The organism is Curvibacter sp. CHRR-16, from assembly GCF_018474005.1.
Classification (GTDB): domain Bacteria; phylum Pseudomonadota; class Gammaproteobacteria; order Burkholderiales; family Burkholderiaceae_C; genus Allorhodoferax.
On record NZ_JAHCSH010000004.1, the window covers coordinates 173,015 to 229,958 of the forward strand.

Consider the following 56,944-nt stretch of genomic DNA (forward strand, 5'->3'; position numbering starts at 1 on the left):
GTCAGCAGCCACGGGCACTGGGCGTGCATGGCTTGCAGTTGCGGGTCGCTCTTGTACAGGGCGTAGCGGTCGCGGTAGTCGTCCAGCGTTTGTGGCAGCGCCAGGCTGTGGCTGCGCACATCGCCGGGGCGGCGGGTGCTTTCGTAGATGTAGTCGCCCACAAAGGCCACCATGTCCAGCTGCTCGTCTTGCATATGCCGCCACGCGCCGTAGTGGCCGTGCTCCCAGCGCTGGCAGGAGGCGTAGGCCATGCGCCAGCGGCTGCCCGCTTGCAGAGATTGGCCCTCTGCGGGCAAGGTGCGGGTGCGCCCGGTTGGGCTGGTGACTGCGCCTACGCGAAAACGGTAGAAGTACCAGCGGTCCGCCGCCAGCCCCTGCAGCTCCACGTGCACGCTGTGGCCCAGCTCGGGCAGGGCCAGCGCTTGGCCACTTTGCACCACGCGGGCAAAAGCCTCGTCGTGCGCCACCTCCCACAGCACAGGCACTGCCCCCCAGCCCGCGCGGGCTTGGGCTGCGCCAGCAGTGCTGGCCGCCTCGGCCACGCCGGGCACAAAGCCCTCGGGCAGCAAGCGCGACCACAGCACCATGCCATCAGGCCGCGGGCTGCCACTGGCCACGCCCAGCGCAAACGCGTTGTGCTGCCAGCGCTGCGCTGCCGCATTGGCAGCCACAGCCCAGCCAGGAGCCAAGGCCACAGCAGCCAAAGATCCCATGGACGTGCCGATGGAGCTTAGCCACTGGCGGCGCGATAGCGGGGAATGCGGAGATTGCGGAGATTGCAAAAGGTGGGAGATGGATGGGGTGGACATGGGTCTCGTCTCAGCGCTGAAGCGCAATGGGGTGGACTGTAGTGACAGCAGCATATTTAACCAGCAGACTCGTCACAAAGCTACACTGGGAAGCTAGCGGGATATACCCAATAAGCCCTGCACTGGGAAATCAAAGAGACAACACCGATGAAGACATTTGCAACTGTATTACTGGCATTTTTTTTATGCGCCTGCTCCAATATCAACGCATTAAAAAAACCAGAAACCACCCAAACCATCACAATTAATAAAGACTATTACGAGAAAAGAAAAGGTATTTTTGACTCCAACATAGTGACCGGCATTAATCCCGGCATTTATACCAGTATTGGCGAGAATGAAAAAGGAACGTTCTTCACCCAAGAAGGAAAATCCACTTTCACTTTGATTGGAAAAGATGCGGACTTCTATGTAGAGAACAATAGATTTCCGGAAAAAAATGAAATCCGCAATTTCTCACCCCGCATCCGCATTGGCGGAATATTCATACCCAAAAACAAATACACCGACGTAGCGAAAATTTTTTACATCGGTGATGGACACTCCAGTCAAACGGGCATGATTGGTCAATTAGATTTATTTTTAATAATTACATCCTTACTCCAACAAGATCAAATTTTCTTTATCACCATCACATCAAGAGACTTCATTCGCTCTATCAAAGTCAATAACAGCGATACCGTCTCAACGAATAAGACTTCCACCACCAGCAGTCCATCCTCTTCCAAGGAATAAGCCCAGCCAAGCTGCTAGACTGCCCCATCACTCTTTTTCTCTCTGCCCATGACTTACTGCGTCGCTGCCAAACTCAATGCTGGACTGGTTTTCTTGTCGGACTCGCGTACCAACGCGGGCATGGACCAGATCAGCACTTTCCGCAAAATGATCGTGTACGAAAAGCCGGGCGACCGTTTCATGGTGCTGCTGTCGGCGGGCAATTTGTCCATTTCGCAGTCGGTGCGCGAGATTTTGCAGATCGAAAAGCTCAAGGACAAAGACGAGGACGACGGCATCACCATCTGGAATGCCAAGAGCATGTTTGACGCAACGCGCGTATTGGGCTCGGCCATTCGCCGCGTGCAAGAGCGCGATGGCGCGGCACTCAAAGCTGCTGGGGTGGACTTCAACGTTTCCCTCATCTTTGGCGGGCAAATCAAGGGCGAAGGCATGCGCTTGTTCCAGGTGTATTCGGCGGGCAACTTCATCGAGTCCACGGCCGAAACGCCGTTCTTCCAAATTGGCGAGTCCAAATACGGCAAGCCCGTGCTGGACCGCGTGATCGCCCCCAGCACGCCGCTGGACGAGGCAGCCAAGTGCCTGCTGGTGTCGATGGACAGCACGCTCAAGTCCAACCTGTCGGTGGGTTTGCCGCTGGATTTGGTGGTGTACGACGCCGACACGCTGCAAACCGACAAAGTGGTGTGCATTGACGAGCACAACCCTTACCTGAAGATGCTGCGCGCAGCATGGGGCGACAAGCTGCGCCAGGTGTTTGACAGCATTGAAGACCCGCTGTGGAACGGCGGCACCACCGATGTGCCACTGCGCGTGCCCCATGGCCGCCACCAGCAGCTGAAAAAGATCAGCACGCCCGACGAAAAACTCATTTAAAAGGCTGCCATGTCGCTGCCCGCTACAGAGCATTTGGTTTTTGCGCACGGCAACAGCTTTCCCAGCGCCACCTACTCGGTGTTTCTGGATGCCATGCGCCAGCGTGGCTATGGCGTGCACCCCATCGACAAGGTGGGGCACAACCCGCGTTTTCCAGTGAGCGATGGTTGGCCACATTTGGTCGATGAACTGGCCGAGCATGCGCAGCAGGTAGTGCAAGCGCTAGGGCAACCCGTGTGGCTGGTGGGCCATTCGCTGGGTGGGTATTTGAGCCTGCTGGTAGCGAGCAAACACCCTGGTTTGGTACGCGGTGTGGTGCTGGTAGACAGCCCAGTGCTGGGTGGCTGGCGCAGCAAAGTGGTGGCAGGTGGCAAACGGCTGGGGCTGAACCAGCGCTTCTCGCCGGGGGTGGTCAGCCGCAAGCGGCGCAACACTTGGCCGCATGAACAAGCCGTGCTGGAGCACTTTGCCTCCAAGCCACTGTTTGCTAGCTGGCACCCCCAGTGTCTGCGCGACTACGTGCAATACGGTACAGCAGACCACCAGGGCCAGCGCGTGCTGGTGTTTGACCGCACTGTGGAAACCGCTATCTACGACGCGCTGCCGCACGACATGCCACAACGCCTGCGCCGCAGTGGCTTGCAGCGGCCCGTGAGCTATGTGGGGGGATTGGCATCCAACGAAGCGCGCCGCACGGGCTTGGCGGCCACACGGCGCATCACCCAAGGCCGCATGCAAATGTTAGAAGGCAGCCATTTGCTGCCCCTGGAAAACCCCTTTGCTACCGCCGCAGCGGTGGAAAGTGCGCTGCGGGGGATGGGGTCATTGCGCTGAGCAGTTGCGCTTCGATAGCGCTTAGTCGATCTTGTCTTCAATACGCAGCGCAGCGGCTTTGTCGGCGGCCAACACGGCGGCGGCATCGCGGCCACGCTTTTGGTTCATCCACCAGCCCAAGCCCACCACCGCCACAGTCAGGGCGGCAGGCAGCAGCACGGTTTCGTGCAGCAGGTGGGGCAAGTAGGGTTGCACAGCGGCGTCAGAGTCCATCATTTCGCCCGCAGTCCAAGCAATGAGACCAGCCCCCACGTACACGATAACGGGGAAGCGGTCCATGAGCTTCATGATGACGGTAGAACCCAGCACGATGAGCGGGATGGACAGTGCCAAGCCCACGATGAGCAGCGTCCAATCGCCTTTGGCTACACCAGCAATGGCCAAGGTGTTGTCCAAACTCATGACCACGTCGGCAATGAGGATGGTTTTCACAGCCGAGAGCAAGTTGCCGTGGGTTTTGTGCTCTTCGCCTTCGGCTTCATCGTCTTCTACCAGCAGTTGGTAAGCAATCCACAACAGCAGCAAGGCGCCTGCAAACTGCAAATACGGGATTTTGAGCAACTGCACAGCCACCACGGTCAAGATAACGCGCAGCACAATAGCGCCACCACTGCCCCACAGCACGGCTTTGCGCTGGTGCTCGGGCGGCAGGTTGCGGGCGGCCAAGGCAATGACTACGGCGTTGTCGCCCGAGAGTACGATGTTGACCAGCATGATCTGCGCCAATGCGGCTAGGAAAGCAATAGAAAAAAAGTCCATCGGTGTACTAAGCCTTATAAAAACTAGGTCGATTATCCCAATACGAATACCCCCTGAAAAATAAGCCCATGCAAAGCCTGTCTCTCAACCAACTGATAACGACCTATTGGACGGGTCTTGAACTGCAAACCAATCTGTTGATTTTTTTGAACCTACTGGGGGCCTTGTTTTTGGGCGGCTTGGTGGGCTATGAGCGCTCCTACCACGGGCGTGCTGCTGGTATTCGCACCTATGCGCTGGTGTGCATGGCATCTACGGCCATTACGGCAGTAGCGGGTTACCCGCACCTGTGGTTTGGGGCGCTGTACCCCAACACGATGGCGGGTGCTGACCCGACGCGGGTGATCCAAGGGGTGGTGACGGGCATTGGCTTTTTGGGTGCTGGGGTGATTGTGAAAGACGGCTTTCAAATCACCGGCTTGGCCAGCGCGGCGTCTATTTGGACGGCCTCCTGCATTGGGGTGCTGCTGGGTGTGGGGTTTTATGCGGCGGCCATTTTGCTGGCGGTGCTGTGCATGCTCACCATGCTGTGGGGCAACCGCATAGAGAGCAGCTTGCCAACCCACCCTGCCCTGTCCTTGCGTTTGATATTGCAACCGCACAGCAGCCTGAACCTGCAAGCACTCAACGAACACCTGCAACCCATGGGTTACGAAATTTCGACCGAAACTTTCAGCATCTACGCGGATCACCAACACATGGAAATCAAATGCATAGCCACGGTGGCGGATAAAGAGCGCGCCATCGGTTTGGATGCATTGGCCAAAATCATGCGTGCATGGCCCGATGTGCAGAGCATCTCCATGTCCCACGCACGCAACTAATAAAAAAGGACGCTATGACAACTACGAACCAACCCCACACCCCATTGACCCCGCCCCAACGTGCGCTGCAGTTAATGCGCAAAGAATGGTTTTTGTTTTGCATGATGGGCATGGTGGTGCTGGCCAGCTTCACGCCCCATTGGGGCAAGAGCGGTGGCGTGCTGCACGGCGACCAAGTGGCCAACGTGGGCATTGCCATCGTGTTCTTTTTGCATGGGCTGGGCTTGTCTACCGCCAATTTGCGCCAAGGCGCTTCGCGCTGGCAGGTTCATGTGTTTGTGCAGTTGTGCACGTTTGTGGCTTTCCCCTTGGTGTGGCTGCTGCTGCGCAATGTGGTCTCGCCTTGGATGAGCACGGGCTTGGCGCTGGGTTTTTGCTATTTGGCAGCGCTGCCTTCCACCATCTCGTCATCGGTGGCCATGACGGCCATGGCCCGCGGCAACGTGCCGGTGGCCATCTTCAACGCCACGCTGTCCAGCCTGATTGGCATCGTGCTCACGCCCTTGCTCATTACCTTGATGGCGGGCAGTAGCAGCGGTGGGGCGTTGTCGTTCACCGATGCGGTGGTGGGCATTGCCAAGCAGTTGCTGTTGCCACTGGTGCTGGGACAAGTGTTGCGACCTGTGCTGCTGGACTGGTACCAAAAGCACAAGGCCTTCACCACGCTGCTGGATCGTTGGGTCATCCTCATGCTGGTGTACAACGCATTTTGCGATTCGGTGGCCTCTGGCCTGTGGCGCGACAACGGGCTGGACACCATTGCTATTGCCATGGTTGGGGCCGCGCTGTTTTTGCTTCTGGCGCTGGCCTGCACCCGCTGGGCGGCCAAAACGTTCCACTTCAACACCGAAGATGAAATAGCCGCCGTGTTTTGCGCCAGCAAAAAAACCTTGGCATCGGGGGTGCCCATGGCCAAGCTGTTGTTTGGAGCGCACCCCTACTTGGGCTTGATATTGCTGCCCATCATGCTCTACCACCAGTTGCAGCTGTTCACCTGCTCCATCATGGCCAACCGCTACGCCAGCCGCAAAGACTAAAAACACCACCAGGAGACACGCCCCATGTACCACGCAGAACCCACCCGCTATGACGGGCGCATGCCCTACCGCCGCTGCGGCACCAGCGGCTTAAAGCTACCCGCCCTGTCGCTGGGGTTGTGGCACAACTTTGGCGATGCCACGCCCATGGAAACGCAGCGCCAAATGCTGCGCACTGCATTTGATTTGGGCATCACGCACTTTGACTTGGCCAACAACTACGGCCCGCCCTATGGCAGTGCCGAAACCAACTTTGGCCAACACCTGAAGCGCGACTTCAAGCCCTACCGGGATGAACTCATCATCTCCAGCAAAGCGGGCTACGACATGTGGCCCGGCCCCTATGGCCAAGGCGGCGGTTCGCGCAAATACGTGCTGGCCAGTCTGGACCAAAGCCTGCAGCGCCTGGGCTTGGACTATGTGGACATTTTTTACAGCCACCGCTTTGACCCCGACACCCCGCTGGAAGAAACCATAGGTGCACTGGCCACCGCCGTGCAGCAGGGCAAGGCCTTGTACGTGGGCATCAGCAGCTACAGCGCGGCCAAAACACGGGAAGCGGCCGCCATCTTGCGCAGCCTGGGTGTGCCGCTGCTGATCCACCAGCCGTCCTACAGCATGCTCAACCGCTGGGTGGAAGAAGACCTGCTGGACACACTGGATGCGCAAGGCGCTGGCTGCATCGCCTTTAGCCCCTTGGCCCAAGGCCTGCTGACGGGCAAATACCTCAACGGCGTGCCCACCGATGCGCGCATCAACCGCGCTGGAGGCGGCTCGTTCAAGGCCGAGCATTTGTCCGAGCAAAACCTGCAACACGTGCGCGCTCTGCACGAACTGGCCCAAAGCCGAGGGCAAAGTCTGGCGCAGATGGCCATCGCGTGGATACTGCGCCACCGTACCGTGACGTCGGCCCTCATTGGGGCCAGCAAGCCCGAGCAAATCATTGAACTGGCCGGTGCGGTGGACAAGCTGGACTTCAGCGCTGACGAGTTGGCCGCCATCGACCAGCATGCTCAGGACGGCGGCATCAACCTCTGGAAGCGCTCGTCTAGCGCGGTGTGAGCGAACCCTAAGCGCTATACGCCTTGCTGCACCTGCCCTGCCAACCAGTGGGAAAACTGCTGCAGGGGCCCATAGCCCGTGCGGGCCGTGGGCCACACCAAAAAGTAGCGCCCCGGGCTGGGTACCGCTTCTGGCCAAAGGCGCTGCAAACGGCCTTGCCGCAACTCCCCTTCGACCAAAAAAACAGGCAATAAAGCCACTCCTATGCCTGCCAGCGCTGACTCCAGCGCTAGCGAAAATTGGTCCACCAGCACGCCATGCAGGCCTTGCCCCTCCAAGCCCCAATGGGCGCACCAGCGCTCCCACGCATCGGGGCGGCTGCTCACGTGGATGAGCGGCCACTGCAGCACCTGCTGGGGTTGCAGTACAAGCGCAGGGTCTGCGCCGTCCAGCAAGCTGGGACTGCACACGGCCACCATGGTTTCGCCCAGCAGGGGCATGTGCTCGGCACCAGGCCAGTCTGCATGGCCAAAGTGGATGGCCGCATCCACCGAATCGAGCTGAAAGTCAAACTGCGTGAGCCGCGTGGTGAGGTTGATCGCCAAGCCCGGGTGCTGGGCATAAAAATCCTTGAGCCGGGGTGCCAGCCAGCGCATGCCAAAAAACGGCAGCACCGCCAAATTGAGCACCGCCGCTTGCGGATTGGCGCGGAAGGTGAGCGTGGCCGAGCCAATTTTGCTCAGCGCACTGCGCACCTCGTGGGCGTAAGCCATGCCAGCGGCATTCAGACGCACGGTTTGGCGCTCGCGCATGAACAGCTCACCCCCCAGTTGCTCTTCCAGCGCCCGGATCAAGCGGCTGACGGCGCTTTGCGTCAGGTGCAACTCTTGGGCGGCAGCGGTAAAACTGTTCAGGCGCGCAGCAGCCTCAAAAGCCACCAGTTCGCGCATGGAGGGCAAGGTTCGGCGGGTAATGGTCATGGCGACAGCATCCTTCGATCATGATTTTTCAGAATGACCTGAGCATAGAACATCGTTTGACCAGTAGGTTTATCTACCGCACACTCAAAGATCATGCTGTTTTGAAATCAATCCATGACCACCACCCTAGCCCACCAGTTTGTCAGTGCCAATGAGATTCGCAACCGTTTTTCGCGTCTCATGTCGGATATGTACCGCACCGAGGTACCGCAATACGGCACTTTGGTGGATTTGGTCAACAGCACCAATGCCGAGATACTGCAAAAGAACGCCGCGTTGCGCCTGCAACTGGCGCAAAACAAAGAGATTGATAGGCTCTCGGTAGAGCGCCACGGGGCCATTCGCTTGGGCACAGCGGCCGAGTTGTTTGACATGCGCCGCATTTTTGCCGTGATGGGCATGCACCCGGTGGGCTACTACGACCTGACCGTGGCAGGTGTACCCGTGCACTCCACCTGCTTTCGCCCTGTCGATGAAGCAGCCCTGGCGGTCAATCCGTTTCGGGTGTTCACGTCCCTGCTGCGCTTGGAGTTGATTAACGACCCCGCCTTGCGCGCCCAAGCAGCAGATATTTTGGCCAAGCGCCGCATATTCACCCACCGTGCGCTGGAACTGGTGGCGCTGTGCGAAGCCGAAGGCGGCCTGAGCAACGAAGAAGCCACCGAATTTGTCACCGAAGTGCGCGAAACATTCCGCTGGCACAGTGAAGCCACGGTCAGCCACAACACCTACCAAGCCCTGCTGCAAGCCCACCGATTGGTGGCCGATGTGGTGTGTTTCAAAGGCCCGCACATCAACCACCTCACCCCCCGCAGCTTGGATATAGACACCGTGCAAATCCACATGCCCGCCCATGGCATGAACCCCAAAGAGGTGATCGAAGGGCCGCCCGCACGGCGCATTCCCATCTTGCTGCGCCAGACCAGCTTCAAAGCGCTGTCCGAGACCATCACGTTCCAAAACGAGGCCGGCAGCAACCACACAGGCAGCCACACTGCACGCTTTGGCGAAGTGGAGCAGCGTGGTGCCGCCCTCACCCCCAAGGGGCGCGCGCTGTACGACCAGCTACTGCACAACGTACGCACCATGGAAGGCAAAGGCAACGACAACAACGCCACTGCGCAATACGAGTGGCAGCTCAAGAAAGCGTTTGCCACCTTCCCAGACGATTTGCACAGCCTGCGCACCCAGGGCTTGGCCTATTTCCGTTACCAACTGACGCACCAAGGCGTGGCCATGGCGGGCAATGTGCACGATGTCAGCGATATGGATTTGCTCATCCAAGCAGGCTTGGTCATGTTCACCCCCATCGTGTATGAAGACTTCTTGCCCGTGAGCGCTGCGGGTATCTTCCAGTCCAATTTGGGCAGCAACGAGCAACGCCACTACGATGGCAACGCCGCCAAACACGACTTTGAGCAAGCGCTGGGCGCTGCCGTGCTGGACGAATTCGCGCTCTACGAACAACTGCAGCAAGCCTCTATGGATGCTGTACGCCACGCTTTGCAACGTGCCCCTGATGGGCACTGACGCCGCAATGGCAGCGCTTGCTAGACCCTCCTAACTTGCGCTGCGGATGGATCTCCCCCTGATCGCACCTCGCGCAGCAGGTGCTGCTTGAAGGCCTGCGCCAAGGGCGAAAGCCGCTTGGCCGCAGGGTGCACCACATGCCAGCGTGAAGCGATAGGGAAACTCTGTGCATCCAGCACGCACACCCCGCTTTGCTCGGTCAAGCCTTGCAACGCCCGCTCGGCCACCACACCCACACCCAAACCGCCCGCCACGGCTTCCTTGATGGCTTCGTTGCTGCCCAGTTGCATGCGCACATCGGGCTTGAAACGCAGTTGGCGAAAGTGCTGATCCACCGCCATGCGCGTGCCCGAGCCCGGTTCGCGCAAGATAAAACGCTGCTGCTTGAGGTCAGCCAAGCTCGCTTGACGCTGGGCCAGTGGGTCTGCTGCCGCCGCAATGAGCACCAAGGGGTTGTCCATGAACACCACATCGTCCAAATCCAGGTGGGCAGGTGGCTGGGACATGATGTACAGGTCATCCAAATTGCGGCTAAGCCGTTCTACCACCCCATCGCGGTTGAGCACTTCCAGCGCCACGTCAATGGCGGGGTAACGCTGGCAAAACGCCCCCAACACGCGGGGCATGAAGTATTTGGCCGTGCTGACCACGGCCACACGCAAACGCCCCCGGCTCAAGCCCTTGCGGCCATCCACCGCCTGCTCAAAAGCCTCCCATGCTTGCACCATGGCACGGGCGGTGTCGGCCAGCTCCTGCCCAGCATCGGTCAGGTAAAGCTTTTTGGACACCACTTCGTACAGCGGCATACCCACGGCTTGCGCCACCTCGCGCAGTTGCATCGATGCGGTGGGCTGCGTCACGTGCATGGCCTTGGCCGCAGCACTGACGCTGCCCGTCTCGGCCACAGCCAAAAAAAGTTTGAGCTGGCGAAAGGTGATATTCATAGATTTTTATCTATATCCAATCATGTGAATATCGATTTTACTTTAGGCATACAGCCACCTACTATGCCGCCCATGAACAACTTTCTCGACCCCGCGATTCTTTTTTTCCTACTCGGAATACTGGCTGGGCTGGTACGCTCCAACTTGGAAATCCCCCCCGCTATTGCGCGCTTTTTGTCGCTGTATTTGCTCATGGCTCTCGGGCTTAAAGGCGGCTTTGCGCTGGCGCACTCAGGCATCACCACGGAAGTGGCCAGCAGTTTGGGGCTGGCCGTGTTCTTGGCCATCGCCATTCCGCTACTGAGCTACCGCGTATTGCGCCGCTTGACAGAACCACTCAACGCAGTGGCCATTGCAGCCACCTACGGCTCGGTCAGCGCGGTGACCTTTGTCACGACCGTGCAGTTTTTGGAGCGCCAGCACATCGCCTACGGCGGACACATGGCAGCGGCCATGGCGCTGATGGAGTCGCCTGCCATCTTGCTGGCCGTGTTCATGGCCAATGGCTTGCGGCACCAACAGCAAGCCCAGCTTGGCCAAACCGCCGCCCATGCACCCATGCCACTGCGCACGGTGCTGCACGAATCGCTCACCGACGGTTCTCAAGTCGTGCTACTGGGCGCTATGGCGGTGGGTTTGCTCAGTGGCGAAGAAGGCAAAGCCGCCATGCAGCCCTTCTCAGGTGATTTGTTCAAGGGCATGCTCGCGTTTTTCCTGCTGGATATGGGCTTGTTAACCGCCCGCAACCTGCCGCTGCTGAAAAGCCAGTCCCGCTGGCTACTGGCCTACGCCGCCGTAGCGCCCTGGGTGCACGCCGCCATTGCATTGGTGTTGGCGCGGCTACTGGGGCTCAACGCGGGAGATACCACGCTCATCATGGTGCTGTCGGCCAGTGCGTCGTACATAGCCGTGCCTGCCGTGCTGCGCTATGCCATTCCGGAAGCCTCCGCGTCCATTTACGTAGGCCTGTCGCTGGGGGTCACATTTCCCATGAATATTTTGGTGGGCATTCCTACCTACGCATGGCTGGCGCAGACGGTGGCACGCTAACTAAAAACCAAAGGAAAAGGATATTTCCAACGTGTCAGGCACATAGCCATCCACGTGGGGAATCATGGTGACATGGACGTGTGCTTGCGTGTGAAAAATAGCTGGGATAGTGACCACCGCTGCCCCAATAGGAATTGGATCGCGGCGGTAGCCACTCACGATACCCGCAAAACCCCCTAAACGAGCACCGCCGACTACCCAAGGCTGCCACGCCACGGCACCGTAGTTACTAGGGCGTCCAATGCTGTTGGAGTAATGGCCTGCCGCCAAACTGAAATCCGCATCCAGCGCGCACAACAGCCCTAGGCCATAGGTGTCGCTGCGGTAACCGGGTTGTGAGTGGTAAGCAGCCAAATGCAGCTGCGGTTGGCAATCCATGGAAAAAGTCCCCTCTGGCGCATGATGACTGTTTTAAAACGGTTTACTAACGTTTGACGTGTAAACAATGGCAAAAAATCAGAATAAATCTGCGATCCAGTCGCGGTCATCAATCCAGTACACCGCGTTCTCAGGAATAGGCCTTTGGCCTTGGTGCAGCAAGCGCTGACCACGCACCACATCGGCCACTAACCGCATCTCACCGGTGAGGCCACTCACTCTGGCATCGACTTGGTTGCCCTGCTGCACAACGCTGCTTTCTAGGCGCAGCACCCGCTGCACGAATGCGGCAAAGTCGGCATCGGTTTGTATGCCTTCTTGGGCGTAGGCCCACACCACTGCAGTGCCTCGCCCTGCTTGGGGGCCACTGGCGTGCGTGGCCGTCAAGCGCACAGCGTTGTAAGCCAAGCCGTCGTTGAACAAGGTCCACGCAACGGGTTGTCCATCCACGCCTTGTGTCCACACGGGGCGCAGCGCCACAGCCACGTCCTCGCGGCGCAGCAGCAATGTCTGGCCCAAGGGCAGTTCGACTGCCTGGGCTTGGTGGACGCTGAAATCAAACCCCGCCAGCAACTCGGCTTGCACACCGTCGACCCGCTCCAATCGCAAGTCGTCTATACGCACTTGCGTGCGGTTGCTGCTGGTGGAGTAAATCCACGCTTTGACGGTGGCAGCTCCAGCGGGTGCCACATAGCTCAGACTGCGCTCCACCGCCGCAGTGTCCCCGCCGCGCACCCGTAGGTTGTGTTCAGTGCCTATCAGGCGTTGGGCCGCATCGTAAAAATTCAGGTAGAGGTAAATGTCCCCGCCCTGCAATTGGGTTCGGATGCGGTAGTTGCTGCCAGGCACAGCGGGCAAGGTGCGGGCAATGCCCACCCCCAACGCAGCGTCCTCGTCGGTCAATTGCACATGGGTGCGGCCAGCGCTGTCTTGCTGCACCGCGATGCGGGTACTGCTCCCATTGGGGGCCACGTCGTACTGCCAAGCACTTCGGGTGGTATACAACTCCACGGGCTTGTCATTAATCCAATACTGGGCATCGGCAGGCAAGGTGATGACCGACTCCAGCGCAGCGTTTTGGGTCACATCATTCTGAATGGAGGCCATGAACAACACTTGCGCATCGTTTTGCACGCTGGTAGCAAAGGGTTTGAGGTGCAGTGCCTTCATGTGCCCCGAACCGGCTTCAAGGGTTTTGTTCACCCCATAGTAGTCACGCCGCCCATCCATGAAGTAATTGATGATGGGCACTTGCGCACCGCTGCCCATGTTGATGACCAAGGGCGCGTTGTCATGCCCCGAGCGGTAAATGGCATCGGCCGAACTCACCCCCACATTTCGCCCCATGTAGTGCGCTAACCGTTGCTCTGGCGCAGGGCCCCAACGCTGGACTATGAAGCGGGGAAAAGGCCTCTCCAACCATTGACGGGCACTCTGTGGCGGCGTTGTCCATGCGTAGTGTTCGTATGGACCGCCCAGTGGGATGGAGGCACCAGTCAGGGGCAATGTGGTTGGCAACCAACTGGTTTGCGCCATTTTGCGGTTGAGGGCACCGGTGTTGAACAAACGGTCGTAATCGCGGCTGTGCACGCCTCCCAGCCTAGCACCCGGTGTGAACCAGTGCAGCGCAATGTCATGCCACAGAAAATTCAAACCACTGCGTGCCGCCGCCCGGGTAGCCTCATTGCTGGCCACATTGGCGATCAAGGCCAGGTTGTCCAGATCGACTTCGTAGTACGTGGGGCTCAGGTACTCGTTGATACCGCTTTGGGCGGTGTAGGCCAACCAATCACGCAGCATGTTGTGGCCTTGCGTGGCCAAGCTTGCATCGTGCAACGCATCGCCCATGGCGATGAGGTTCCACGTTTTCATCAAATAGATGTTCGTGTAGCTGATGGGAACTTGGTGGCGCGTGATCCCTTCTTTGGCTAAGCGCCCTATTCGCTCCAGTGCGGTTCGCTGCTCCGGCGATAGGTGGTTGGCATACAACAAAGGAATCAGCACCAGTTTGCGCACCACAAACTCGATACCGTTGCGATCCACCAGTTTCGTATCACCCGCATACCAGTGCATGTTGCCGTAGGTGGGACTGCTGGGATTGGCATCTTGCAAAGAAACCAAAGCCCGCAAGGCGTCGTCGATGGTACTGGGGTCGTAGCGCAGAGCGATGGCATCCAAGGCAAAACCTGCCACATCGATGGATGTTTGCCGAGTACGCACCACGCCATGGTCGAACAAACGGTTTTTGCGTGCGTCCAGCGCACTTTGCCATTGCGGCAATGACTCGGGGCTAGGCTGCCAAACCGCGTCGTCTACTGGTTGCGCGTGCAACGACAAAGGCCAAATGGCACCGCACAGAAGCAGTGCCCCATGGGCTAGGTATAGCGCCAAATAGAGGACAAAACACCGTAGGCACCGCTGCATAGCACCGCTCCCCCAAAGAACAGGCGCCCATCATATGCATGCGATGCATAAAAGACGAGGTGACCGCCACGCTGACTCACATAAAGCAGTGTCGACAACTGAACATGCAAAGTTCATTAGCAAATCCAATGCAGGCGCTAACCCTGCATTCAGCAGGCGGTCACAGCCAATAGACACAGGGCCTGCCAAAAAGTTCCGCAGTCGCCATTTAGAATGGCAAGCTTGCCTCGAACCCGAGGAAACCGAACCCACCGTCTATGAACCAGTTCGCCAAAGAAACCCTTCCCGTCAGCCTAGAAGAGGAAATGCGCCGCAGCTACCTCGATTACGCCATGAGCGTGATCGTGGGCCGCGCCCTGCCCGATGCGCGCGATGGCTTAAAGCCCGTACACCGCCGCGTGCTGTTTGCGATGCACGAACTCAACAACGACTGGAACCGGGCTTACAAAAAGTCCGCCCGTATCGTTGGTGACGTCATCGGTAAATACCACCCCCACGGTGACCAGTCGGTGTACGACACCATCGTGCGCATGGCGCAGGACTTCTCCATGCGCCACATGCTGGTCGATGGACAGGGCAACTTCGGCTCCGTAGACGGCGACAACGCTGCGGCCATGCGGTATACCGAAATCCGCTTGGCCAAAATCGCCCACGAACTGCTGGCCGACTTGGACAAAGAAACGGTCGACTTCGGGCCCAACTACGACGGCAGCGAAAAAGAACCCTTGGTTCTGCCCACCCGCTTGCCCAACCTGCTGGTGAACGGTTCTGGCGGTATCGCGGTGGGTATGGCCACCAACATTCCACCGCACAACCTCAACGAGGTGGTGGATGCCTGCTTGCACATGCTGCGCAACCCCGAGGCCAGCATCGATGACCTGATGGACATCATCCCCGCGCCCGACTTCCCTACTGCTGGCATCATTTACGGCATCCAAGGGGTCAAGGAAGCCTACCGCACCGGCCGTGGCCGCGTGGTGATGCGCGCCCGCTGCCACTTTGAGGACATCGACAAAGGCCAGCGCCAAGCCATCATCGTCGACGAAATCCCCTACCAGGTGAACAAAAAGAACCTGCTAGAGCGCATTGCCGAGCTGGTGCACGAGAAAAAACTCGAAGGCATCAGCCACATCCAGGACGAGTCCGACAAGTCCGGCATGCGCGTGGTGATCGAGCTCAAGCGCGGCGAAGTGCCCGAGGTGGTGCTCAACAACCTGTACAAGCAGACCCAGCTGCAAGACACCTTTGGCATGAACATGGTGGCGCTGATCAATGGCCAACCCAAGCTGTGCGACCTCAAGGACTTGATCGAAGTGTTCTTGAGCCACCGCCGCGAAGTGGTGACCCGCCGCACCGTCTACAACCTGCGCAAAGCCCGCGACCGTGGCCACGTGCTCGAAGGCTTGGCTGTGGCGCTGGCCAACATCGATGAGTTCATCGCCATCATCCGCAACGCCCCCACGCCGCCAGTGGCCAAAACCGAGCTGATGGCCCGCAGTTGGGACAGCAAGCTGGTGCGCGAGATGCTCACCCGCACCCGCGCTGACGGTGGCGCTGTCAATGCCGACGACTACCGCCCCGAAGGCTTGGAGCCTTTCTACGGCATGCAAAACGACGGGCTGTACCGCCTGTCCGACACGCAAGCGCAGGAAATCCTGCAAATGCGCTTGCAACGCCTGACAGGCTTGGAGCAAGACAAGATCGTGGCCGAGTACAAAGAAGTCATGGCCGAGATCGAAGACCTGCTGGACATCCTGGCCAAACCCGAGCGCGTGGCCATCATCATTGGCGACGAACTCACCGCTGTGAAGCTGGAATTTGGCCAAACCAAGCTGGGCGCTCGCCGCAGCGAGATTGAGCACAGCGCGGCTGACCTCTCGACCGAAGACCTGATCACCCCCACCGACATGGTGGTGACCCTCAGCCACAGCGGCTACATCAAGAGCCAACCGCTGTCCGAATACCGCGCCCAAAAACGCGGTGGCCGTGGCAAACAAGCCACCGCCACCAAAGAAGACGACTGGATCGACCAGCTCTTTATCGCCAACACCCACGACTACTTGCTGTGCTTCTCCAACCGTGGCCGCCTGTACTGGCTCAAGGTCTGGGAAGTGCCGCAAGGCTCGCGCGGTTCACGCGGCCGCCCCATCGTCAACATGTTCCCGCTGCAAGAGGGCGAGAAGATCAACGTGGTGCTGGCCCTGACGGGCGAGGCGCGCACCTTCCCCGAGAACCGTTTTGTGTTCATGGCCACCTCCATGGGCACCGTCAAAAAGACATCGCTGGACGAATTCAGCAACCCACGCAAGGGCGGCATCATTGCCGTCAACTTGGACGAAGGCGACTTCCTGATTGGCGCTGCGCTGACCGATGGCCAGCACGATGTGATGCTGTTCAGCGACGGCGGCAAGGCCGTGCGCTTTGACGAAAACGATGTGCGCCCACTGGGCCGCAGCGCCCGTGGCGTGCGCGGCATGATGATCGAAGACGGCCAGAGCGTGATCGCCATGCTGGTGGCCGAAGACGAAACGCAAAGCGTGCTGACCGCCACCGAAAACGGCTACGGCAAACGCACCAGCATCGTCGAATACACCCGCCACGGTCGTGGTACCAAGGGCATGATCGCCATCCAACAAAGCGAGCGCAACGGCAAGGTGGTCGCCGCCACCCTGGTGCACGCCGATGACGAAATCATGCTCATCACCGACAAGGGTGTGCTGGTGCGTACCCGTGTGGCCGAAATCCGTGAACTGGGCCGTGCTACCCAAGGCGTGACGCTGATCAGCTTGGACGAAGGCTCCAAACTGAGCGGCCTGCAGCGCATTGTGGAAAACGATGCCAGCGCCCCTGCCGAAGATGAAATCGACAGCGAGACCGACGGCGATAGCCCCGATGCGGCAGGCGACAACGGCGAGGCGGTTTGATGGTGCAACGCCCCTACAACTTCTCCGCAGGCCCTGCGGCCATGCCAGCCGAAGTGCTGGAACAAGCCGCCGCTGAAATGCTCAACTGGATCAGCCCCGCTGGTGTGGCCAGCGGTATGGGCGTGATGGAGATGAGCCACCGTGGCAAGGCTTTCATCTCTATTTACGAGCAAGCCGAAGCCGACTTGCGCGAGCTGCTGGCGGTGCCCAGCCACTTCAAAATCTTGTTCATGCAAGGCGGTGGCTTGGCCGAAAACGCCATCGTGCCCATGAACCTGATGGGCTTGCGCGCCGGACAGAACCCGGCTGCCAGCTTTGTGGTCACCGGCAGCTGGAGTGAAAAATCCGTCAAGGAAGCGGGCAAGTACGGCCGCGCGATGCTGGCTGCCAGCGGCAAGACCGATGCCGGGTACACCCACATCCCCGCTGCGTCCACATGGCAGATCGCCCCCGATGCCAGCTATGTGCACATTTGCAGCAACGAGACCATCCACGGCGTGGAATTCCACACCCTGCCTGATCTGCAGGCACTGGGCTGCGATGCCCCGCTGGTGATCGACTTTTCCAGCCACGTGGCCTCGCGCCCTGTGGACTGGAGCAAAGTAGGCTTGGCTTTTGGTGGCGCACAAAAGAACTTGGGCCCCGCTGGCCTCACCTTGGTAGTGGTGCGCGAAGACCTGCTGGGCCATGCCCTGCCCATCTGCCCCAGCGCCTTCGACTACAAGCTGGTGGCAGCCAACCACAGCATGTACAACACGCCGCCCACCTACGGCATTTACATGGCCGGGCTAGTGTTCCAGTGGCTCAAACGCCAAGGGGGCATTGCGGCGATAGAAGCGCGCAACATCGCCAAAGCCCAGTTGCTGTACGACGCGATTGACCGCTCCAGCCTGTACAGCAACACCGTGCAGGCCGACTGCCGCTCGCGCATGAACATCCCATTCTTCTTGCAAGACGAACATGGCCAAGCCCTGCTCGATGCCGAGCATCCACTCAACGCCGCCTTCTTGGCTGGTGCCCAAGCAGCAGGACTCTTGCAGCTCAAGGGTCACAAGTCGGTCGGCGGCATGCGCGCCAGTTTGTACAACGCCATTCCGCTCGACGGCGTGCAGGCCTTAGTGGCCTACATGCAGGAATTCGAGCGCACCCACTGAGACCATGGTCAGAACCCTTCCCGAACTCCGCGTCCTGATTGACAGCGTCGATCAAGAACTGCTCACCTTGCTCACCCGCCGCGCCGCTTTGGCGCACGAGGTAGGCGAAATCAAACGCCACGAAGGCTCGGTCGTCTTCCGCCCCGAGCGCGAAGCCCAAGTCATTGCAGGTCTGCAAGCCAGCAACCAAGGCGCACTCAAAAGCGAAAGCATTGCCTTTATTTGGCGCGAAATCATGTCCGCCTGCCGATCCTTGGAGGCCCCCCAGCGCGTGGCTTATCTTGGCCCGGCTGGCACGTTTACCGAAGAAGCGGCGATTCGCTTTTTTGGCTCCAGCATCCAAAAACTGCCTTGCAGCACGTTTGATGAGGTGTTCCACGCCACCACATCGGGCGCAGCCGAATACGGTGTGGTGGCATTAGAAAACAGTACCGAGGGTGTTGTTACCCGCACGCTGGATTTGCTGCTGCACTCTCCTCTGCACATCGTGGGCGAAGTGAGTTTGCACATCCGCCACCACCTGCTGCGTACCAGTCCGTCTATCGATGGCATCGAGGTCGTGCTGGCACACCCGCAAGCCTTGGCCCAGTGCCAGCAGTGGCTCAACCAACACCTGCCACGCGCAGAGCGTCGCGCCGTATCGAGCAATGCCGAAGGTGCCCGCTTGGCCGCCACCAACCCCGCATGGGCAGGCATTGCCAGCGAGCGCGCTGGGGCAGAGTTTGGCTTGCACGTAGCATCGCATGCGATCCAAGACGACGCCTTCAACCGCACGCGCTTTGGCGTGGTCTGCTTGCCATCGGTGTTGCCTGCACCGCAAGCCACGGGCCGCGACTGCACCAGCTTGGTGGTATCAGTCCCCAACAAGGCAGGCGCCGTGCACGACATGCTGGTACCACTCAAGCGCCACGGGGTGTCGATGACACGCTTTGAATCACGGCCAGCCCGCTCAGGGCAGTGGGAGTATTACTTCTTCATCGACCTACAAGGCCACCCCACCGATGCCAACGTCCAAGCGGCTTTGGCCGAATTTGAACAGCTATGCGCTTTTTACAAAGTGCTGGGCACCTACCCACAAGCCGACTGATAACCCAGCATGGCACGCATACACAAGGGAGTGATGGATGTTTGAACAACTGGGCCTGATCGGTTGCGGTCTGATGGGCGGCTCATTTGCCTTAGCCATGAAACGAGCAGGTTTGGTCAAGCGGGTAGTGGGTTACAGCAAATCGCCCTCCACCACCGAACGTGCCCGCCAAATGGGGGTGATTGACGTGGAAGCACCCTCGGCGCTGCTGGCCATTTCTGGCGCAGATATTGTGCTGGTAGCCGTGCCTGTGGCCGCAACAGAAGCCACCTTCAAATCCATCAAACACCTGTTGCACCACGACGTGCTGCTGATGGATGTGGGCTCCACCAAAGAAGAGGTGGTGCAAGCCGCACAACGCAGCTTGCGCCAATTTGCCAATTGCTTTGTTCCTGCCCACCCCATCGCGGGCAAAGAAAAAGCAGGCGTAGAACATGCCGATGCCAACCTCTACCACAATCGACAAGTGATTCTGACGCCCACAGCAGTGACCAGTCCGGCCCTGCTGCAAAAAGCGCAAGCTCTGTGGCATGCACTGGGCAGCAAAGTCATCCAAATGACGCCCGAACAACACGATGCCACGTTCGCTGCGGTGAGCCACTTGCCGCATTTGCTGGCCTTTGCGGCCATGAACGCCATCAGCAACCAAAACCAAGGGGCTGACTTTTTGTCCATGGCAGGCCCTGGCTTTCGGGACTTCACCCGTATTGCAGCCAGTGATCCCAGTGTGTGGCGCGATATTTTTCTCTCCAACCGCACAGAGCTGCTGGCCCAGAGCCAAGCATTCCAGCACGCTTTGCAGGCGCTGGAAACCGCTATTACCAGCGGCGACGGCCAAGCACTGGCCAAACTTCTGGAACAAGCCAGCACCACCCGCACCCATTGGACGCTGTCGTCCAAGCACCTGAACTAACCTTTACGCCATGTTTGCCACCCCTTTTCTGGATTTGCCTGCCCTGAGTCATGCCCAAGGCAGCGTGCAGTTACCCGGCTCTAAGAGCATTTCCAACCGGGTTTTGCTGCTAGCGGCCATGAGCGCTGGCACCACCACCATCCACGACCTGCTCGATTCGGATGACACCCGCGTCATGCTGCAAGCACTGCGCGATTTGGGTTGTGGCGTGCAAGTCAGCGGCTCAACCGTAGTCATCACGGGTTTAGCAGGCCAAGCCCCCGCTGTCGCCGCCAAGCTGTTTTTGGGCAATGCCGGCACAGCCATGCGCCCCTTGACCGCCGCGCTCGCCGTGCTGGGCGGCGATTTTGAGCTGAGCGGCGTGGCTCGCATGCACGAGCGGCCCATTGGGGACTTGGTCGATGCCTTGCGCCAACTGGGTTGCCAAGTGGACTACTTGGGCAACGCCGGTTATCCCCCGCTGCGCATTGGCCGCCCACAACTGCAACTGAGCGAGCCCATCCGCATTCGTGGTGATGTGTCCAGCCAGTTCCTCACTGCGATGCTGATGGCGCTGCCCTTGGTGGCCCAGCAAGACATCACCATCGATGTGGTGGGCGAGTTGATTTCACGTCCCTACATCGAGATCACGCTCAACATGCTGCAGCGTTTCGGTGTACAGGTGCGCCGCGAAGGTTGGCAACGCTTCACCATTCCAGCGGGCTGCCAACTGCAAAGCCCAGGCACCATCCATGTCGAGGCCGACGCCTCCAGTGCTAGCTATTTCATAGCATTGGGAGCAATAGCAGCAAGCTCTAGCGGCCAATTAGCTGAAAATGGCATCACCATCCAAGGTGTTGGCGCAGATTCCATCCAAGGCGACATTCGCTTTGTCGAGGCGGCACAGGCCATGGGGGCCCATGTGGAAAGCGGCCCCAACTGGCTGCGCGTGCGCCGAGGTAGCTGGCCGCTCCAAGCCATTGACTTGGACTGCAACCACATCCCCGATGCCGCCATGACTTTGGCCGTGATGGCTCTGTACGCCCAAGGCACTACCACTTTGCGCAACATCGCCAGCTGGCGTGTCAAAGAAACCGACCGCATCGTGGCCATGGCTACCGAACTGCGTAAACTGGGTGCCACCGTGGAAGAAGGTGCGGACTACATCAGCGTGACCCCCCCTGCGAGTGCGCAGGCTTGGTCTCCCGCCAGCATCCACACCTACGATGATCACCGCGTGGCCATGTGCTTTTCCTTGGCCGCGTTCAACCCCGCAGGGGTACCGGTGCGCATCCAAGATCCCAAATGCGTGGCCAAAACTTTCCCCGACTACTTTGAAGCGTTGTTCAGCGTAGCGCAAGCGAAGACAGTGCCTGTGCTGTGTGTCGATGGCCCTACCGCATCGGGCAAAGGCACGCTGGCAGCGGAACTGGCCAGCCAGTTGGGTTACCACTTTTTGGATTCCGGCTCGCTCTACCGCATCACAGGCTTGGCCGCCAGCCGTGCAGGCATTGCCTTGGAAGCAGCCAACGAGGGACGCATCGTTGCATTACTGAAAAGCTTGCCCATCCACTTCGAAGGCAGCCACATTTGGCTGGGCGACGAAGATGTGAGCGATGCCATCCGCACCGAAGAAGCTGGCATCAACGCCTCGCGTGTGTCGGCATTCCCTGCCGTGCGTGAGGCACTGATTGACTTGCAACGCGGTTTTCGCCGCTTGCCAGGGTTGGTTGCCGACGGCCGTGACATGGGAACGGTGATCTTTCCCGACGCCCAACTCAAGGTATTTTTGACCGCCAATGCGGCCAAACGCGCCGAACGCCGCTTTGCCCAATTGCGCAATCGCGGCGTAGACGCTACACTTGACAGTCTTCGCGCTGACTTGGAGGCTCGTGACGCCCGCGATCAAAATCGCGTGGTAGCCCCTCTCAAGCCCGCACAAGATGCCTTGCCGCTGGACAACTCCGAACTGACGATAGAAAAAACCGTCGCGACGGTGCTGGCTTGGTGGCAAGACAAACAACCGTTTGCCACACACTGACAACGGTATTTTTGGCCCCCTAGGCTCCTCTCGCGCAGCAAGCGCACTGGTCTGGGGGTTCATTAACTTAACCCGCGACACTTGTCGCACATTACATGTCTGAATCTTTCGCAGCCCTTTTTGAAGAATCGCTCCAACGTGCAGAAATGCGTGCTGGTGAAGTTATCACCGCCGAAATCGTGCGCATCGAGCACAGCTTCGTCGTCGTCAACGCAGGCCTGAAGTCTGAAGCCTACGTTCCCGTCGAAGAATTCAAAAACGATCAGGGCGAAATCGAAGTCCAAGTGGGTGACTTCGTCTCCGTGGCTATCGATGCCGTGGAAAACGGCTTTGGCGACACCATCCTGTCGCGCGACAAGGCCAAGCGTTTGGCTTCTTGGATGAGCTTGGAAAAGGCTCTGGAATCCGGCGAATTCGTGACCGGCACCACTTCTGGCAAGGTCAAGGGCGGTCTGACCGTTCTGGTTAACGGCATCCGCGCATTCTTGCCCGGTTCCTTGATCGACACACGTCCTATCAAGGATCTGTCGCCCTATGAAAACAAGACCATGGAATTCAAGGTCATCAAGCTCGACCGCAAGCGCAACAACGTGGTGCTGAGCCGCCGTGCTGTGGTGGAAGCCTCCATGGGCGAAGAGCGCGCCAAGCTGATGGACACCCTCAAAGAAGGTTCCATCGTGCGCGGTGTGGTCAAGAACATCACCGAATACGGTGCGTTCGTGGATCTGGGCGGCATCGACGGCTTGCTGCACATCACCGACATGGCATGGCGCCGCGTTCGCCACCCATCCGAAGTGGTGCAAGCTGGTCAAGAGATCACTGCCAAGATCCTCAAGTTCGATACCGACAAGAACCGCGTGTCTCTGGGCCTCAAGCAAATGGGTGATGACCCATGGATGGGCGTGAACCGCCGCTACCCCGCTGGCACACGCATGTTTGGCAAGATCACCAACATCGCCGACTACGGTGCATTCGTGGAACTGGAACCCGGCATCGAAGGTCTGGTGCACGTGTCCGAAATGGACTGGACCAACAAGAACGTTGCGCCTTCCAAGATCGTTGCTCTGGGTGACGAAGTCGAAGTCATGGTTCTGGAAATCGACGAAGACAAACGCCGCATTTCCTTGGGCATGAAGCAATGCCGCCCCAACCCATGGGAAGAGTTTGCACAAAACACCAAGCGCGGTGACCGCGTGAAGGGCCCGATCAAGTCCATCACCGACTTCGGCGTGTTCGTGGGCTTGGCCTCCGGCATCGACGGTTTGGTGCACTTGTCCGACCTGTCTTGGAACGAATCCGGCGAAGTGGCCGTGCGCGAATTCAAGAAGGGTCAAGAAGTCGAAGCCATCGTGTTGGCTGTGGACGTCGAGCGCGAGCGCATCTCCTTGGGTATCAAGCAGTTGGACTCCGATCCTTTCACCACCTTCGTGTCTGTGAACGACAAGGGCCAAACCGTGACAGGCAAGGTCAAGACCGTGGACGCCAAGGGCGCTGAAATCGACTTGGGCGACGATCTGGTGGGTTACCTGCGTGCTTCCGAAATCAGCCGTGACCGCGTGGAAGATGCACGCACTGTGCTGAAAGAAGGCGATGAAGTGACTGCTGTGGTAGTGAACGTGGATCGCAAGAGCCGCAATATCCAACTGTCCATCAAGGCCAAGGATGCTGCGGACCAAGCTGACGCCATGGCTAACTTGAACCAAAGCAGCGCCAATGCTGGTACCACCAGCCTGGGTGCCCTGCTGCGTGCCAAGCTGGATAACAACAACTAATAATTTGTAGCAGTTGTTGCTATAGGCAAGCGACCGGTGGCATGATCGTGCCCCGGTCGTTTTTTTATGCCCCCTTCTCTTTTGGATGCAGCCCGTACGCCATGAATCGCTCCGACCTCGTTGATGAACTGTCCCAGCGTTTTAGCCACCTGACCCACCGTGATGCGGAACTGGCTGTCAAAACCATTCTGGATGCCATGAACGATGCCTTGGCCAAAGGCCACCGCATCGAAATTCGCGGCTTTGGCAGTTTTTCCATCACCCGCCGCCCTCCACGCATGGGACGCAATCCACGCAGCGGCGAACAAGTGGCCATCCCCGAAAAACGTGTAGCCCACTTCAAACCCGGAAAAGCGCTGCGAGAAGCCGTTGATCAACAGGTTAAGCTCCACCGCGCTGAGTAAAATGGGTTCCCTCTTGTTGGGCCAAGCATGACACCCATTTATCGATTGCTGAAGTGGCTGCTCGGAGCAGCCATTTTTTTTGTCCTGTTCGTTTTTGCGCTGAACAACCGCAGCGCTGTGAGCGTGCAGTTGTTCGCCGGGCACGGCTTAGAGTTACCACTGATTGTGGTGATTCTGCTTGCCTTCGCCTTGGGTTTGCTATTGGGGGCTCTGACTGCCTTGCCAGCACGCACCAACGCTGGAAAGCCTCTTGGCAACACCAGTCCCCCATCAGCCCACTCCAGCGTCCTGAACGACCCGACACAAGATGGAATTTAATCTGAGCTTGTTTTTGTTGGCCTTACCCATTGCATTTGGCTTGGGCTGGATGGCATCGCGTCTGGATATTCGCCAGTTGCGCTTAGAAAACCGCCAAGCACCCAAGGCTTACTTTCGGGGTTTGAACTTTTTACTCAACGAGCAGCAAGACCAAGCCATTGATGCCTTCATTGAAGCGGTTCAGAACGACCCCGACACATCGGAGTTGCACTTTGCCTTGGGCAATTTGTTTCGGCGCCGCGGCGAATACGAACGCGCCGTGCGCGTGCACGAACACCTACTCTCACGCGGGGATCTGAGCCAAGAAGATCGCCAGCGTGCCCAGCACGCTTTGGCGTTGGATTTCTTGAAGGCAGGCCTCTTAGACCGCGCAGAGAACGCACTGGAAAAACTGGAAGGCACACGCTATGAAGCGCAAGCGCGCATGGCACGCTTGGCGATTTACGAGCGCGCCCACGACTGGGTTCCCGCAGCAGAGGTTGCAGCCAAGCTGGAGTCGTCTGGGCAAGGCAGTTTTGCCATCCGCCAAGCGCATTACCTGTGCGAGCAAGCCGAATTGCTGCGTGCCAAGGGCCAAGGGCCCGAGGCCTTGCCGCTGTTAACCCAGGCCCAACAAACTGCGCCCACACTGGCTCGGCCACGCATGGCACAAGCCCAGTTGTTGGCCGCCCAAGCCCGCCATGCTGAAGCCTACAGCGTGCTCAAGCAAGCCCTGCATGCGGCACCTCAAAGCACCGCCTTGATTGCCCCAGAGCTGGCACGCCAAGCCATGGCGTGTGGCTTGGCACCAGAAGCGCTGCAGTTATTGCAGCAGCATTACCGCAACAGCCCATCGTTGGATTTGATGGATGCCATTGCCAACCTGAACACCAGTCTAGGACATGACGCAACGGCTGTGCGCCAAGCCTACGCAGAGCATCTGCAGCGCGAACCATCGCTGGTAGCTGCCGCCAAATGGTTACACGATGAGCCACTGAGCCACAGTGAACTCAAACCCCTGGTGCAACGGGCTTTGGAGCACGCCACCAAGCCCTTAAACCGTTACCGCTGCGCGGCATGCGGCTTTGAAGCCAAAACGCATTTTTGGCAATGCCCCGGCTGCCAAGCCTGGGACAGCTATCCAGCCAAACGCGTGGAAGAACTTTGATAGCAACCGAAGAAGAATGAGCCCATCCCCTACCCTCACCCCTGAGCAGCTGGCCCAGAGCCGCATCCTCGTCGTTGGCGACGTGATGCTAGACCGCTACTGGTACGGCAATGTGGACCGTATTTCACCCGAGGCCCCAGTGCCCGTGGTGCATGTCAACCACGAAGAAGAACGCAACGGTGGCGCAGCCAACGTGGCCTACAACGCCGTAACGCTGGGCGCACAATCGAGCTTGCTGTCAGTGGTGGGCGACGATGCCGCCAGCCACGCCTTGCAGGCCTTGGTTAGCAAGGCCGGTATCACCCCGCATTTGGTGCGCGATGCCCAACTCAAAACCACCGTCAAGCTGCGCGTGGTAGGCCGTCAGCAGCAACTCATCCGCTTGGACTTTGAAAACACACCGCAAGCCAATGTGCTGGCCGCCCAAAGTGCAGCCTTTGCACAACTGCTACCCAAGCACGATGCTGTGCTCTTTTCCGATTACGGCAAAGGTGCCTTGGCCCAAGTGCATGAACTGATTGGCCAAGCCAAAGCGGCCAATAAACCCATCTTCATCGACCCCAAAGGCAGTAGTTACCAACGCTATACAGGTGCTACCGTACTCACACCCAACCGCGCTGAGTTGCAACAAGTCATTGGCCACTGGAGCAGCGAAGAAGACTTGCACACCAAAGCGCAAAACCTGCGCCATCAGCTTCAGCTCGATGCCTTGCTGCTGACGCGCAGCGAAGAAGGCATGACGCTGTTTGACGAACAAGGCCACCTGCACGTGAGCGCCCAAGCGCGTGAGGTGTACGACGTCACTGGCGCTGGCGACACCGTGATTGCCACCTTGGCCAGCTTGGTGGGAGCGGGTTGGACGCTGCGCCAAGCCGTGCCACTGGCCAACCGTGCAGGCGGTATTGTGGTGGGTAAATTCGGCACCGCTACGGTGTCTTATCAGGAGTTATTCGCATGACACGCATTGTGGTTACCGGTGCTGCCGGGTTTATTGGCAGCAACATCATTGCTGGGCTCAATGCCCGTGGTTTGGACGACATCATTGCCGTAGACGATCTGACCCAAGGCGACAAATTCCGCAACTTGGCCGATCTGCGTATTGCCGACTATGTGGATGCAGGCACTTTCTACACCCAGTTTGCCAATGGCCACTACGGCCAGGTGGAAGCGGTATTCCATGAAGGCGCTTGCAGCGACACCATGGAACAAAACGGCCAATACATGATGGACAACAACTACACCTTGACCATCAACCTCTTCCAAGCCTGCCAAAAGCGCGGTGCCCGGCTGCTCTACGCCTCCAGTGCGGCCACTTACGGAGGCTCGGACACCTTCCGCGAAGAACCCGCCTTTGAACACCCGCTCAACGTCTACGGCTACTCCAAACTGCTGGTGGATCAGCGCCTGCGCCGTGAGTGCGGAGCGCATTTCGAACGCACCAAGGCAGGCCGCACCCACCAAGTGGTGGGTTTTCGCTACTTCAACGTCTATGGGCCGCGTGAACAGCACAAAGGCCGCATGGCCAGCGTAGCGTTTCACCAGTTCAACCAGTTCCGCAATGAAGGCAAGGTCAAGCTGTTTGGCGAGTACGGCGGCTACCCTGCTGGTGGTCAAATGCGCGACTTTGTATTCGTAGACGATGTGGTGGCAGTGAACCTGTGGTTCTTCGACAACCCAGCACAAAGTGGCATCTACAACCTCGGCTCTGGCCGTGCCCAGCCCTTTAACGACATCGCCTTCAGCGTAGTCAATACTTTGCGTAGCGAGAGCGGCCAAGCAGCTCTCACGCTCGATGAGATGGTGGCCCAAGGCCTGCTGGAGTATGTCGCCTTCCCCGATGCCTTGCGTGGCAAGTACCAGTGCTACACCCAAGCCGACTTGACCAGCCTGCGTAGCACGGGCTGCGACCATGTGTTTGCAGGCGTGCAAGCCGGGGTGTCGAGCTACGTGCAATGGATGCTCAAGACCTACCGCTAAAGCACCCCTTTCACCTTGGAGTTGCCATGCACCCACTGGGACGTTCACCACTGCGCCATCACTTGACCCGGGCCTGTGTGGGATTGGGCTTGGCCTGCTTGCTGTGCTTAGCCCCAACTTGGGCGCTGGATATCAATGAAGCCACCGAGGCCCAACTGGACAGTGTGCGCGGGTTGGGGCCCGCATCCACAGCGCGCATTTTGGAAGCCCGCCAAGCTGGCGGGCCTTTCAAAGACTGGGCTGATTTGATGCAACGTGTCAAAGGGATCAAAGCGGCTACAGCGCGCAAACTCTCTGACGCTGGTTTGACTGTGGGCGAACAACCCTTTGCACCACCAGCTTCTGCTCCCAAGCCCTGAGTCCCGTTCACTGCACTACACCACGGAGTCACGACCATGTTGGCCATTTTCAGCATAGCGATTGGCGCAAGTCTAGGCGCACTGCTGCGCTGGCAGCTGGGGCTGCTGCTCAATCCCTTGAGCACGGGCCCCAACGCAGTGAGCCTGCTGCCCGGTATTCCACTGGGCACCCTAGCGGCCAATTTGTTAGGGGGCTATCTCATCGGCGTGTGCGTGGCGGTATTCCAAGCTTGGCCTGAGCTAGACCCGAACTGGCGTTTGGTGCTGGTCACGGGTTTTCTGGGCGGTTTAACCACCTTCTCCACCTTCTCGGCTGAAGTGGTGGGCATGCTCCTGCAGCAGCGCGTAGGCTTGGCTTTGGTGGCAGCAGGCATGCATCTGCTGGGCTCTTTGCTCATGACTTGGTTTGGCATTCGTACTGCTACATTTTTTATAGCGCCATCAGCTTGATGGACGGGCTCTACAGGCCAATTAGCATAGGTACTTGCGGCTTCAGTGTGAAATGCTGCATCGCCTGATTCAAGTGCAATGACTTGAACTGCAAGGTCTGGGCAGCAGCACTGCTTTCTTGCACCATGGCTGCGTTTTGCTCAGTGGCCGTAGCCATGGCTTGCATGGCATGGGTGATAGCCTGCAGCCCATGGTGCTGGGCGCTGGTGTGCTGCTGAATAGAGTCAATGGCTGCAGCTACTTGCTCTACGCTGCCCAAAATGGCTTGCATGCGCTTACCTGCGCTGTGCACCAGATCGGTTCCCTGTCCCACACGCTCCACCGATGCATGGATGATGTTGCGGATTTGGTGCGCAGCATCGCTGCAGCGTCCAGCCAATGAGCGCACCTCAGCTGCCACCACCGAAAACCCCCGCCCATGCTCTCCCGCTCGTGCTGCTTCCACCGCAGCATTGAGGGCCAAAATATTGGTCTGAAAGGCAATGCCGTTGATCACCTGAATGATGTCGGCAATCTGCTGTGAGGACTGTTCGATGCTGCCCATGGTTTGCACCACCTGCGACATCACCTGTTGCCCCTGCTCGGTAGTGTGACGAACGTACATAACAGCCTGCACTGCCTGCTGGGCAGACTCGGTAGAAGCTTGCATGCTATGCGACAAATCGGCCACAAAACCATGCGTACTTTGCAAAGCCGAGCCAGCGTGTTCGGTACGCTCGGCCAGAGACTGGCTGGAGTGGGCCATTTCATCGCAATGCTGCTGTACGTAGGACATTTCATCTTGCACCCGCTGTAGTACATCCACCAAAGCGGACTGCATGCCTTGCAACTGCTGCAGCACTTGGGCCAGTTCATCATGACCATGCACTGGCAGCGGTTGGCTAAAGTCACCATGGCTCCACAGCTCAGCCACATGCTGCAAGGTACGCAATGGCCGCAACAAACTGCGAATCACCACCCACACCAAGGCCACGACCACAACCGATACCAGCAAGGTCAGCCCCAGTGCCCATCCGGTGGTCTCACTCACCGAAGCCTGCATGCCGTCCCGGCGCACATGCGATTGCTTGCGCATTGCTTGAGCCCAGTCATTCATGCTTTGCTCCACTTGGGCAATGGCTGTCAGCATATTTTGCATGGTCTGCAAAGCACCCCAAGGGTCATGAATCTGCCCTTGGGCAATGCCTTTGAGAACGGCCTCAAATCCTGCCTTATAGGCCTGCAGGCCTTGTTGCATGGCTTGCAAAGAAGCCTTTTGTACCGGTGTAGCGTCCCCCATAGAGGACTGCACGCTATCGAGCAGTTGCTGCACCCGCTGCAGCTCGCTGCGCCATGTTTTCTCTAAGGCGGTGGATTGCTGCTCATCCCCCATCATCAGCAACATATCTTTTTCTAGCTGGCGTGCATGTCCAATAGCGCTGCGCATATCGGCAGCCACCAACACCGCGTTGAACTCTGTATCAATAAAACCTGTGGTTTGCTCCACATTGCGGTGCATGCTCCACACACACCAGCCCCCGAGCAACCACAGGGGCAACACCGCTGCCAACAACATGGCCAGCAAACGGTGGCGAATACTCCAACGACTCACATTCAACGACATCTTTTTTTCTCCTCTGCTTGTTGCAGGTGATTCAAATGATGTGTCAATAATGTTTCAACGTCATGACAAAAAGAAATTGGCCCACACACTTATGATGTGCAGATGCCAACACAGCCAGTCCCCACCCCAGAGAAAGACAATGCCACCCGTGTACTACGGCGCTTTCGCATTGTCTTCAATGCGGTGCGCACGCACTTTCGTGCGATGGAGAAAGTCTCCGGCCTAGGTGGTGCCCAGATTTGGGCCCTGAGCCTGATCCAGCAGCAACCAGGTCAAGGTGTGGGATTTATTGCCAACAGCATGGATATCCACCAGTCCACGGCCAGCAATTTGGTCAAAACCTTGGTGAGCAAGCAACTGCTGCGCACCGAACAAGCCAGTCACGACAAGCGGGCGGTGCAGCTGTACGTCACACCCCTTGGCGTAGAAAAACTAAAAGCCGTCGCAGGCCCGTTTGAAGGCGTGTTGCCCGATGCACTGCGCCAACTCGACCCCGCCATATTGAGCCGCTTGGATACAGACTTGGGCTCACTGATTGCCTTACTCGGTGCCGACGAAAAAGCGGCTAACATACCACTGGCTGAGATGTAAATACACACAAATTCAGGGAACTTTTGTAGGGCTTTAGATTCCCACAAATACAATTCAATCCACTGTTCGATTTTTCACGGAGAGACCCATGCGCAAAACCATCGCTGCAAGCGTTACCAGCAGCCTCTTTCTGCTGCTCGTCGGTTGCAGCAGCACCCCCACCACCACCAGCAATACAGCAGCTACAGGTTCCACAGCGGCTAACAGCTCTACCAGCAGCAGTGCCAGCACCGGTTCTGCTGCCAAGCCTGCTGAAACGGCTGTATCTACCGTGGTAGTGCCTGCGTACCTCGATCCCAATAACGCACTGTCCAAAGATCGCAGCGTGTTCTTTGACTACAACGACTTTGGTGTCAAACCCGAATTCAACAATTTGGTCTCTTTGCACGGTAAGTTCTTGGCCCAAAACCCCAAGGTCGCCATTCGCGTGGAAGGCAATGCAGACGAGCGTGGTAGCGTTGAGTACAACTTGGCTCTGGGACAAAAGCGTGCCCAAGCCGTTGTGAATGCGCTCAAAGTGTACGGTGCGCAAGACAACCAAATGGAAGCTGTGAGCTGGGGTGAAGAAAAGCCCCGCGCTACGGGCCATACAGAAGCTGACTTTGCCCAAAACCGCCGTGCCGACGTGGTGTACCCCACCAAATAAGCACTGCCACTGTGGCATCCACAACCAAGGGCCCCGCTGGGGCCCTTGTTGTTTACTAGAGTACCGTGTTAGGGCTTAGAGGGCGTCCACCGCAGCAGTTGTGCATCGGCCAATGAGGGGTAGAGCGGTGCGCTAATCAGGCGCGAAATACCACTGGCCACCATGGCGCATGCCATGAGGCTGAGCACCAGCGCATGGCCATCGACCATTTCCATCACGATGATGAAAGCGGTCAGCGGCGCTTGGGTAGCGGCTGCCAAGAAACCCACCATGCCCAAAGCAATCAAAGTCGGTGCATCCACGTATACGCCGTACACAGCCCAGTAGTGCGCCACATCGTGGCCTACTGCACCACCAATGGCCAAGGACGGGGCAAAAATCCCCCCCGGCACCCCCGACCATGCCGTAAGCCAGGTGCTCACGAACTTGAGCGGCACATACAGCCAATGGGACTGGCCCGCTCCATCCAGCGCCGCTTTGGTATAGGCGTATCCGCTGCCAAAGGTAGCCCCCTGGGTGACTACACCTATCACCGCCACCGCCAGACCACAGAGGGCGGCAAACGCCACCGGGTGCGCTGCCCGCCACTGCAGCACGCGGCCCAGCGGCGCACCAGCAGCCAAGGACACCACCAGCAAGCGGGAAAAAATACCACCCAATACCCCTGCCACCAGCGTGACCACCAGTGCTGGTGCTACAGCATCCCAGCGCCAATGCTGCACGTGGATGACGCCAAAATAACTGGCATTGCCATACACCGACACCCCGATCAAGCCCGCCAGCACGATGGCCGCCATGGACAGCGCATGGTGTTTGCTGTCGCTGTGCCGCCCCAGCTCCTCCAGCGCAAACATGATGCCGCCCAAAGGGGTGTTGAAAGCCGCCGCAATGCCGGCAGCACCCCCGGCCACCAGCAAGTGCTGCGCGGTGATGCGGCTGCGCCGTGGCAACCACCTGCGCGCTGCATGCATGATGCCCGCAGCCACTTGCACCGAAGGCCCCTCGCGGCCCAGCGACAAACCCGCCAGCAAGCCCCACGCGGTGAGCAGCACTTTGGCTACCGACAGACGCAAGGACACAAACAACGAGCGCCCTTGCTCATCATCCACCTCTTGCGCTGCCATCACCTGCGGAATGCCCGAACCCGCTGCCCCCACGGCCCAGCGGCGTGTGGCCCAGACGATCAAACCTGTGCACAGGGGCGTCCAGCCCAAGGCAAACCACCCCCAGCGCTGCTGCATGGCAAAAAACCATGCCAGGGCCAACTCAGCCAACCAGGCCAAGCCCACCACTGCAAAACCCGCCAAGGCAGCAAAGGAAAGCACCACCAAGCGCGTGCGCCAGACGGTGGTGCTGCGCAGCTCGTAACGCACTGCGCTGTAGATGTGAGGATGGGAACGTTTGCGCATCAACCCCTGCTCCGAAAGGTAATTTAAAACATTTGTTCAAATTCTTTATACACCAACACGAGGAGAACCTGATGCGCATAGGACTGATTGGATTGGGCAAAGCCGGACAAGCCGTGGCCGATGTACTGGCCCAAGATCCCCAGTGTGATCTGCGCTGGATTGCAACCCGGACAGGGCAACCCAGCGCCATCGCATTGCATGGGCAGGAGTACCCCGTGTTTGCTCTCAGCGCAGAAAGCCTGGAACAACGGTGGAACGAGCAGCCGGTAGACGCACTGGTGGACTTTTCCGCCGCCAGCAGTGCTGCCGTGTACAGCCCACTGGCTGCAAAGTACGGCATCACGGTGGTGTCAGCCATCTCGGCCTACAGTGCTGAGCAGTTGCAAGCCATGCGGGATTTGGGGCAACACACCCGCATCATGTGCTCGCCCAACATCACCGTGGGCATCAATTTCCTCATCATGGCGGCCAAGCTGCTGCGTGAGATTGCCCCCTTTGCCGATGTCGAGATACTGGAGCAACACTTCAAAGAAAAGCCCGAGGTGTCGGGTACCGCACAAAAAATCGCCACCAGCCTGCAAGTGGGGCAAGAAAAAATCACCTCCATGCGCTTGGGCGGCATCGTGGGACACCACGAAGTGATTTTTGGCTTTCCCTACCAAACCGTGCGCTTGGTGCACGACTCCATCAAACGCCAAGCCTTTGGCACGGGCACAGCATTTGCGCTGCAGGAACTGGCGCACTACCCCCATGGCTTTTACACCTTTGAAGACCTGCTACTGGAGCGCATGCGCCAGCAAATACTGAGGAGCGGCAATAGCTGACACAATGCGCGGCGAGACACCCACTGCTAAAAAGCCCCACGAACCATGACGCAGCCCACCACCATCCAACTGATTGCCACCCTATTGTTTGCGCTGGCGCTCATCCACACCTTCTCTACCAAGTGGTTTGAGCATTTGGCGCACACGCGTCCTGCCCATGCCGGGCTGTGGCATTTACTGGCCGAAGTGGAGATTGTGTTTGGCGTTTGGGCCATGCTGCTCATGGTTTGCATGGGCGTGCTGCAAGGCTTTGGCGATGCTATGCACTACCTTGATGGGCGCAACTTCACCGAACCGCTGTTTGTGTTCGCCATCATGGTGACTGCTGCCAGCAAACCCGTGCTGCAAGCGGCCAGTGCGGCTATCAATGCCATTGCCCGCGTGATTCCGCTGCAAAGGCCTTTGGCATTGGCTTGGACGGTGCTGGCCATCGTGCCGCTGCTGGGCTCCTTCATCACCGAACCGGCCGCCATGACACTGGCGGCTTTGCTGCTGCGCGATACTGTGTTCGCCAGCAGCAATCGCAAGCTCCAATACGCCGCCCTAGGGGTGCTGTTTGTGAACGTGTCCATTGGCGGCACCCTTACACCCTATGCCGCACCTCCGGTGCTGATGGTAGCCAAAGCATGGGGCTTGGATATGGCCTACATGATCGGCCATGTGGGCTGGAAAGCGGCGATAGCTGTATTGATCAACTCCGTGGTTTTTGTGGCTGTATTTGCCAAGGATTTGCGCCAAGGCTCCGCAGACACGCAATCCCCCTACCGTGGCGTTCCCGCATGGCTGGTGGTGCTGCACCTGCTTTTCTTGGCCTGCATCGTGGTCTTTGCCCACCACCCCGCCGCGTTTGTGGCGGTGTTTTTGCTGTTCATGGGGGTTGCTGCAGCCTACCCGCAGCACCAGCAAGACCGCTTGATGCTGCGCGAAGCGCTGCTGGTCGCTTTCTTCTTGGGTGGCTTGGTGGTGCTGGGCGGCATGCAGCAGTGGTGGCTGCAGCCAGTGCTCACCAGCATGTCAGCCACCTCGGTCTACTACGGCGCAACAGCCCTGACGGCCATCACCGACAACGCAGCACTCACTTACCTTGGCTCGCTGGTAGAAGGCTTGTCGCCAGAATTCCGCTATGCCTTGCTCACTGGCGCCGTCACGGGCGGCGGCCTGACCATCATCGCCAACGCGCCCAACCCGGCAGGGGCTGCGATTTTGCGCAGCCGCTTTGACGAAGGTTCCATTTCAGCGGTCGGCTTGCTGCTGGGCGCTGCGCTGCCAACGGTCGTCGCCATAGCTTGCTTCCGCTTGTTACCGCTGTAAGCAATCAAGCGCCAATCAAGGGTAATCCCCAACAGGAATACCCCTGTAACTACGGATAGACGCGATTACCCTCAGGGGCAGAAAATCGTGTGTTTGTCTTGACTTACAGGAATAAGGTATGCAAGCCCTGCTGCAACTGTCACGTGCCATCGACTGGCTCAACCGCAAGGTGGGCCAATATGTGATTTGGCTTATCTTTGCGTCCACTTTCATCAGCGCCATCAACGCCATCGTGCGCAAAGTGTTCAACGTTGGCTCCAACGCCTTCTTGGAGATCCAGTGGTACCTGTTTGCAGCATCCTTCCTGCTCGCTGCAGGCTACACACTGCTCAATGGTGAGCACGTCAAAATTGACGTGCTCTACGGCAAGCTATCCAAGCGCACCCAGATGTGGATAGACGTTTTCGGTTTTGCCTGCTTCCTCACCCCCGTCAGCGTGGCCATCCTTTACTTTGGCATTCCCTTCTTCCTCAAAGGCTTGGCTTCGGGTGAGATGTCCTCCAACGCTGGGGGCCTCATCCGCTGGCCGGTGTACGCACTCATCCCCGTGGGCTTTAGCCTGCTGCTGCTACAAGGCTGGTCTGAGCTCATCAAGCGCTTGGCGTACCTGCAAGGGCTGATCGAAGACCCCACCGCCAAAAAAGCCGAGAAAACGGCCGAAGAAGAGCTGGCTGAAGCCATTCGCAACTTGACTGGCAACAAAGACAAAAACGCAGCCTGAGCCACGGAGACATCAGCATGGAATTTTTCACTAGCAACCTCGCCCCCATCATGTTCGCGGGGCTTATCTTTTTCTTGCTGCTGGGCTTTCCCGTGGCATTCAGTTTGGGGGCTTGCGGCCTGTTTTTTGGTTTTGTGGGCATTGAGCTGGGCGTACTGCCAGAAGCCTTGCTGCAAGCGCTGCCACTGCGCTTGTTTGGCATCATGCAAAACGACACGCTCTTGGCCATTCCCTTCTTCACGCTCATGGGCTTGATCTTGGAGCGCAGCGGCATGGCCGAAGACCTGCTCGAAACCATTGGCCAATTGTTTGGCCCCGTGCGCGGTGGGCTGGCCTTTGCGGTGATTTTTGTCGGCGCTTTGTTGGCTGCTACCACCGGCGTGGTGGCCGCATCGGTCATTTCCATGGGTTTGATTTCCCTGCCCATCATGCTGCGCTATGGCTATGACCGCCGCATCGCCTCCGGGGTGATTGCGGCATCTGGCACGCTGGCCCAAATCATCCCCCCCTCCTTGGTACTCATCATCTTGGCCGACCAACTGGGCCGCAGTGTGGGCGACATGTACAAAGGGGCGTTTGTGCCCGGTTTCATGCTCACTGCAATGTATGCGGGCTACGTAGTTTTGTTGGCGATTTTCAAACCCCAGTGGGTGCCTGCACTGCCCCTGGAAGCGCGCACCATCCGCGAACCCAATGGCAAAAGCGGGCTGCTGTCCTTGTTGCTGCTGACCATCGCATCGACTGCTGTAGCGGTGTTCTTTGGCGAGCACTACGCCAACGTGCTGAGCTGGTTCAAAGGCAGCCCCGTAGACCATGTGGCGACCGATGAAACCATCGTCGTGTCGATGTGCGCAGGCGTCATGCTGGCTTTTGTGCTGGCCGTGATCAACAAGGTGACAGGCCTCAAACTGCTCTCCAACATGGCTGAGCGTGTGACCTTTGTGCTCATTCCCCCGCTGCTGCTCATCTTCTTGGTACTGGGCACCATCTTTTTGGGCGTAGCCACTCCGACTGAAGGTGGCGCCATGGGTGCTGCAGGTGCTTGCATCTTGGCTTTGCTGCGCAAGCGCTTGGATATGAACCTGCTCAAGCAAGCCCTGAACACCACCACCAAACTATCCTGCTTTGTGGTGTTCATCCTGATCGGCTCGACCATCTTCAGCCTGGTCTTCCAAGGGGTGGATGGGCCACGCTGGGTTGAGCATTTGCTCAGCAGCCTGCCCGGTGGCCAATTGGGCTTTTTGATCGCGGTGAACGCCTTGATCTTTGCTCTGGCTTTCTTCTTGGACTTCTTTGAACTGTCTTTCATCGTGGTGCCTTTGCTGGCACCTGTGGCTGAGAAACTGGGCATTGATCTGATTTGGTTTGGCGTGCTGCTGGGGGTAAACATGCAAACCTCATTCATGCACCCCCCGTTTGGTTTTGCGCTGTTTTATCTGCGCAGCGTTGCACCAGCGAAGGAATACACCGACAAAGTAACAAACAAAGTCATCGCCCCCGTACAGACATCGCAAATCTATTGGGGAGCCGTGCCCTTTGTGGTCATCCAAATCATCATGGTCGGCCTCATCATTGCCTTCCCCGGCATTGTGTCCAGTGGTTTGGACAAAGCAGAGGCGGTTGATTTGGACAAGGTGCGCTTGGAGATGGAAGCCAACATGCCCCCCATGGATGCACCAACTACTATGCCCGAGCTAGGTGCCCCAGAAGGTGCAGGCGAACAAGCCAATGACGACCCACTCAAGGCCTTGCAGGAGTCCGTGGGAACGCCCACCAAACACTGATCGCTGCCACAGCAGCCTGCCCCTTTCCACAGTGGAGGGGCCACAAAAAACGCCCTGCAATGCAGGGCGTTTTACTTGAGCAATCACCCCCTAAACAGAGGTTGAACTGAAGCTGTATTACAGCTTTTGCGTTGACATGAAGCTATCAAAGCTCTTCTCTGCATAGCGGAACCAGCTCACCTGATCGCGTTGGAATTTACGCAAGTCAGCGTAGATCTTCTTCCACTCAGGGCTCTTGCTGTCGTTTTGAGCAAACACCTCCATGGAGGCCTTGTACGACGCATCCAGCACCTGTTGCGAGAAGGGTAGCACTTTGGTTTTTGCCGCCACCAACTGCAGGAGTGCCACGGGGTTCAATGCATCGTATTTGGCCAGCATATCGCTGTTGGCCATAGCCGCAGCCGCTTCCACAATGGCTTTGTACTCTGCAGGCAAACCATCAAACGCTTTGCGGTTTATGTAGAAGGACACTTCTGGACCACCTTCCCACCAGCCTGGGTAGTAGTAGTAAGGCGCTACCTTGTTAAAGCCCAGCTTTTGGTCGTCATAAGGGCCCACCCATTCGGCAGAGTCGATGGTGCCTTTTTCCAAAGCTTGGTAAATCTCGCCACCGGGAATGCTTTGCGGCACAGCACCCAGCTTTTGCATGACTTCGCCCACCAGACCGCCACCCAAGCGCATTTTCAGGCCCTTGAAGTCCTCCACGGTTTTCACTTCCTTGCGGAACCAACCACCCATCTGCACACCAGTATTGCCACCGGCAAAGCTGATCATGTTGTAGTTGGCATAGAACTCGTTGAGCAACTTGCGGCCATTACCATGCTGCGTCCACGCATTCATTTGGCGTGCGTTCAGACCAAATGGAATGGCAGAACCCAAAGCGAACGCGGGGTTCTTGCCGTAGTAGTAGTAGGGCACGGTATGGGCCATTTCCACCGTAGTGTTTTGCACCCCATCGACCACGCCAAAGGGAGGCATGAGCTCACCACCGGCGTGCACAGAAATTTCAAACTTGCCACCGGACATGGCCTTGACGGCCTTGGCAAACACTTCGGCTCCACCGTAAATGGTGTCCAAAGACTTGGGGAAACTCGATGCCAGACGCCAGCGAATGGCTTGCTGGGCCTGCACAGCTGGGGCTGCACTAGCAGCCAAAACACCAGCCAAACCGGCATGCTTGATAACGGAACGACGATCCATGCGTATCTCCACTTTATGAAAAGAAAATAACGGCTTCATTGTAGAAAGCCGTTATGCATGGTCGTTGCGGGTTTTCCCTCTGAAAACCCTCAGTTTGTGAGGGTCTGCAAACGTTGGTTAACGCTGCTTGCAATCCCTTGTGCATCCAAACCAGCCATTTGCAACAATTTGACCGGATCTCCGTGTTCAATGAACTGGTCTGGCAAACCCAACTGCAACAACGGCAGCACGATGCCTGCAGCATGCAAGCTCTCACTCACCGCACTGCCAGCACCACCCATGGTGCAGCCCTCTTCGACAGTAACCAGCAAGTCGTGGCTGCGAGCCACTTGGTGCAGCAGCGCTTCATCCAAGGGCTTGATCCAACGCATATTGACCACAGTGGCATTGAGCGCCTCTGCCGCTTGCAAGGCTGGGTAGAGCAAGGTGCCAAAAGCCAGTATGGCCACACGCTGTCCCTGACGGCGCAACTCCCCCTTACCAAAAGGCAAAGCATGCAAACCAGGCTGTACTGCAACGCCCACACCAGCACCGCGCGGATACCGCACAGCGACAGGGTGATTTTGTTCATAGGCAGTGGTGAGCAACTGGCGGCACTCATTTTCATCGGCCGGGGTCGCCACACTCATGTTGGGAATGCAGCGCACAAAAGCAATGTCGTACGCCCCTGCGTGGGTCGCACCATCGGCCCCCACCAAACCTGCTCGATCAAGAGCAAACACCACCGGCAAGTTTTGCAATGCCACATCATGGATGAGTTGGTCATATGCACGCTGCAAGAACGTGGAATAAATAGCCACCACGGGCTTGAGTCCCTCCGTGGCCAAACCACCTGCAAAAGTGACCGCATGTTGCTCAGCAATGCCCACATCGAAGTAGCGCTCAGAAAAACGCTTGTGAAACTCCACCATGCCTGACCCCTCACGCATAGCAGGCGTGATGCCCACTAGTCGTTGATCCTGCTCAGCCATGTCGCACAGCCATTGGCCAAACACTTGGGTAAAAGTGGGGTTGGCAGGAGCAGCCGACTTTTGCAGACCTACAGCAGGGTCGAACTTGCCCGGGCCATGGTAGGCAACAGGATCAGCCTCGGCCAGCTTGTAACCTTGGCCCTTTTTGGTGACCACATGCAAGAACTGTGGCCCACGCAAGTGCTTGATGTTTTCCAGCGTTGGAATCAACGAATCAAGATCGTGTCCATCAATAGGACCAATGTAGTTGAACCCAAATTTTTCGAACAGCGTGGCGGGCACCACCATGCCTTTGGCATGCTCCTCGAGTCGCTTGGCCAGCTCAAACAAGGGCGGTGCCCCCTTGAGCACTTGCTTGCCCACGCTCTTGGCTGCGGCATAAAACTGACCACTCATGAGTTGGGCCAAATAGCGATTCAATGCCCCCACAGGCGGACTGATACTCATGTCGTTGTCGTTGAGCACCACCAGCAAACGGCAGTCTTCAACGCCGGCATTGTTCATGGCTTCAAAGGCCATACCCGCTGTCATGGCTCCATCGCCAATGACGGCAATGCTCATGCGATCGGAGCCTTGGATGCGCGAGGCCAAGGCCATACCCAGTGCCGCCGAAATAGAGGTACTGGAATGGGCTGTGCCAAAGGTGTCGTACTCACTCTCATCACGGCGCGGGAAGCCCGACAGCCCACCCCACTGGCGCAAGGTGTGCATGCGGTCACGGCGACCTGTCAGGATTTTGTGCGGATAGGTCTGGTGCCCCACATCCCACACGATGCGGTCATCGGGGGTATTGAACACATAGTGCAAGGCGGTAGTCAACTCCACCGTGCCCAAGTTCGAGCTCAAGTGCCCGCCAGTCTTGGCAACACTGTGCAACAGATACTGGCGCAACTCGTCGGCCAAGGCACGCAACTGTGTGCGTGGCAAAGCGCGCAGATCAGCCGGATCGTTGATCGTATTGAGCAAAGGGTAATGCGAAACGTGTGCTGTGCTGTCTGTCATAGACACTGTCTTTCAACTGGCGCGGTGCACCACCATGTGGGCCAAAGCGCGTAAACCATCATCATGGGGCAGCGCCAAACCATCCAAGGCATTAAGCGCTTGCTGTAACAAGCCAGCGGCATAAGCTTGACTGGCCTCCAGTCCCATGATGGAGACATAGGTGGGTTTCTCCTGCAAGGCATCTTTGCCAGCCGTTTTACCCAGGGTTGCGGAATCGGCCGTGGCATCCAAAATGTCGTCCACCACCTGAAACGCCAGCCCCAAAGCCTCGCCATACACAGCCAAGGCCTGTAGCACGGTGTCGTCGGCTTGTGCACTGGCAGCCCCCATGAGCACACTGCCCTTGAGTAAAGCGCCTGTTTTGAGTTGGTGCATGTGCCGCAAGGTCGACTGGCTGAGCTTCACACCCACACTGGCCAAATCGATAGCCTGACCACCGGCCATGCCTGCACAGCCCGCAGCACGCGCCAACAAGGCACACAACTGGGCCTGCACAATAGCAGGAACGGAAGTATCTTGCGGTGTCAGTAGCTCAAAGGCCAAGGCCTGCAAGGCATCGCCTGCCAGCAAGGCGCTCGCCTCACCATACTGCACATGCACAGTGGGTTTGCCACGGCGCAGCACATCGTTGTCCATGCAAGGCATGTCGTCATGCACCAGCGAATAGGCATGGATCAACTCTACCGCACAGGCTGCACGCATGGCCGCTGCAGCGCATGGCGTGCCAGAGCTGGCCACGGCATCGTGCGCAGCCAACACCAACAAAGGGCGCAAACGCTTGCCGCCATCGAGTACGGCGTAGCGCATAGGGTCTATCAAGCTAGCCGGGGCATCTTGCTCGTCAGCACGGTGGGCACTGGCCAACAAAAAAGCATCCAAGGCTTTTTCCACGTCAGTCAACTGCATTTGCATCCAAGCAGTGAAATCGAATGCCGCATTGGCATGGGTAGCGGTATAAGAGGGAACCATAGGTCTGCGCGTCCTTAGCTTTTCCAAGACTTGAGCACGCCGTTTTCCAGCACCTGTATCTGCTCATCCAGCGTTTGCAACTGACTGCGGCAGCGCTCAAGCAAGGCCGCCCCTCGCTGGTAGGCACCCAGCAACTCGTCCAGCGGCATGTCTCCCGATTCCATGCGGGCTACCAAATCCTCCAGTGCATGCAACGCGTCTTCGTAGCGCTCAGGCACATCGGCAGCAGCTGTGGCGCTATCAGCCGCATTGGCTTTGACCTTACTCATAAAAGAATGCTTATTTCAGGATGCAAACCCAGCATTCTAGGCCTGCGCGTGACCACAATCGCTAGGCAAGCGCCCTAATGTGGGTAAAATCCCGCCCTCTTTAGCCACCGGCCCCCGTTCTGGGTGGTACGGTTTTCCTTCCACCCGCACAATTTGTGGTGCATCCCCCTGTGGGGAGTCTTTAGGTCAGGTCACCCATGTCTGATTTAAGTCTTCAACTGCAGCAGGCGAAAAGCCAACTTCCTGTCTCCAGCTACTTTGACCCGGCGCTGTACGAGCGCGAATTGCAACTGATCTTTCAGCAAGGGCCCCGCTATGTGGGGCACAGTTTGAGCGTTCCCAACATCGGGGACTACTACACCTTGCCGCAAGAGAAAGATGGCCGGGTACTCGTGCGCAACGCGGGCGGTATTGAACTGCTATCGAACGTGTGCCGCCACCGACAAGCCACCATGCTCAAAGGCCGTGGCAACCTCAACCAGCAGGGACAAGCCCATGCAGGTGGCAATATCGTGTGCCCACTGCACCGCTGGACTTACAGCGGCGCCCACGGCGGACTCAATGGACGTCATAGTGGCGAGCTCATTGGTGCCCCCCACTTTGCCGAGCAGCCCCACTGCCACAACCTCAAGCACTACGGCTTGCGCGAGTGGAACGGCCTGCTATTCGAGGACAACGGGGTGGACATAGCCGCCCAGCTAGCCCATATGGGCCCGCGCCAAGCACTCAACTTTGACGGCTACGTGCTGGACAAAGTGGTACTGCATGAGTGCAACTACAACTGGAAGACCTTCATCGAGGTCTATCTGGAGGATTACCACGTCGGCCCCTTCCACCCCGGATTGGGCAACTTCGTCACCTGCGACGACTTGCGTTGGGAGTTCAAAGAGCACTACTCGGTACAGACCGTGGGCATTGCCAATGGCTTGCGCCAGTCGGGCAGCACCGTGTACGAACGCTGGCACAAAGCGCTGATGGACTACCGCCAAAACACCGTGCCCGAGTACGGCGCCATTTGGCTCACCTACTACCCGCACATCATGGTCGAGTGGTATCCGCATGTGCTCACGGTGTCCACCGTCATTCCTGCGGGTTTGAACAAAACCCTCAATATGGTGGAGTTCTTCTACCCCGAGGAAATCGCAGCATTCGAACGCGAGTTTATCGAAGCCCAGCAGGCCGCCTACATGGAAACTTGCATTGAGGACGACGAAATCGCCGAACGCATGGACGCAGGACGCCGCGCACTCTTTGAGCGCGGCGACAACGAGGTTGGCCCCTACCAAAGCCCCATGGAAGACGGCATGCAGCATTTCCACGAGTGGTACCGCCGCATAATCGGGGACAGCGCCATCTCCCCGTAACCGCAAGGATCCCTGCCATGAACGCACTCTGGATGTTGTTAGCCGCTTTCTGGTTTGCGCTCATGGCAGTGGGCATCAAATACGCCTCGGGCAGCTTTAGCACCTTCGAGTTGGTGTTCTACCGCGGCATCATCAGCATCCTCTTCATGGGTACGGTGATGCACTTCAAAGGCATCTCGGCCAAAACCCGCTACCCCGCCATGCACCTGTGGCGCAGCATCATCGGCGTAGCATCGCTGGGTAGCTGGTTCTTTGCCATTGCCCACCTTCCGCTGCCCACCGCGATGACGCTCAACTACATGAGCGGCATCTGGATTGCCGCCTTTGTCGTCGGCGGCTCACTCATGTTTGGCAAACAACAGCCCCAAGGCCTGCTGCTGCTCTCGGTACTTATGGGCTTTGTGGGCGTCATCTTGGCACTGCGCCCCAGCCTGGACCAAAGTCAACTGTTTGCCGGTTTGGTCGGGTTGCTCTCGGGCTTGGGGGCGGCATTGGCCTATATGCAAGTGTCCGCCTTGGGCCAGATAGGCGAGCCCGAAGAGCGCACCGTGCTGTACTTTTCCATCGGCAGCGCCGTGGTGGGGCTGCTGGGCATGCCGCTGACCGACAACCTGCCTTGGCACGCCGTAGCGCTGCGCGATGCGCTGTGGGTGGTGCCCATCGGCATCTTTGCCAGCCTAGGCCAGTGGTGCATGACCCGAGCCTACCGCGATGGCCCCAGCTTGGTTGTCGCCAGCATGCAATACGGCGGCATCGTGTTCGCATCCATTTTCAGCTTGGTATTGTTTGGCGACCAAATCCCCGCATCAGGCTGGGCTGGCATTGCCATCATCATCGTCAGCGGTATTTTGGCCACCGCCGTGCGCACCAAAGCCCTACCTGACACCCCCGCAGAAGACCACTAAAACTTTATGACCACTTCCACACCGCACTACTCCACCCTCATCTCTCCCGAGGAACTGCAAACTCTGCGCGCGCAAGGCCAGACAGTCATGGTGTTTGACTGCTCATTCGAGTTGATGAACCCGGTTGCAGGCCCAGCCCAGTTTGACGAAGTGCGCATAGCAGGTGCTGTATACACCCACTTGGACACAGCACTGAGCGCCAAAGGTGCAGGCGTGGCCACCGCATCGGGCGGACGCCACCCGCTGCCCACCCGTGAACACTTTGCCCAGTGGCTAACCAGCGTGGGCTTTACCAACGGCATGCAAGCCGTGGTCTACGACCGCCAAGGCGTGAACTACTGTGGTCGCTTGTGGTGGATGCTGCGCTGGCTCGGTCACCAAGCCGTGGCGGTGCTCGACGGCGGCCTGCAAGCTTGGCAAGCCGCTGGCCTGCCCACTGAAAGCGGCCCAGCACCAGCCCCTAGTGCAGCGGCACAAGCCTTTGCCTTGCACGAGCCACTGGTGCGCTTGGTTGATGCCAGCCATGTGCAAGCCACGCTGGGCCAGCCCCAGTACTCCGTAATCGATGCCCGCGCCACCCCCCGCTACAAAGGCGAGATGGAACCCATAGACCCCAAAGCAGGGCACATTCCTGGTGCACTCAATCGGCCTTTTTCTAACAACATCGGCTCCGATGGCCGTTTTAAACCCGCAGAGCAACTGCGCGCCGAGTTTGCCGCACTGCTAGGCCAGCGCGATGCCGCCCACGTCATCCACCACTGCGGCAGTGGCGTGAGCGCCGTACCCAACGTACTGGCCATGGAGATTGCAGGCCTGGGCACCCCCGCTCTGTACGCCGGTAGCTGGAGCGACTGGTGCAGCGATGCCAGCCGCCCGGTAGCCCAAGGGTAAACCAGCACAAGATGGCACAGCTCTTGCTTGAATAGCTGCAACGTGTAGCGGCATTCACCAACGAAGGGCTTGCCGCTACCAAGGACAAGGCGTCCCCACCTCTACAGCACTGGTTCAGTGCGTATTCGCGGTGCGGACGCTTTTTGCTTTTTTCTGCACAAGGAGTTTGTCATGTCTCAGTCCTCTCCCCTGATCCAGCGCCGTACCCTCTTGCAAGCCACTGCCGCTGCAGCCGTGGGCATTAGCCCCGCCCTGCGCGCTGTGGTGCACGCTGCCGGATCCGACGCACCAGAAAAGACCGAAGTGAAGATCGGCTTCATCCCCCTGACCGACTGCGCCAGCGTCGTCATGGCCAGCGTACTGGGCTTGGACCAAAAGTACGGCGTCAAGTTCGTGCTGTCCAAAGAAGCCAGCTGGCCCGGCGTGCGCGACAAGCTGGTCAACGGTGAACTGGACATGGCCCACGTGCTCTACGGTTTGGTCTACGGTGTGCACTTGGGCATAGGCGGTCCCAAGAAGGACATGGCCGTGCTCATGACCCTGAACAACAACGGCCAAGCCATTACCCTGAGCAAAAAACTGGCCGACAAAGGCGCTGTGGATGGCCCCGGCTTGGCCAAGCTGATGCAAAGCGAAAAACGCGAATACACCTTTGCCCAAACCTTCCCCACCGGCACCCACGCCATGTGGTTGTACTACTGGCTGGCCAGCTACGGCATCAACCCCATGAGTGATGCCAAAGTCATCACCGTGCCACCACCCCAAATGGTGGCCAACATGCGCATTGGCAATATGGACGGCTTCTGCGTTGGTGAACCCTGGAACCACCGCGCCATCATCGACGGCATTGGCATCACTGCCACTACCACGCAGGACATCTGGAAAGACCACCCTGAAAAAGTGCTGGGCGCTACGGGCGAGTTTGCCAAAAAGTACCCCAACACCTGCCGCGCTGCCATGTGCGCCATCTTGGAAGCGGGCAAGTGGATCGACTCTGGCCTGCAAAACAAAAACAAGATGGCCGAGACCATCGCCGAAAAGTCCTATGTGAACACGGGCGTTGACGCCATCAACCAGCGCATCTTGGGCCGCTACCAAAACGGCATGGGCAAGACCTGGGACGACCCCAACCACATGAAGTTCTTCAACGAAGGTGCTGTCAACTTCCCCTACCTGTCTGACGGCATGTGGTTCCTGACCCAACACAAGCGCTGGGGCTTGCTCAAAGACCACCCCGACTACCTGGGCGTGGCCAAACAGATCAACCAAATTGACCTGTACAAACAAGCTGCCACCGCCACCAAAACTGCTCTGCCCAAGAGCGACATGCGCACCAGCAAACTGGTGGATGGTGTGGTGTGGGACGGCAAAGACCCCAAGAAATACGCCGATAGCTTCAAGGTCAAAGCCTGAAAGGATTCCCCATGAGCGATACCTCTGCACCGCGCAGACCAGACCTGTCTTGGCTGTGGCACAGCGTGCTCCCACCCGTGCTGGGCTTGGCCTTGTTGGTGCTTATTTGGGAGTTGGTCAGTAAAGGCACCGCAGGCTCCATACCCGGCCCCAACGCCACACTGCAAGAAGCAGTCGAGCTGTTCTCCAAGCCCTTCTACCGCAACGGCCCCAACGACCAAGGCGTGGGCTGGAACGTGCTCAACTCCCTGCAACGCGTGGCACTGGGCTTTGGCTTGGCTGCAGTGGTGGGCATTCCGGCGGGCTTTCTGATTGGCCGATTTGACTTTTTGGGCCGCATGTTCAACCCCATCATCAGCCTGCTGCGCCCAGTGTCACCACTGGCGTGGCTGCCCATTGGCCTCTTGGTGTTCAAGGGGGCCAACCCGGCTGCTATCTGGACTATCTTTATCTGCTCCATCTGGCCCATGGTCATCAACACCGCAGTGGGCGTGCAGCGCGTGCCCAAGGACTACCTGAACGTGGCCCGCGTGCTCAACCTGAGCGAGTGGAAAGTGTTCACCAAAATCCTGTTCCCTGCCGTGCTGCCCTACATGCTGACGGGCGTGCGCTTGGCCGTGGGCACCGCGTGGCTGGTCATCGTGGCCGCTGAAATGCTCACCGGCGGCGTAGGCATTGGCTTTTGGCTGTGGGACGAGTGGAACAACCTGAACGTCACCCACATCCTCATCGCCATTCTCGTCATCGGCATCGTCGGCTTGCTGCTGGAAACGGCACTCATCCGCTTAGCCAAAGCTTTCACGTTTGAAGAGGTGTCTTCATGAGCGACAAATACCTGCAAATCGACGGCGTAGCCCAAACCTTCAAGACGCCCAAGGGCGCTTTTCAGGCGCTGCGCGACATCCACCTGCACATCAACAAAGGCGAGTTCGTCGCCCTCATCGGCCACTCCGGCTGCGGCAAGTCCACCTTGCTCAACCTGATAGCCGGGCTGACCAGCCCCACCGAAGGCAGCTTGCTGTGCGCCAACAAAGAAATACGCGGCCCCGGCCCGGAGCGCGCCGTGGTGTTCCAAAACCACTCGCTGCTACCTTGGCTCACCTGCTATGAAAACATCTACCTGGCCGTAGAGCGCGTGTTTGGCAGCAGCCGACCCAGCGCTGGCGGTGGCCGCACCAGCGCCGAGAGCAAAACCCAGCTCAAAGCCCGCACCGAAGCCGCCCTGGCCATGGTGGGCCTGACCCACGCCACGCACAAACGCCCCGGCGAAATATCCGGCGGCATGAAGCAGCGCGTGGGCATAGCCCGCGCCCTAGCCATGGAACCGCAAGTGCTGCTGATGGACGAGCCATTCGGCGCGCTGGACGCGCTGACACGCGCCAAGCTGCAAGACGAACTGCTAGAGATAGTGGCCAAGACCCAGGCCACCGTGGTCATGGTCACCCACGACGTGGACGAAGCCGTGCTGCTGTCCGACAAGATCGTGATGATGACCAACGGCCCCGCCGCCACCATCGGCGAAGTGCTGCAGGTAGAGCTGCCCCGCCCCCGCTCCCGCGTGACGCTGGCTGACGACCCGCAGTACCAGCACTACCGCAAAGAAGTCATCGACTTTTTGTACACCCGGCAGGGGCATGTGGAGAGGGCGGCGTAGGGATAGGCAGCTGGGTGGGCGATGCTAGGATGTCTAGATATGGCTTCAATGATGACTTCTTCTGCTTGTCGATATATTTCTTTTGCAGCACTAGCTGTTTTCTTTTCAACTTTGTCATCAGTTCACGCTGCTATGTACGTCCAGGGCGCGAGATACGAGCGCAAAGATGGGGCTTATATAAGCATCGCCAATCCGGCCGAATCTGAGGATGGATTAGATCGAGCGCATTTCGAATTGCAATCGCTTGGCAACATCGTTGCTGGAACGCCGACTGTAGGAAACCTAGAGGGTGAATTGACCTTCACACGAGACTCGTGCGCCGGTTTTTTTCAAGCCCGGATATTCCATGTGCTCTTATAGTTACGTTTGTTGGGAATCGTGCACAGGCTTATCAAATCGGCCTCTGCTATTCTGGGGCAGGAGCCTATGCGGATGGGATTTATTTCAAGGTCAAGGGAAAGCAATTAAAAACTCGCAGAAGTAGCATTGCTCAGTCTGTAGCCTTCCCAACTTCTAGATGAATCACCCATGCGAGCTTTGATTTTTGCTGCAATACTTTTGAACACCACTCTTGCTGCCAAAGCAGATGAATGGGATTTTGCGGCGCAACACAAACAGCATTGTTCTGTCGGCGGACAAGATGTAATGAACGTTTGCTTGGCAAACGCCTATCGAGACACAAACCAACGCCTGAGTGCTCTTTACGAACAATTGCAAGTTGTGCTTGAAGACGGTACTAGCCTCAGAAAAGCGCAAGCAACTTGGCTGCGCTTTCGCGATCAAACCTGTGAGTACGAAGTATCTGGTCTTGTGAAAGACAACGCCGGGCTTTACGCCTATGCGAAACATGCTTGCATGATCGACATAACGGAGAAACGAATTCGTGATTTGAAGGAGTACCTTTCATGGGACTGCAATGGCTGCCCAGGGCGTAAATAGCGCAACAAAGTATCTCGATAGCATTTTGAATATAAGCCGCTGGACCTCGCTTGAGGAGAGTCAAACCCTAATATATTGACACCTTACTGGGGCGACACCTCACCACAGACCGACTGACCCAATATCAAAAAAAGCTGCGAGGGGAGCACTGCCCCGTTCGATAGCAACCATCTTTCCTCACACCGCAAATATCTCCTGCAGCGTTGCCAGCACGGCTGCCAATGTCTTGGGTGACACAGCACCCAGCTTCTTGACCAAGCGCAACTTGTCTACCGTGCGCAGTTGATCGAGCACGATCAGCCCCTTGGTCCCTGCGTGGGTAAGCGGCACTCGGAACGGGGTGGCAAATCCTTTGGAGGTCATGGGAGCCACCATCACAGTCTTGAGGTGGTCGTTCAGCTCAGCAGGCGACACCACCACGCAAGGGCGCGACTTTTTGATCTCGCTGCCCACCGTGGGGTCTAGGTTGACCAGCCAGATGTCACCGCGCTTCACCAGCCCAGCTCCTCATCGCCCGCGTTGGCAAACTCACCCATCAGCAGCGCATCACCACCCTGCGCTGCCACGGCTGCAGCTGCATCAGCCCAGCCAGCGCGCACGGGCTTGGTGGGTTTGCGCAGCACGATGCAGCCGTTTTCCACCACCACCTCTGCGCTGGATTCCGCATCTAACCCCACCTGCGCCAGCAATGGCTTGGGCAGCACCACGCCTTTGCTGTTCCCGATAGTCCTGATAGCAATTTCCATGACCAGCTCCTGTTGCAACAATGTTATTCCACAAAGAATAGCACAGCCCCTAACCCAACAACACCTGCAAGCTGTGCTCGTACTGGCTCGATAGCTGGTCAAACGTGGTCAGCAATTGCTCGCTGCCGTCGCACAGCAGGTGCAGTTGCTCCAAGCGGCTGTGGCCTTGGTGTTGCGGGGCGGTTTGGGCGGCTCGCACCAATCTAAGCCACAGTACCCCGGCCTGGGTTAGCGCATCGCTAATAGCTTGGCTGCTCAGTGGGGCGGCGTTCAGGCGCAGCAGCGCGGCTTCAAAGGCCTCTTTGGCGCTGGCCATGCCCACGTGGGCGCGCTGCTCCAGCGTGGCCTCGCCCAGCCCCAACAGCAGAGCGTACTTGGCGTAGCGCTGGCTCAGCATGCGCTGGCGGCCCGCTACATTGAGCAGTTGCAGGCGGGCAGCGCCTTGGCTCTCTAGCCGGTTGGTCAGCGCGTCGGCTTCTTGCAGCAGCACCTCGGCGGCGCTGTCCAGCGCCAGGGGGTCGTCGCGCTGCAGGCGAACTTGCAGCTGCTGCCACACGGCCTGCAGGGCTTGCAGGTCGGAGCCAAACTGCTGCACGTCCACATGGCGCTGCAAAAAAACCAGATTGCCATCGGCCCAGCGCACGCTCTCGTCCAACAGGGTTTTGCACTGGGCTTGGTTCACGCCTGCCAACTGCAGCCAGTGCAGCTTGACGATGCGCTGGCTCAGCATGCGCAGCTGGCCGCAGCGGTTCAGGCTTTCGGCCAGCACGGCGCTGTCCACCACGGTTTGGGCCAGTTCGCCCAGCCGCATATTGGTGTTCATGGCGGTGGAGCGCAGCAGGGTAAAGGCCTCATCATCAGGCAGCGCCTGCGTGCGCATGAGCAAGCCTTTAGCCCGGTCCACAGCGATGCGGTCTTGCAAACGGCGCGACACCTCTTGCAGTGCCTTCAGCTCACGCTGCACCTGCTGCTGGCGCACGCGAGCCAGACACACCAGCGCAGGCAGCTCATGGGCTGCGTGGCCCTGCAGACCGTAGTAGTGCACACCACGTTCCAGCGCTTGGTGCATGCTGGCGCTACGGCTGTCTTGGGTGAACAGCAGCACGCCACCGCTGTAGTGCTGCGCTAGGCGCGACAGCCCTGCCAACAGCGCTTCGTCTACCTGCTCGGCGGCACACAGCACGGCTTGCGGCTGGGGCTGTGCGGCCAGCACGTGGGCTACCCAATCTAGATGGGCATCGGCCGTATCCAAGGCCAACACCGCAGACCAAGCTGCACCGATATCCTGCTCAACTGGGGTGGCTTGGTTGGCATACGCCGCTTGGCAGTCGGCCAGCAAGCGCTGCCAAGCGGGGCCGTGGCCTAGCACCAGCACGGGTTGAGCAGCGGGCGAAGCAGTGGAAGCTGCAAACAAAGCAGCAGAGGATGGGGCAGCGTTTTTGGACATGCCCACACTGTAGCAGTGGGTATGCCACCGCCAAGCCTTGGAACTCAAGTCTGCACTGAAGACAGCACACATGGCACGCAGTTTGCTTAATCCTATCCAGCGCAACGAAGCGCACCTGCCCCTTGCAGCAACACCACCACCGTATTCAGTGGGTTGCGACCAGCCAAGGCGGCATTCCGATTCCCCCTTTTGTTTCACACGAACCGGAACCCACAGGTGCCCTGCTCCGCTATTGCGCGCCTGTTCGTCCGGCTCGGTAGCGCTTTGGAGTTCAGGCCCATGAAAAAAGCACGACTGGTACTCATTGGCAACGGCATGGCCGGTGTCCGCACCATCGAAGAGCTGCTCAAGCTCGCACCAGATTTGTACGACATCACCATTTTTGGTGCAGAGCCCCACCCCAACTACAACCGCATCATGCTCTCGCCCGTGCTGGCCGGGGAGCAGCAGGTTAGCGACATCGTGCTCAACCCGCTGGACTGGTATGCCGAGAATGGCATCACCCTGCACACGGGCAAAAAGGTGGTGAAGGTAGACCGCGTGCAGCGCGTGGTGGTGGCTGAGGACGGCACACAGGCCCCATACGACCGCCTGCTGCTGTGCACGGGGTCTAACCCCTTCATGCTGCCCATACCGGGCAAAGACCTGCCCGGCGTATTGGCCTACCGCGACATAGCCGACACCGAGGCCATGATTGCCGCAGCCAGCCAGTACCGCCATGCGGTGGTGATTGGCGGCGGACTGCTGGGCTTGGAAGCAGCCAATGGCTTGAAACTGCGTGGCATGGACGTGACCGTGGTGCACGCCACCCAAACGTTGATGGAGCGCCAGCTCGACAAAACCGCCGGAAGCATGCTGCAAAGCGCGCTGGAAGGCCGTGGCCTGCAATTCCGCATGGGCGCACAAACCCAAGAACTGGTAGCCGGGCCCAGCGGTCGCGTGGCCGCTATCCGCTTCAAAGACGGCAGCGAGTTGCCTGCTGATCTGGTGGTGATGGCCGTGGGCATTCGCCCCAACACCGAACTGGCGCAAAGCATGAACCTGCATGTGGATCGCGGCATCGTGGTAACCGACACCATGCAGACCGTGACCGACGCCCGCATCTACAGCGTGGGCGAATGTGCCGCACACCGGGGCGTGGCCTACGGGCTGGTAGCCCCGCTGTTTGAGCAGGCCAAAGTAGCCGCCAACCACCTGGCCCAGATGGGCATAGGCCGCTACACCGGATCGCAAACCAGTACCAAGCTGAAAGTAACGGGCATAGACCTGTTCTCGGCAGGCAACTATTTGGGAGCCTCCACCGGCAAGGCCGAAGACGCTAGCTGCGAAGACATCGTGCTAAGCGACCCGTTCAGCAATGTGTACAAGCGCCTGGTAGTGCAAGACAACAAGCTGGTAGGCGCTTGCCTGTATGGCGACACAGCCGATGGCAGCTGGTACTTCAAGCTGATGCGCGAAGGCACGCCGGTGAACGACATCCGCGACCGACTGATGTTCGGGCAAAACTTCACCAGCTCCAACACGGGTGACGTAGGACACCAAGGCCACAACAAAGCCGCTGCCATGGCCGACAGCGACGAGGTGTGCGGCTGCAACGGCGTCACCAAAGGCGCCATCTGCAAGGCCATCAAAGACAAAGGCTTGTTCACGCTGGAAGACGTGCGCAAGCACACCAAGGCCAGCGCCAGTTGCGGCTCGTGCACAGGCTTGGTGGAGCAGATCATCATGGTCACCGCAGGGGGTGACTTCTCGGCCACACCGAAGAAGAAAGCCCTGTGCGGCTGCACCGACCACAGCCACCAAGAGGTGCGCGAGGCCATCCGCACCCCGCTGGCAGACGGCAGCAAGCTGCTGAGCATAGGCAGCGTCTACCAAGCCTTGGGTTGGCGCACGCCCAACGGTTGTGCGACATGCCGCCCAGCCGTCAACTACTACCTCATCAGCACATGGCCGCACGAGGCCAAGGATGACCCGCAAAGCCGCATGATCAACGAGCGCAGCCACGCCAACATCCAAAAAGACGGCACCTACAGCGTGATACCGCGCATGTGGGGCGGCGAGACCACGGCGTCTGAACTGCGCCGCATTGCCGACGTGGTGGACAAGTACCAGATACCCACCGTGAAGGTGACGGGCGGCCAGCGCATCGACCTGCTGGGCGTGAAAAAAGAAGACCTGGTGGGCGTGTGGAAAGACCTGGACATGCCCTGCGGCCACGCCTACGCCAAGGCGCTGCGCACCGTGAAAACCTGCGTCGGCTCGGAGTGGTGCCGCATGGGTACCCAAGACAGCACCCAGATGGGCAAAGACCTGGAGCGCGCCCTGTGGCGCATGTACGCCCCACACAAGGTGAAACTGGCCGTGAGCGGCTGCCCGCGCAACTGCGCGGAAGCGGGCATCAAGGACGTGGGCGTGATCGGCGTGGACAGCGGCTGGGAGCTGTACGTGGCGGGCAACGGCGGCATCAAGACCGAGGTGGCCCACTTCTTTGCCAAGGTGAAAACCGCCGAAGAAGTGCTGGAGTACAGCGGTGCTTTCTTGCAGCTCTACCGCTTGGAAGCGTGGTATCTGGAGCGCACCGTGCACTGGGTCAATCGCGTGGGCTTGGACTATGTGAAGCAGCAAATCTTGGACAACGCCGACAAACGCAAAGCGCTGTGGGCGCAGCTGCAAGCCGCACTGGAGGGCGAGCCCGACCCATGGTTTGAACACGCCAAGGCGCAGGTGGATGTGCGCCAGTTCACCCCCATTAGCGCCTAAGCCCAGCCTTATGCTTCGCCGACAACACCTTCTCTGTTTGGCTAGCGCTGCCATGTTGGGTTGGGCACACACTGCCAAGGCTCTAAACAGTGATAGCAACAGTGCTTTGACGGCTGCTATCAACAAAGCAGGTCGCCAGCGCATGCTCAGCCAACGCATGAGCAAAGCATGGCTCTGCTTGGTGCTGGGCGTGCAGACAGATCGAGCCAAGGATGTACTGCGCGCATCCACCGAGTTGTTCGAAAAACAACTCAGTGAGCTGCAAGCCTTTGCACCCAAAGCTGAAATTGCCAGCACCTACACCCAGCTCGGCGCGGCTTGGCAAGAGTTCTCCGCCACATTGCAAACCAACACTGCCAGCAACGCTGGTCAGCTCTTACTGCAAGATAGCAAAGTACTGGCCTTGGCACACCAAGGCACACAGCAACTTGAAGCAGAACTGAACCAACCCATTGGCAAGCTCGTCAACATTGCAGGCCGACAACGCATGCTCAGCCAACGCATGGCCAAGTTTTATTTCGTGAGCGTATTGAAGTCCGATGCACAAGCAGAGAGCGAGATCGTCAAAGCACGCAACGAGTTCTTGTCAGCACTAGAAACCCTCAAAAAATCTCCATTGGCCACGCCCAGCATCTTGAACGAGCTGGCCTTGATCGATGGGCAATGGGTCTTTTTCAACGCTGCATTGCAAAAGCTGACAGCCGATCAAAACAGACAGCGCTCCATGCGCGACGTTTTGATTGCCAGTGAAAACATCCTGACCGAACTGGACAAAGTGACAGGCCAATACGCTGCTTTATCTAGTTAACGAACCCCATACAGCCGCATTCAAAGGAAGCCCCATGACCACAGGCACCCACCCCACCGACTGGACTTATATCTGCCAACTGCAAGACATTCCCGTGCTGGGCGCGCGGCGTGTCAGCCGCCCACAAGGGCTGGACGTGGCAGTGTTTCGCAACGACCGCGACGAGGTGTTCGCCCTGCTCGACCGTTGCCCGCACAAAGGCGGCCCGCTGTCGCAAGGCATTGTGTTTGGCACCCACGTGGCCTGCCCGCTGCACAACTGGACCATTGGCCTATGCGACGGCCAAGCCAGCGCGCCCGATGAGGGCTGCACCCCCAAGTTCGCCGTGCAGCGTGAGGGCGATGCCATTTACCTGCTGGCCAGTGAGCTCAGCGGCCACGCCGTCGCCGAGACACGCCCCGTGGCAGGCCCCGTACAGCGGATCACCCAACACAAACAGGCCTAAGGCCCACGATGACTCCGACGATGACGCCCATGGTGACCAGCACGCTCGCCCCTGCGGCTACGCACACAACCCGCTCCACCTGCCCCTACTGCGGGGTGGGCTGCGGGGTGCTCATCGAGCACGATGGCACGCACATCAGCGGGGTGCGCGGCGACCCCGAGCACCCGGCCAACTATGGCCGCCTGTGCTCCAAAGGGGCCAGCCTGCACCAAACCGCCACGGTAGAGATACACCGCCAAACCCGCGTGCTGCACCCGCAGTGGCGCAGCCACACCAGCGGGCCTTGGCAGGCACTGGGCTGGAATGCCGCGCTGGACATGGCGGCCCAGCGCATCGCCAGCACGGTGCAGCAGCATGGGCCGGACTCGGTGGGTTTTTACCTCTCGGGCCAGTTGCTGACGGAGGACTACTACGTCTTCAACAAACTGGCCAAGGGCCTGCTGCAAACCAACAACCTGGACACCAACTCACGCCTGTGCATGAGCAGCGCGGTGGCGGGCTACAAAAAGTCGCTCGGTGCCGATGCGCCCCCGCCCTGCTACGACGACATAGCGCTGGCGCAGTGCTTGTTCATCACAGGCTCGAACACGGCGTTTGCGCACCCTATCCTGTTCAGGCGCATAGAGGATGCCAAGCGCGCCAACCCGGCGATGAAGATCATCGTCTGCGACCCGCGCCGCACCGACACCGCCGAGCTGGCCGACCTGTACCTGCCCCTGCTGCCCGGGACCGATGTGCTGCTGTACCAAGGCATGCTGCGCATCATGCTCGACGAGGGCTGGCTCGATACCGACTTCATCGCCCAGCACACCGAGGGCTTTGACGCACTCCAGCAGAGCGTGGCGGATTTGGAGCCCGCCACGGTGGCCGCCGCTTGCGGCATCGGGCTGGACGATTTGCTGCAAGCCACGCGCTGGTTTGCCGGAGTAGACAGCGGTAGCCGCAGCCCGACCCTGAGCCTGTACTGCATGGGCCTGAACCAGAGCAGCCACGGCACGGACAAGAACACCGCCCTCATCAACCTGCACCTGGCCTGCGGGCAGATTGGCATCCCCGGCGCAGGCCCCTTTAGCCTGACCGGCCAGCCCAATGCCATGGGCGGGCGCGAGGTAGGCGGTCTCTCTAACCTGCTGAGCGCCCACCGTGACATGGCCAACCCCGAACACCGCGCCGAAGTGGCCGCGCTGTGGGGTGTACCCAACGTACCCAGCCAGCCAGGGCTATCGGCCATCGACATGTTCCAAGCCGCGGCGGATGGGCAGATCAAGGTGCTGTGGATAGCCTGCACCAACCCAGCACAAAGCCTGCCCGACCAAAAGCTGGTGCAAGCGGCGCTACAGCGCTGCGAGCTGGTGGTGCTGCAAGAAGCCTTTGCCACCACCGCCACCGCCCGCTACGCCCACCTGCTGCTGCCCGCCACCACGTGGGGCGAGAAAGACGGCACCGTGACCAACAGCGAGCGCCGCATCAGCCGCGTGCGCACCGCAGTGCCACCGCCCGTGCTTTTGCCAGCGGATGCGCCAGAAGCCTTGACGGCCACCGCAGACACCCTGGCCGACTACGCC

54 protein-coding genes (2 of these 54 cut by a window edge) are annotated in these 56,944 nt (G+C 58.7%); 39 read left to right on the top strand and 15 right to left on the bottom strand.

What is annotated here, in order from left to right; all coding sequences use genetic code 11:
• A protein-coding gene (locus KIK84_RS10465; RefSeq protein WP_214123036.1) for an alkaline phosphatase D family protein crosses the window boundary here: on the bottom strand, positions 1-809 show its 5' portion. It extends 892 nt beyond the left edge of the window; only the first 809 of its 1,701 coding nucleotides appear in the window; its start codon is at positions 807-809; its stop codon lies beyond the left edge, outside the window.
• 147 nt (positions 810-956) lie between these two features.
• Between KIK84_RS10465 and KIK84_RS10470 the strand changes: the two genes are divergently transcribed.
• From KIK84_RS10470 to KIK84_RS10480, 3 genes are read left to right on the top strand one after another with little or no spacing between them, the layout of a single operon-like run.
• Entirely contained in the window at positions 957-1,544 is a 588-nt protein-coding gene (locus tag KIK84_RS10470; RefSeq protein ID WP_214123037.1) for a hypothetical protein, read from the top strand.
• A gap of 48 nt (positions 1,545-1,592) precedes the next feature.
• Positions 1,593-2,420: a proteasome-type protease gene (locus tag KIK84_RS10475; protein ID WP_214123038.1), complete on the top strand. Its 828-nt coding sequence runs from the start codon at positions 1,593-1,595 to the stop codon at positions 2,418-2,420.
• A gap of 9 nt (positions 2,421-2,429) precedes the next feature.
• Positions 2,430-3,254 (top strand): alpha/beta fold hydrolase, encoded by an 825-nt coding sequence (locus tag KIK84_RS10480; RefSeq protein ID WP_214123039.1) that lies wholly within the window; start codon positions 2,430-2,432, stop codon positions 3,252-3,254.
• Positions 3,255-3,275: 21 nt separating this feature from the next.
• On the opposite strand, the gene KIK84_RS10485 is transcribed toward KIK84_RS10480, so the two are convergent.
• Entirely contained in the window at positions 3,276-4,013 is a 738-nt protein-coding gene (locus KIK84_RS10485) for a TerC family protein (RefSeq protein WP_214123040.1), read from the bottom strand.
• 68 nt (positions 4,014-4,081) lie between these two features.
• Between KIK84_RS10485 and KIK84_RS10490 the strand changes: the two genes are divergently transcribed.
• Genes KIK84_RS10490 through mgrA form a run of 3 tightly spaced genes read left to right on the top strand, consistent with a single transcriptional unit; the run spans position 4,082 to position 6,936 of the window.
• Positions 4,082-4,837 carry an MgtC/SapB family protein gene (locus KIK84_RS10490; protein ID WP_214123041.1) on the top strand — a complete coding sequence of 252 codons (756 nt, stop codon included), beginning with the start codon at positions 4,082-4,084 and terminating at the stop codon, positions 4,835-4,837.
• Positions 4,838-4,851: 14 nt separating this feature from the next.
• Positions 4,852-5,874, top strand: a complete 1,023-nt coding sequence (locus KIK84_RS10495; protein WP_214123042.1) for a bile acid:sodium symporter family protein — start codon at positions 4,852-4,854, stop codon at positions 5,872-5,874.
• A 24-nt stretch (positions 5,875-5,898) separates the two neighbouring features.
• Positions 5,899-6,936, top strand: a complete 1,038-nt coding sequence (gene mgrA / locus KIK84_RS10500) for an L-glyceraldehyde 3-phosphate reductase (RefSeq protein WP_214123043.1) — start codon at positions 5,899-5,901, stop codon at positions 6,934-6,936.
• Between the two features lie 14 nt (positions 6,937-6,950).
• On the opposite strand, the gene KIK84_RS10505 is transcribed toward mgrA, so the two are convergent.
• Positions 6,951-7,856, bottom strand: coding sequence for a LysR substrate-binding domain-containing protein (locus KIK84_RS10505; RefSeq protein WP_214123044.1), 906 nt, complete (start codon positions 7,854-7,856; stop codon positions 6,951-6,953).
• A 114-nt stretch (positions 7,857-7,970) separates the two neighbouring features.
• Between KIK84_RS10505 and hglS the strand changes: the two genes are divergently transcribed.
• The gene (hglS, locus tag KIK84_RS10510) at positions 7,971-9,386 is read left to right on the top strand and encodes a 2-oxoadipate dioxygenase/decarboxylase HglS (protein WP_214123045.1); all 1,416 of its coding nucleotides are present in this window, start codon (positions 7,971-7,973) and stop codon (positions 9,384-9,386) included.
• A gap of 20 nt (positions 9,387-9,406) precedes the next feature.
• Here the strand turns inward: hglS and KIK84_RS10515 are convergent, their stop codons facing one another.
• Complete coding sequence (locus tag KIK84_RS10515) at positions 9,407-10,330, bottom strand: LysR family transcriptional regulator (RefSeq protein ID WP_214123046.1); 924 nt, start codon at positions 10,328-10,330, stop codon at positions 9,407-9,409.
• 72 nt (positions 10,331-10,402) lie between these two features.
• Here KIK84_RS10515 and KIK84_RS10520 point away from each other — a divergent pair, with 72 nt between their 5' ends.
• A complete protein-coding gene (locus KIK84_RS10520) occupies positions 10,403-11,380 on the top strand; it encodes a sodium-dependent bicarbonate transport family permease (RefSeq protein ID WP_214123047.1) in 978 nt (325 codons plus the stop codon).
• Here the strand turns inward: KIK84_RS10520 and KIK84_RS10525 are convergent, their stop codons facing one another.
• Positions 11,381-11,758 (bottom strand): hypothetical protein, encoded by a 378-nt coding sequence (locus tag KIK84_RS10525; RefSeq protein ID WP_214123048.1) that lies wholly within the window; start codon positions 11,756-11,758, stop codon positions 11,381-11,383.
• Positions 11,759-11,836: 78 nt separating this feature from the next.
• Positions 11,837-14,182, bottom strand: a complete 2,346-nt coding sequence (locus KIK84_RS10530) for a DUF8769 domain-containing protein (RefSeq protein WP_214123049.1) — start codon at positions 14,180-14,182, stop codon at positions 11,837-11,839.
• A gap of 257 nt (positions 14,183-14,439) precedes the next feature.
• On the opposite strand from KIK84_RS10530, the gene gyrA reads away from it, so the two are divergent.
• The 13 genes from gyrA to crcB all read left to right on the top strand — a co-directional run bounded on the left by gyrA (position 14,440) and on the right by crcB (position 28,707).
• Positions 14,440-17,106: a DNA gyrase subunit A gene (gene gyrA, locus KIK84_RS10535; protein ID WP_214123050.1), complete on the top strand. Its 2,667-nt coding sequence runs from the start codon at positions 14,440-14,442 to the stop codon at positions 17,104-17,106.
• Between the two features lie 2 nt (positions 17,107-17,108).
• Entirely contained in the window at positions 17,109-18,260 is a 1,152-nt protein-coding gene (gene serC / locus KIK84_RS10540; protein ID WP_214123287.1) for a 3-phosphoserine/phosphohydroxythreonine transaminase, read from the top strand.
• Between the two features lie 4 nt (positions 18,261-18,264).
• Complete coding sequence (pheA, locus tag KIK84_RS10545; protein WP_214123051.1) at positions 18,265-19,347, top strand: prephenate dehydratase; 1,083 nt, start codon at positions 18,265-18,267, stop codon at positions 19,345-19,347.
• Positions 19,348-19,384: 37 nt separating this feature from the next.
• Positions 19,385-20,260 carry a prephenate dehydrogenase gene (locus KIK84_RS10550; protein WP_214123052.1) on the top strand — a complete coding sequence of 292 codons (876 nt, stop codon included), beginning with the start codon at positions 19,385-19,387 and terminating at the stop codon, positions 20,258-20,260.
• A gap of 10 nt (positions 20,261-20,270) precedes the next feature.
• The gene (locus KIK84_RS10555) at positions 20,271-22,280 is read left to right on the top strand and encodes a bifunctional 3-phosphoshikimate 1-carboxyvinyltransferase/cytidylate kinase (RefSeq protein ID WP_214123053.1); all 2,010 of its coding nucleotides are present in this window, start codon (positions 20,271-20,273) and stop codon (positions 22,278-22,280) included.
• A 95-nt stretch (positions 22,281-22,375) separates the two neighbouring features.
• Positions 22,376-24,052: a 30S ribosomal protein S1 gene (gene rpsA, locus KIK84_RS10560; protein WP_214123054.1), complete on the top strand. Its 1,677-nt coding sequence runs from the start codon at positions 22,376-22,378 to the stop codon at positions 24,050-24,052.
• 101 nt (positions 24,053-24,153) lie between these two features.
• Positions 24,154-24,456, top strand: a complete 303-nt coding sequence (locus KIK84_RS10565; RefSeq protein WP_214123055.1) for an integration host factor subunit beta — start codon at positions 24,154-24,156, stop codon at positions 24,454-24,456.
• Positions 24,457-24,483: 27 nt separating this feature from the next.
• Positions 24,484-24,774, top strand: coding sequence for a lipopolysaccharide assembly protein LapA domain-containing protein (locus tag KIK84_RS10570; protein WP_214123056.1), 291 nt, complete (start codon positions 24,484-24,486; stop codon positions 24,772-24,774).
• A complete protein-coding gene (lapB, locus tag KIK84_RS10575; protein WP_214123057.1) occupies positions 24,764-25,921 on the top strand; it encodes a lipopolysaccharide assembly protein LapB in 1,158 nt (385 codons plus the stop codon). Before KIK84_RS10570 ends, lapB begins: the two co-directional genes overlap by 11 nt.
• 16 nt (positions 25,922-25,937) lie before the next feature.
• Positions 25,938-26,879 (top strand): D-glycero-beta-D-manno-heptose-7-phosphate kinase, encoded by a 942-nt coding sequence (gene rfaE1, locus KIK84_RS10580; RefSeq protein WP_214123058.1) that lies wholly within the window; start codon positions 25,938-25,940, stop codon positions 26,877-26,879.
• Positions 26,876-27,898, top strand: coding sequence for an ADP-glyceromanno-heptose 6-epimerase (gene rfaD / locus KIK84_RS10585; protein ID WP_214123059.1), 1,023 nt, complete (start codon positions 26,876-26,878; stop codon positions 27,896-27,898). Before rfaE1 ends, rfaD begins: the two co-directional genes overlap by 4 nt.
• Positions 27,899-27,924: 26 nt before the next feature.
• Positions 27,925-28,257 (top strand): ComEA family DNA-binding protein, encoded by a 333-nt coding sequence (locus tag KIK84_RS10590; protein WP_214123060.1) that lies wholly within the window; start codon positions 27,925-27,927, stop codon positions 28,255-28,257.
• A gap of 36 nt (positions 28,258-28,293) precedes the next feature.
• Positions 28,294-28,707, top strand: a complete 414-nt coding sequence (gene crcB / locus KIK84_RS10595; RefSeq protein WP_214123061.1) for a fluoride efflux transporter CrcB — start codon at positions 28,294-28,296, stop codon at positions 28,705-28,707.
• Positions 28,708-28,717: 10 nt separating this feature from the next.
• Here crcB and KIK84_RS10600 read toward each other — a convergent pair whose 3' ends face one another.
• On the bottom strand, positions 28,718-30,310 hold the full coding sequence (locus tag KIK84_RS10600) for a methyl-accepting chemotaxis protein (protein ID WP_214123062.1): 1,593 nt from the start codon (positions 30,308-30,310) through the stop codon (positions 28,718-28,720).
• Between the two features lie 102 nt (positions 30,311-30,412).
• On the opposite strand from KIK84_RS10600, the gene KIK84_RS10605 reads away from it, so the two are divergent.
• Together KIK84_RS10605 and pal are read left to right on the top strand one after the other, a co-directional pair.
• A complete protein-coding gene (locus KIK84_RS10605; RefSeq protein WP_214123063.1) occupies positions 30,413-30,901 on the top strand; it encodes a MarR family winged helix-turn-helix transcriptional regulator in 489 nt (162 codons plus the stop codon).
• Positions 30,902-30,989: 88 nt separating this feature from the next.
• A complete protein-coding gene (gene pal, locus KIK84_RS10610) occupies positions 30,990-31,547 on the top strand; it encodes a peptidoglycan-associated lipoprotein Pal (RefSeq protein ID WP_214123064.1) in 558 nt (185 codons plus the stop codon).
• A 68-nt stretch (positions 31,548-31,615) separates the two neighbouring features.
• Here pal and KIK84_RS10615 read toward each other — a convergent pair whose 3' ends face one another.
• Positions 31,616-32,956 (bottom strand): chloride channel protein, encoded by a 1,341-nt coding sequence (locus KIK84_RS10615; protein WP_214123065.1) that lies wholly within the window; start codon positions 32,954-32,956, stop codon positions 31,616-31,618.
• A 71-nt stretch (positions 32,957-33,027) separates the two neighbouring features.
• Between KIK84_RS10615 and KIK84_RS10620 the strand changes: the two genes are divergently transcribed.
• From KIK84_RS10620 to KIK84_RS10635, 4 genes are all read left to right on the top strand, one after another.
• Entirely contained in the window at positions 33,028-33,780 is a 753-nt protein-coding gene (locus KIK84_RS10620; RefSeq protein WP_214123066.1) for a 4-hydroxy-tetrahydrodipicolinate reductase, read from the top strand.
• A 45-nt stretch (positions 33,781-33,825) separates the two neighbouring features.
• Positions 33,826-35,091, top strand: a complete 1,266-nt coding sequence (locus KIK84_RS10625; RefSeq protein ID WP_214123067.1) for a putative Na+/H+ antiporter — start codon at positions 33,826-33,828, stop codon at positions 35,089-35,091.
• A 118-nt stretch (positions 35,092-35,209) separates the two neighbouring features.
• Positions 35,210-35,812, top strand: a complete 603-nt coding sequence (locus tag KIK84_RS10630) for a TRAP transporter small permease subunit (RefSeq protein ID WP_214123068.1) — start codon at positions 35,210-35,212, stop codon at positions 35,810-35,812.
• Positions 35,813-35,829: 17 nt separating this feature from the next.
• Entirely contained in the window at positions 35,830-37,596 is a 1,767-nt protein-coding gene (locus KIK84_RS10635; protein ID WP_214123069.1) for a TRAP transporter large permease, read from the top strand.
• 117 nt (positions 37,597-37,713) lie between these two features.
• Here KIK84_RS10635 and KIK84_RS10640 read toward each other — a convergent pair whose 3' ends face one another.
• The 4 genes from KIK84_RS10640 to xseB form a co-directional block, all read right to left on the bottom strand.
• Positions 37,714-38,796, bottom strand: coding sequence for a TRAP transporter substrate-binding protein (locus KIK84_RS10640; protein ID WP_214123070.1), 1,083 nt, complete (start codon positions 38,794-38,796; stop codon positions 37,714-37,716).
• A gap of 89 nt (positions 38,797-38,885) precedes the next feature.
• Entirely contained in the window at positions 38,886-40,769 is a 1,884-nt protein-coding gene (gene dxs / locus KIK84_RS10645; RefSeq protein ID WP_214123071.1) for a 1-deoxy-D-xylulose-5-phosphate synthase, read from the bottom strand.
• A gap of 12 nt (positions 40,770-40,781) precedes the next feature.
• Entirely contained in the window at positions 40,782-41,738 is a 957-nt protein-coding gene (locus KIK84_RS10650; RefSeq protein WP_214123072.1) for a polyprenyl synthetase family protein, read from the bottom strand.
• 14 nt (positions 41,739-41,752) lie between these two features.
• The gene (gene xseB, locus KIK84_RS10655) at positions 41,753-42,007 is read right to left on the bottom strand and encodes an exodeoxyribonuclease VII small subunit (RefSeq protein WP_214123073.1); all 255 of its coding nucleotides are present in this window, start codon (positions 42,005-42,007) and stop codon (positions 41,753-41,755) included.
• Between the two features lie 197 nt (positions 42,008-42,204).
• Here xseB and KIK84_RS10660 point away from each other — a divergent pair, with 197 nt between their 5' ends.
• From KIK84_RS10660 to KIK84_RS10695, 8 genes are all read left to right on the top strand, one after another.
• Entirely contained in the window at positions 42,205-43,371 is a 1,167-nt protein-coding gene (locus KIK84_RS10660) for an aromatic ring-hydroxylating oxygenase subunit alpha (protein WP_214123074.1), read from the top strand.
• A 17-nt stretch (positions 43,372-43,388) separates the two neighbouring features.
• Positions 43,389-44,276 carry a DMT family transporter gene (locus tag KIK84_RS10665; protein ID WP_214123075.1) on the top strand — a complete coding sequence of 296 codons (888 nt, stop codon included), beginning with the start codon at positions 43,389-43,391 and terminating at the stop codon, positions 44,274-44,276.
• A 6-nt stretch (positions 44,277-44,282) separates the two neighbouring features.
• Positions 44,283-45,167: a sulfurtransferase gene (locus KIK84_RS10670; RefSeq protein WP_214123076.1), complete on the top strand. Its 885-nt coding sequence runs from the start codon at positions 44,283-44,285 to the stop codon at positions 45,165-45,167.
• 171 nt (positions 45,168-45,338) lie between these two features.
• Positions 45,339-46,580: a CmpA/NrtA family ABC transporter substrate-binding protein gene (locus tag KIK84_RS10675; protein WP_214123077.1), complete on the top strand. Its 1,242-nt coding sequence runs from the start codon at positions 45,339-45,341 to the stop codon at positions 46,578-46,580.
• Between the two features lie 11 nt (positions 46,581-46,591).
• Complete coding sequence (ntrB, locus tag KIK84_RS10680) at positions 46,592-47,404, top strand: nitrate ABC transporter permease (protein WP_214123078.1); 813 nt, start codon at positions 46,592-46,594, stop codon at positions 47,402-47,404.
• Positions 47,401-48,234 (top strand): ABC transporter ATP-binding protein, encoded by an 834-nt coding sequence (locus KIK84_RS10685; RefSeq protein ID WP_214123079.1) that lies wholly within the window; start codon positions 47,401-47,403, stop codon positions 48,232-48,234. The genes ntrB and KIK84_RS10685 overlap by 4 nt, the downstream gene beginning before the upstream one ends.
• Positions 48,235-48,273: 39 nt before the next feature.
• A complete protein-coding gene (locus KIK84_RS10690) occupies positions 48,274-48,594 on the top strand; it encodes a hypothetical protein (RefSeq protein ID WP_214123080.1) in 321 nt (106 codons plus the stop codon).
• A 168-nt stretch (positions 48,595-48,762) separates the two neighbouring features.
• Entirely contained in the window at positions 48,763-49,173 is a 411-nt protein-coding gene (locus KIK84_RS10695) for a lysozyme inhibitor LprI family protein (protein WP_214123081.1), read from the top strand.
• Positions 49,174-49,350: 177 nt separating this feature from the next.
• Here the strand turns inward: KIK84_RS10695 and KIK84_RS10700 are convergent, their stop codons facing one another.
• The 3 genes from KIK84_RS10700 to KIK84_RS10710 are packed head-to-tail and all read right to left on the bottom strand — an operon-like array spanning position 49,351 to position 51,366.
• Positions 49,351-49,671: a type II toxin-antitoxin system PemK/MazF family toxin gene (locus KIK84_RS10700; protein WP_214123288.1), complete on the bottom strand. Its 321-nt coding sequence runs from the start codon at positions 49,669-49,671 to the stop codon at positions 49,351-49,353.
• Entirely contained in the window at positions 49,665-49,919 is a 255-nt protein-coding gene (locus KIK84_RS10705; protein ID WP_214123082.1) for an AbrB/MazE/SpoVT family DNA-binding domain-containing protein, read from the bottom strand. Before KIK84_RS10705 ends, KIK84_RS10700 begins: the two co-directional genes overlap by 7 nt.
• A gap of 49 nt (positions 49,920-49,968) precedes the next feature.
• Complete coding sequence (locus tag KIK84_RS10710) at positions 49,969-51,366, bottom strand: ANTAR domain-containing response regulator (RefSeq protein ID WP_214123083.1); 1,398 nt, start codon at positions 51,364-51,366, stop codon at positions 49,969-49,971.
• Between the two features lie 279 nt (positions 51,367-51,645).
• On the opposite strand from KIK84_RS10710, the gene nirB reads away from it, so the two are divergent.
• The 4 genes in view from nirB to KIK84_RS10730 are tightly spaced (at most 52 nt apart) and all read left to right on the top strand, a layout consistent with a single transcriptional unit that may run on beyond the window.
• A complete protein-coding gene (gene nirB, locus KIK84_RS10715; RefSeq protein ID WP_214123084.1) occupies positions 51,646-54,126 on the top strand; it encodes a nitrite reductase large subunit NirB in 2,481 nt (826 codons plus the stop codon).
• 52 nt (positions 54,127-54,178) lie between these two features.
• Positions 54,179-54,934: a type IV pili methyl-accepting chemotaxis transducer N-terminal domain-containing protein gene (locus KIK84_RS10720; RefSeq protein ID WP_284150489.1), complete on the top strand. Its 756-nt coding sequence runs from the start codon at positions 54,179-54,181 to the stop codon at positions 54,932-54,934.
• Between the two features lie 34 nt (positions 54,935-54,968).
• On the top strand, positions 54,969-55,379 hold the full coding sequence (gene nirD, locus KIK84_RS10725; protein ID WP_214123086.1) for a nitrite reductase small subunit NirD: 411 nt from the start codon (positions 54,969-54,971) through the stop codon (positions 55,377-55,379).
• A gap of 8 nt (positions 55,380-55,387) precedes the next feature.
• Positions 55,388-56,944: the 5' portion of a nitrate reductase gene (locus tag KIK84_RS10730; RefSeq protein ID WP_214123087.1), read on the top strand. Its footprint extends 1,440 nt past the window's final position; the window shows 1,557 of its 2,997 coding nt (coding positions 1-1,557); its start codon is at positions 55,388-55,390; its stop codon lies beyond the right edge, outside the window.

Coding starts and splice junctions, on each gene's coding strand:
- KIK84_RS10485 (WP_214123040.1), bottom strand. CDS start 4,013: ATGGACTTTTTTTCTATTGCTTTCCTAGCCGCATTGGCGCAGATCATG.
- KIK84_RS10550 (WP_214123052.1), top strand. CDS start 19,385: ATGTTTGAACAACTGGGCCTGATCGGTTGCGGTCTGATGGGCGGCTCA.
- KIK84_RS10495 (WP_214123042.1), top strand. CDS start 4,852: ATGACAACTACGAACCAACCCCACACCCCATTGACCCCGCCCCAACGT.
- KIK84_RS10615 (WP_214123065.1), bottom strand. CDS start 32,956: ATGCGCAAACGTTCCCATCCTCACATCTACAGCGCAGTGCGTTACGAG.
- KIK84_RS10720 (WP_284150489.1), top strand. CDS start 54,179: ATGTTGGGTTGGGCACACACTGCCAAGGCTCTAAACAGTGATAGCAAC.
- KIK84_RS10710 (WP_214123083.1), bottom strand. CDS start 51,366: ATGTCCAAAAACGCTGCCCCATCCTCTGCTGCTTTGTTTGCAGCTTCC.
- KIK84_RS10650 (WP_214123072.1), bottom strand. CDS start 41,738: ATGGTTCCCTCTTATACCGCTACCCATGCCAATGCGGCATTCGATTTC.
- pal (WP_214123064.1), top strand. CDS start 30,990: ATGCGCAAAACCATCGCTGCAAGCGTTACCAGCAGCCTCTTTCTGCTG.
- KIK84_RS10565 (WP_214123055.1), top strand. CDS start 24,154: ATGAATCGCTCCGACCTCGTTGATGAACTGTCCCAGCGTTTTAGCCAC.
- dxs (WP_214123071.1), bottom strand. CDS start 40,769: ATGACAGACAGCACAGCACACGTTTCGCATTACCCTTTGCTCAATACG.
- KIK84_RS10600 (WP_214123062.1), bottom strand. CDS start 30,310: ATGTCGTTGAATGTGAGTCGTTGGAGTATTCGCCACCGTTTGCTGGCC.
- KIK84_RS10515 (WP_214123046.1), bottom strand. CDS start 10,330: ATGAATATCACCTTTCGCCAGCTCAAACTTTTTTTGGCTGTGGCCGAG.
- KIK84_RS10555 (WP_214123053.1), top strand. CDS start 20,271: ATGTTTGCCACCCCTTTTCTGGATTTGCCTGCCCTGAGTCATGCCCAA.
- KIK84_RS10625 (WP_214123067.1), top strand. CDS start 33,826: ATGACGCAGCCCACCACCATCCAACTGATTGCCACCCTATTGTTTGCG.
- KIK84_RS10525 (WP_214123048.1), bottom strand. CDS start 11,758: ATGGATTGCCAACCGCAGCTGCATTTGGCTGCTTACCACTCACAACCC.
- KIK84_RS10635 (WP_214123069.1), top strand. CDS start 35,830: ATGGAATTTTTCACTAGCAACCTCGCCCCCATCATGTTCGCGGGGCTT.
- KIK84_RS10475 (WP_214123038.1), top strand. CDS start 1,593: ATGACTTACTGCGTCGCTGCCAAACTCAATGCTGGACTGGTTTTCTTG.
- rfaE1 (WP_214123058.1), top strand. CDS start 25,938: ATGAGCCCATCCCCTACCCTCACCCCTGAGCAGCTGGCCCAGAGCCGC.
- mgrA (WP_214123043.1), top strand. CDS start 5,899: ATGTACCACGCAGAACCCACCCGCTATGACGGGCGCATGCCCTACCGC.
- KIK84_RS10470 (WP_214123037.1), top strand. CDS start 957: ATGAAGACATTTGCAACTGTATTACTGGCATTTTTTTTATGCGCCTGC.
- gyrA (WP_214123050.1), top strand. CDS start 14,440: ATGAACCAGTTCGCCAAAGAAACCCTTCCCGTCAGCCTAGAAGAGGAA.
- KIK84_RS10570 (WP_214123056.1), top strand. CDS start 24,484: ATGACACCCATTTATCGATTGCTGAAGTGGCTGCTCGGAGCAGCCATT.
- KIK84_RS10705 (WP_214123082.1), bottom strand. CDS start 49,919: ATGGAAATTGCTATCAGGACTATCGGGAACAGCAAAGGCGTGGTGCTG.
- KIK84_RS10660 (WP_214123074.1), top strand. CDS start 42,205: ATGTCTGATTTAAGTCTTCAACTGCAGCAGGCGAAAAGCCAACTTCCT.
- KIK84_RS10690 (WP_214123080.1), top strand. CDS start 48,274: ATGGCTTCAATGATGACTTCTTCTGCTTGTCGATATATTTCTTTTGCA.
- KIK84_RS10480 (WP_214123039.1), top strand. CDS start 2,430: ATGTCGCTGCCCGCTACAGAGCATTTGGTTTTTGCGCACGGCAACAGC.
- KIK84_RS10490 (WP_214123041.1), top strand. CDS start 4,082: ATGCAAAGCCTGTCTCTCAACCAACTGATAACGACCTATTGGACGGGT.
- KIK84_RS10620 (WP_214123066.1), top strand. CDS start 33,028: ATGCGCATAGGACTGATTGGATTGGGCAAAGCCGGACAAGCCGTGGCC.
- KIK84_RS10590 (WP_214123060.1), top strand. CDS start 27,925: ATGCACCCACTGGGACGTTCACCACTGCGCCATCACTTGACCCGGGCC.
- nirD (WP_214123086.1), top strand. CDS start 54,969: ATGACCACAGGCACCCACCCCACCGACTGGACTTATATCTGCCAACTG.
- crcB (WP_214123061.1), top strand. CDS start 28,294: ATGTTGGCCATTTTCAGCATAGCGATTGGCGCAAGTCTAGGCGCACTG.
- KIK84_RS10675 (WP_214123077.1), top strand. CDS start 45,339: ATGTCTCAGTCCTCTCCCCTGATCCAGCGCCGTACCCTCTTGCAAGCC.
- KIK84_RS10665 (WP_214123075.1), top strand. CDS start 43,389: ATGAACGCACTCTGGATGTTGTTAGCCGCTTTCTGGTTTGCGCTCATG.
- xseB (WP_214123073.1), bottom strand. CDS start 42,007: ATGAGTAAGGTCAAAGCCAATGCGGCTGATAGCGCCACAGCTGCTGCC.
- KIK84_RS10505 (WP_214123044.1), bottom strand. CDS start 7,856: ATGACCATTACCCGCCGAACCTTGCCCTCCATGCGCGAACTGGTGGCT.
- pheA (WP_214123051.1), top strand. CDS start 18,265: ATGGTCAGAACCCTTCCCGAACTCCGCGTCCTGATTGACAGCGTCGAT.
- KIK84_RS10605 (WP_214123063.1), top strand. CDS start 30,413: ATGCCAACACAGCCAGTCCCCACCCCAGAGAAAGACAATGCCACCCGT.
- hglS (WP_214123045.1), top strand. CDS start 7,971: ATGACCACCACCCTAGCCCACCAGTTTGTCAGTGCCAATGAGATTCGC.
- KIK84_RS10670 (WP_214123076.1), top strand. CDS start 44,283: ATGACCACTTCCACACCGCACTACTCCACCCTCATCTCTCCCGAGGAA.
- KIK84_RS10640 (WP_214123070.1), bottom strand. CDS start 38,796: ATGGATCGTCGTTCCGTTATCAAGCATGCCGGTTTGGCTGGTGTTTTG.
- KIK84_RS10685 (WP_214123079.1), top strand. CDS start 47,401: ATGAGCGACAAATACCTGCAAATCGACGGCGTAGCCCAAACCTTCAAG.
- nirB (WP_214123084.1), top strand. CDS start 51,646: ATGAAAAAAGCACGACTGGTACTCATTGGCAACGGCATGGCCGGTGTC.
- KIK84_RS10520 (WP_214123047.1), top strand. CDS start 10,403: ATGAACAACTTTCTCGACCCCGCGATTCTTTTTTTCCTACTCGGAATA.
- rfaD (WP_214123059.1), top strand. CDS start 26,876: ATGACACGCATTGTGGTTACCGGTGCTGCCGGGTTTATTGGCAGCAAC.
- rpsA (WP_214123054.1), top strand. CDS start 22,376: ATGTCTGAATCTTTCGCAGCCCTTTTTGAAGAATCGCTCCAACGTGCA.
- KIK84_RS10630 (WP_214123068.1), top strand. CDS start 35,210: ATGCAAGCCCTGCTGCAACTGTCACGTGCCATCGACTGGCTCAACCGC.
- KIK84_RS10695 (WP_214123081.1), top strand. CDS start 48,763: ATGCGAGCTTTGATTTTTGCTGCAATACTTTTGAACACCACTCTTGCT.
- lapB (WP_214123057.1), top strand. CDS start 24,764: ATGGAATTTAATCTGAGCTTGTTTTTGTTGGCCTTACCCATTGCATTT.
- ntrB (WP_214123078.1), top strand. CDS start 46,592: ATGAGCGATACCTCTGCACCGCGCAGACCAGACCTGTCTTGGCTGTGG.
- KIK84_RS10530 (WP_214123049.1), bottom strand. CDS start 14,182: ATGCAGCGGTGCCTACGGTGTTTTGTCCTCTATTTGGCGCTATACCTA.